The following is a 43157-nucleotide window of genomic DNA, read 5'->3' as shown; positions in this document are numbered from 1 at the left end:
CACGGCCGGGCCCGGGCCGCATGCCGAGCGTCGACGAAGCCCGACAACACCCGGGGCAGGTCAGGCGGGCCGGTGGGCCACCACGGCGAACATCGTCACCGACATGTGCAGCGCGCCCCGCTCCGCGGCCTCGGTCAGCTCCGCGTAGAGGCGGTCGCGCTGCTCCTCGGTCATGAGTCCACGCCGGACGGTCGACTCGCCCATCATCCGCACCAGGGGCCAGGGCACCGTCGCGTTGTCCTGGAGCAGTGCCTGCGAACCCCGGTCGTCGACGACCAGTCCGGCGGCGGACAGCTGGTCCGCGAGCCGGCGTCCGGAGTACGGGTTGGCCGCCACGGCCAGGGTTCCCGCCGTCATCGCGGCCACCGCGTCCGGGTCACCGGGGTGCAGGAGGGCGGTGGCCCAGTCCGAGTCGACGAGCGCCACGCGTCCGCCGGGGCGCAGGACCCGCGCGATCTCACCGACGGCCTTGTCCGGTTCGGAGAGGTGCTGCAGGACCCGTTCGCACCAGACCACGTCCACCGTGGCGTCGGGCAGCGGCAGGGCGAGCGCGTCGCCGTCCAGGAAGCGGGCCGCGTTGCCGGCGTCCGCCGCCCGCTGCTCGGCGACCTCGCGCAGCGCCGGGTTCGCCTCGATGCCCACGGCGTCGCCGCACGGGGCGACGGCCGCCGCCAGGGCCAGGGTGTGCGAGCCCGTACCACTGCCCACGTCGATCACGTGTTCGCCGGGGCGCGGGTTCAGCGCGCCCAGTGTCCAGGCGCGCAGGCGTCGGACGCCGTCTGCCTGGTCCTGCGCGTCGAGGGCCGCCACGAGCCGTCCGACGTCCGCCGTGGAGAAGTTGCGTGCGTGGAACTCCGAGCTGGGCCGGGTGTCAGGTGATTCCCCCATGCGGCCACTCTATGAGCCGGGTCACGCACCGACCACCAGATCCCGTCACTTCCTGCCGGAGCCGCCGCTGCCGAAGGAGCCGCTGTTGCCGGGCGACCAGCGCGGACGGGTCTGGTCCTCGCCGCGCTTCGTGCCGGCGGAGTGGAGGTTGTGCGGATTGAGCCGCTCGCTCTCCTCCACGGTGTGCGGCACCTCGTTGGGCTCGCGCATCTCGCGCTCCTCGTGCACCGGCCCGGACTCCGGCAGCCTGGGCTGCTCGTCCGGCCTGGGCGGGGGCGACTCCGCCTCCTTGGCCTTCACCCCCAGCCGGACGGCCCAGATCAGCAGGGCCACCACGATCAGGCCACCGGCGAAGGCGGCGACCACATTGAGTACGTTGCTCGATGCGGCGAGCACCTGTCCCGCGTCTGCTGCTTCTGCCAGTTTCATGGCCCCCGGGTGCCCCAGAACCCGCCGGCTATTCGTACCGCTCACCTGCGACGTCGACGACCGGGCGGTGGAGAGAGGGACCGTGCGTCGGAAAGTACGCGGGCGCGGGGCGCGGCCGCACCCCCGTGCCGGCCGCCTCCCCCGCACCCGCGGGTCCTCGGGGCCGCTTTCCGGCCAGGCACCACTGCGCGGACACCGGCGCTCCCGGGCCCCCCGCCAGGGGAGGCGCGCCCAACCGGAGCACCGACGTCCAGGCGAACCTACGTGCGGGCGGGCACGGCGTGTATCGCGCCCATGCCCTCTCTCCCGGGCCGAGGACTCACTCGTGCACGGTCCCGCCCGGATGGCCCCGTTTCGTCCGGTCGTCGTCGGGTGTGTCGAGGTCACCGAGTGCCAGATGGGCGAGGACGACCTCGTACAGGTCGCTGCCGCCGGCGAGAAGCTGGCGTTCGAGGACGGGTTCCGCGCTGCGTACGTGGTCGCGCACGGTCTGCGCGTGGAGGCCGAGCACCTGGGCGGTGCGTTCCGCGTTGCCGCCGACGGCGATCCAGGTGCGGACCGTCCGCCGTAGATCCCGTGCGTCCGTGGCGAGGCGGCCGAGGAGTCCGTTCGCCCAGGCCAGCAGCGGATCCGTGCGCAGCAGTTCGGTCAGTCCGGCCGACGGGGCCGCGGCCGGGCGCGGCTCGTCCGGGACCGCCGCCTGGGTGTTCAGGGCCAGTTGGACGGCGGCCCGGGTCGTGAGGTCCGAGAAGTCGGCGTCGAGCAGTCCTTCCACGCGTTCCATCCGGGCCCGCACGGTGTTGCGGCTGACGCCGAGGATGATCGCCGTCTTGACCGCGGTGAACGAGAACCCGAGGCGGGTGGTGGCGAGGAGTTCGGCCCGGGTGTGATGGGGCAGGTCGTCGAGCGGGCTCAGCAGCCGGTCAGCCCAGCCGCGCAGCGCCAGTGGGTTCATCAGCCGCTCGGGGTGGGTGCGTTCGGCGTACACGGCCGCCCGGTCCGGGCGGAAGCGGGCCACGGCGAGGGCGCTGACGGCCTGTCCGTACGCCGTGGCGGTCTGGGCCAGGCCGTGCCGGACGCTGCCGCCGATGAAGGTGTCCGGGTGTTGGCCGACGACCGAGCGCAGTTGCGGACCCGCCAGGTCCTGGCCGTGGCCGATGGGCGCGACGACGATCAGATGCTCGTCCACGGCCGGACAGCGCACGATCAACGCGTGCCCCCCGGCTGCCTCCTGGCACTCCTCGGCGAGGTCGTCGCGGTGTGCGGCGCGGACTTCCAGTACGTAGACACAGGCGGTGTCGGTGTCGAACAGGCCGGGCCAGAGACCGGCGGCGACCCGGCGGGCCGCGATGGTGTCACCCACCATCAGCAGCTGCAGGATGGCGAGCCTGAGGTCGGCGGTCGCCCGGTCCAGCCGGCGTTCGGCGCTTGTCGTCGCGCGTTCCCTCAGGAGCAGTTCGAGCACCCAGACCGTACGGGCGACGATGTCGGTGGCACGCCGGTCGAACGGTTCGGTACGGGCCACCGCGAGCACAGCCTTGGTGACGGGGTGTCCGAGTGCGGCCAGCCTGACATGGCGTCCGTGTACGTGCACCGCCGCGGAAGCGATTCTGCCGGTGGAGACGTCCCTCACCAGGTCGTCGTCCGCGGGCAGCCGGGCGCCGGCGAGGAGGGCACCGGTCACGTCCTGGAGGGACACCTCCGCCTCGATGGTTCCGGCGAGCCAGTCGGTCACCCTGCCCAGGTCGCGGGCGCCCGGTCGCAGGTGGTCGAGGAGTTCGCCGGCCCAGCCGCCGGAGGCTCCGTCGCCCACGCCTCCGGTCCTGCTGCCTGGCACGACTGCTCTCCCCCGGTCGATCAGGTTGTCACGGCATCACCGTCCGGAACTTACCTCACCGAGGGCATAGGCTCGACGGATGGCAAGGTACTTCGACGTCCATCCCGACAACCCGCAGCCCCGCACGATCAGTCAGGTCGCGGACAGCATCCGCTCCGGCGCGCTGATCGCGTATCCGACGGACTCCTGCTTCGCGCTGGGGTGCCAGCTCGGCAGCCGTGACGGCATCGACCGCATCCGGTCGATCCGGCAGCTCGACGACCGTCACCACTTCACTCTCGTGTGCCAGAACTTCGCGCAGCTCGGCCAGTTCGTGCAGGTCGACAACGACGTGTTCCGGGCCGTGAAGGCGTCCACTCCGGGCAGTTACACCTTCATCCTCCCGGCGACCCGCGAGGTGCCGCGCAAGCTGCTGCACCCGAAGAAGAAGACCGTGGGTGTGCGCATCCCCGATCACACGGTCGTGCAGGCGCTGCTGGCCGAGCTGGGCGAGCCGCTGCTGTCCAGCACGCTGCTGCTGCCCGACGAGAAGGAGCCGCTGACGCAGGGCTGGGAGATCAAGGAGCGGCTCGACCACGTCGTGGACGCGGTCGTCGACTCCGGGGACTGCGGTACGGAGCCGACGACGGTCATCGACTTCTCCAGCGGGGAGGCCGAGATCGTGCGGCGGGGCGCGGGAGACACGTCACGGTTCGAGTGACGGCGCACCGTCGCCGCCGCCGTACGCCCGTGTGTCCGGGGCGAGTTCGTCCCGCGCGGGATGCCGCCCCGACGCCCCGGCGTCGCTGCCGAGCCATGCCCGTACGAGGCTGACTAGGCGTCCGCTGTGGGGCGGTTCGGCGGCGGGTGCCGTACGGACGGCCGGTCCGAGCAGGTGCCAGGCGCGGCTGACACCGCCGCCGACGACGTGCGCGGTGACATCCAGCCGGCCCGACGGTGACGAGGATCGCGCGCGAGGGCCGCCCCCGGCCCTCCTCGCGCCCCGAGGCGAGCGTCTCCAGATGTCCCCGGCCGCCGCGGGTGCAGCGCAGGTCGCCGAAGCCGGGTACGTGGCCGATCTCGTCGGCGGTGATCGTTCCGCCGTCGAACGAGCCGCTGGTGGGAGCGGACGAACAGGGGGCCCGGTACCGGTGCGGGGTGCGCGCCGGGCGTGGGCTGTGCATGGTGGTAAGAGGTCCGGTCGAGCAAGGAGACGTCATGCCGATCCAGCACTCCGATGCGCCCTCTCCCTCCGACGACACCCCGACCCCCGACGCCCTGCTGCACACCGGTGCGGAGCACGGGGGGTCGGCGGAGGATCTGGTGCTGGCCACGGGCCGCGACCTCACTCCGCGCAACCTTGCCTGGGCGGAGCGGAAGCTGGCGGCGGAGGGGCGTGCGGCGCTGGACAAGTTGTTGCCGTGAGGGTCGCTTGTCGGCTGCGGGCCGGTGGGGGCTGGTCGCGCCCCGCGGCGGAGCCGCAGATCCACACAGCCCCGCGCCCCTGCAGGGCGCGGGGCTGACCGCGCGACTTTGCCGGCCCCCCTAATCCTGCGTGCTGTGCTGAACCGCAACCGGCTCGAAGGTGATCCGTGTACGGGCCCCGTCCTCGGCCCACCGCACCTCGACCGTCGTGTCGGTCACCTCCACGCCGGCGACGACCCGCTCCGGCACGAGTGGTTCCGGGTCGGCTGTGAGGGCCGCCAGGGCCACGTGGAGTGAGGTGCCGGACGTCTCGGCTGTCAGGCGGGGGACCACGGCCCAGCGGGTGTAGGCGGTGCCCTGCGGGGCGCGCGTCTCCTCCGCGTCGGGGTTCCAGCCGTACAGGGCGTACAGCGCCGACGTCACCTCCTCCTCCTCGGGGCCTGTCGCCCATCCCGTGTGGGTGACCCGGGCCCCGGCGGGAGCGCCGGTCACGCGGTGGACGCGCAGTTCGTGGCGGCCCCGTACCAGCGTGACGCTCTCCACCCGCAGGCCCGGCAGCATGGGCGGCCCGGCGGTGAACACGGGTCGGTGCCAGGAGGCGGCCCAGCCCCAGCCGTCCCCGTGACCCGCGCCCAGTGGGTGGATACGGCGCCGGACACTGCCCCGGCCGCCGATCTCCACGGAGAGGTGGTTGTCGGCGATGTTGGCGAGGGCGGTCGGACCGGAGTGGGTGGAGTAGGCCTGGCGGCCGTAGTGCGGGTCGTCCTCGGCCGCCGTCTCGCCCTCGTGCGGGCGGACGTGGTCACTGCCGTGGTTGTGCAGCCGGACGATCCCGTCCGCGCGGGTCGACTGCACCAGCAGTCCCGGCGCGGGCAGCGCGAGCACCCGGTCGCCCTCCTCGACGGGCGCCGGTTCCTCGCGGGCCGTCCAGAGGGGCGCGTCGGCGGGGGCGAGGAGGGACACGAAGGCCTTCGAGGCCCAGTACGGGGATGCCGGGCCCGAGTACGTCTGCAGGGTGGCCTGGTGCGGGCCGTGCCAGCCGAGGGTGAGCAGGCCGTCCTCGGTCAGCGCGCCCCGGTCCAGGAAGTGACGGAGGCTGCCGCTGATCAGCCGGCGGCTCGTGCCCGGGGTGAGCGGGGTGTGGCCGGTGAGGGCGCCCAGGCCGACGGCGGCGGAGGCGGCGAAGCGGTACGAGAGGGAGCGGCCGAAGTGGATCGGGGCGCCGTCCCCGCCGAACATCAGCCCGAAGCCGTCGAGGTGCTCGCGCAGGCGGGGGCCGTAGCGGGCTGACGCCTCCCGGTCGTCGCCGAGGTGAGCGTCCAGGACCGGGTAGAGGTGCAGGGCCCAGCCGTTGTAGTGGTCGAAGGCCCGGCCGTCGCCGTCCGCGTACCAGCCGTCGCCCCGGTACCAGGTCTCCATCAGCTCCAGGGCCCGCTCCCGTGCCCTGGCCGTCTCGGCGTCGCCGCGTCCGACGGACTCCAGGAAACCGGCGACCGTGTAGGGGAAGAGGTACCAGTTGTTCGGCGCGGGCGAGTGCCGCAGGGAGCCGCGCAGCCATTCCTCCGCCCGGTCCTGTACGCCCGAGTCGAGCCGTTTCCACAGCCAGGGCGCCGTCAGCCTGAGGCCGAGGGCCACGGACGCCGACTCGACCATCGGCTGGCCCTGGACGTCGTGGTCGAGGATGAGCGGCCAGGACTCGGTGTCGTCGCGGCCGGGGGTGCGGGTGCCCGCCGTGAGGCCCTGGGCGTACCGGTCGAGCCAGCCGTGCGGGTCGTCGCCGTTCGCGCCCGCGACGCGGAAGGCGGCGGCGAGGAAGGTGCGGGCGTAGCCTTCGAGCCCGTCGGAGCGCACACCCGAGCGTGAGGGGACGCCGGGCAGGTCGAGCAGGGCGCCGCCCGGGGTGCTCCAGCGCCACGCGGCGGCCAGCAGCCCGTCCGCCACGGCCTCCCAGTGGGCCCGCGTGTACCCGGTGTACGGGCTCGACTCTCGGTCCTCGGGCGGGAATTCGAAGGGGATGCCGCTGCTGCTGATACGGGTCGTGCTGCTCATGCGAGGAAGGCCAGCCTTTCGCGTCGTACGGGATGGCGGAAACCCGCGCCGGATGCCCAGTGTTCCGTCTCGGCGACGGCGACATCGGCCAGGCGGCGCCACTCGTTGCCCTGGGATCCGGCGAGGTGGGGGGTGAGAAGCGCGTCGGGGCAGTCCCACAACGGGTGTTCGGGCGGCAGGACTTCGGGGTCGGTGACGTCGAGGACGGCGCGGATGCGGCGCTCGCGGACCGCGTCGGTCAAGGCGTCCTGGTCGACGACGCCTCCCCGTGCGGTGTTGATGAACACGGCGCCGGGGCGCATGGCGTCGAGCAGGGTGCGGCTCACCAGGCCCCGGGTGGCGGGCAGCAGCGGGGTGTGCAGGCTGACCGTGTCGGAGCGGGCGAAGAGGGCGTCCAACTCGACGCGTTCCACGCCGAGTTCGGTGACGTCGGCGTCGGTGACGTAAGGGTCGTACAGCAGGATCTCGAAGTCGTGTGGGCGCAGCAGTTCGATGACGCGCCGGCCGACCAGGGAGGCGGAGACGATGCCGACGGTGCGGCGGTAGTTGCCGATCGTGCGGGAGGTGCGCAGCCAGTTGTCGCGGGTGTGCGTGGCGGCGTAGGCGCGGGCCCGTTCCAGGACCTCTTTGCCGCTGAGCAGGATCATGGCGAGGGTGTACTCGGCGACCGGCAGGGCGTTGGCGGCGGCGGCCGACGACACCTCGATGCCGCGTTCCCAGCAGGCGTCGGTGACATGCGGCCGGACGCTGCCCGCGGTGTGCACGACCGCCCGCAGCCGGGGCGCCGCCGCGAGGGCGTCGGCGTCCAGTACGGGGCAGCCCCAGCCGGTGACCAGGAGGTCGACGTCGGCGAGGATCTCGCGTGCGCGGCCGGTGCCGAAGTCGTCGAGTACCGGCAGCGGGGCGAGGTCGCAGACGGCGGCGAGGGCGGCCAGCGAGGCGGGATCGAGGACGGCGGTCGCGGCGTCCGGGGACATGGCGAGAGCTGCACGGGGGCGGAAGCCGGGGCCCGGCGAGGACACGGTCATTCGGGGTCGGGTACTCCTTGTTGGTCGGGAACGACGGTGGAGCGAGCGCTACTTGACGGAGCCCGCGGTCAGACCGCTGCGCCAGAAGCGTTGCAGCAGGGCGAAGGCGAGGATGAGGGGAAGGACGGCGAGCAGCGATCCCATGATCACCACGGGGTAGTACTCGGGCGACACGGAGGCCGAGCTGTTCCACTGGTACAGACCGAGGCTGACCGGGTAGAGGTCCTGGTCGGAGAGCATCACCATCGGCAGGAAGAAGTTGTTCCAGATGGCGGTGAGCTGGAACAGGAACACGGTGACCAGCCCGGGTCCGAGCATCCGCAGCGCCACCCGTACGTACGTGGTGAGTTCGCCCGCGCCGTCCACCCGGGCGGCTTCCAGGACCTCGTCGGGGACATAGCCCTGGCTGAAGATACGGCCGAGGTAGACGCCGAACGGGTTGAACAGGACGGGGATGAACACGGCCCAGAAGGTGTTGACGAGGCCCGCCTTCGAGGCCATGAGGTACAGCGGCAGCGCGAGCACCGTCTGCGGCACCATGACGGCGGCCAGGACCAGGCCGAACAGCTTCTCCTTGTGCTGGAAGCGGAACTTGTCGAAGGCGTAGCCGCAGGCCACGCTCACCATGGCGCCGATACCGGCGCCGAGGACGGCGTACAGCAGGCTGTTGCCGTACCAGCGGCTGTACAGGCCGTCGTCCATCGCGAACAGGTCGCGCAGGTTCTGGACGAACGAGAAGTCGCTCAGCGACAGGATGTTGCTGCTGAACAGCGCGTCCCGGTTCTTGCCTGCGGCGAGGACCAGCCACAGGACGGGCAGCAGGGTGTAGAGGACGGAGAGCGCGACGACCACGTTGACCGTGGCCCGGCCGAGCAGGCGCGGGCGCATGAGGGTGCTGTCGCCGGTGCTCATCGGGCCGTCTCCTCGGGGGTGTTGGCGCGGCTGGTCCAGCGGGTGACGCCGTAGGACAGGGCGATCGTGCACAGGAGCAGGACGACCGAGGCGGCTGCCGCCAGGCTGTAGTTGTTGCGGGTGAAGGCGGCGTCGTAGATGTACATGCTCGGCGAGAAGCGGGAGTTGATCATCGGGGAGGACTGACTGAGCAGCACGGGCTCGGTGAACAGTTGCAGCGCCCAGATGAGGGTGAAGATGGCGACCATCACGATCGACGTGCGCACGAGCGGGGTCTTGACCTGGAGTGCCGTGCGGACGGGGCCCGCGCCGTCGACGACCGACGCCTCGATGACCTCGCGGGGTACGGCCTGGAGTGCGGCGTAGAAGACGACCATGTTGTAGCCGAGGTTGCTCCACAGGGCGATGTTCACGATCGACGGGAGCACGGTGTGGATGCCGAGGAAGTCGATGGTGATGTCGGCCTTGGCGAACAGGTCGATGACCGGGCTGATGCCGGGTGTGTAGAGGTACAGCCAGATGAGGGCGGCGATGATGCCGGGCACGGCGTGCGGCAGGAACAGGCCGAGCTGGGCCCAGGAGCGCAGCCGTACGACTCCGGAGTCGAGGAGCAGGGCGAGCGCGAGCGCGCCGATCACCATCAGGGGGATGTAGATCAGGCAGTACAGGGCGACCGTGGCGAGCCCGGACAGGAACGTCGGGTCGGTGAGGACGGCGGCGTAGCTGCGCAGGCCGACGAAGACCGTGCGTTCGGGGCCGAAGCCGAGGCCGGGCTGGTCGTCGCTGAAGAAGCTCAGATAGACGGCCGTGCCGACAGGGATCAGGAAGACGGTGACGAGGAGGGCGAAGAACGGGGCCATCAGAACGGCGCACGCGGCGAGTTGACGTCGGCGGGCCGCCTTGCGGGCGCGGTGGGCCGAGGCCGGGGCGGCGGTGCGGGAAGCGGCGGCAGGCGCGGCGGGGTGGGCCTGCGTGGTCGCGGTCATGGGGTGTCACCTGCCTTTCGGGCGGCTCGGGCCGCTCGGTTGCCGTGCGGGGAGGGGCGCGGGCTCATGTGGTGTGCTCGGTGGTCGACAGGCCGAGGGCCTTCAGGTCGGGCATGGTGCCGTCCTGTGCCGCGCGTACGGAGTCGATGAGGGAGCCCTGACCGCCGCCCACGCGCGCGAAGCTGTCCTGCATCACCCGCTGGGTGGCGGTGAAGCGCGGGCCCCAGACCCAGCCGTCGCGGATTCTGTGGGCCTCCTCCTCGAAGAGGGAGTAGATGTCCTGGCCGCCGTAGTAGGAGCGGTCGAACGCCTCGCGGCCCACGGCGACCAGTGCGGACGCGGCCGGGTACTGGCTGCTGGTGCCGCTGGAGAGGCGGGCGCGCAGCGAGTCGGGGTGGGAGACCTGCCAGGAGATGAACTCCAGTGCCGCTTCCGGGTGTCGGCTGTCCTTGGTGACGGCGAAGGTCGAGCCGCCGTGGGTGCCGACGGCCGGGTGGCCGGTGTCCCACCGGGGCAGCGGGGCGATCCGCCACTGGCCGGTCTGTGCGGGCCGCGCCTTCATCTGGGCGCCCGCGTCCCAGGCTCCGCTGAGCCTCGTCAGCACGAGTCCGTTGGCGATCTGCGCGTCGGACTGTCTGCTCTCGATGGCGTTCATGAAGACGAGGTCCTCGTCGATGAGCCGCTGCCAGTAGGCGGCGACCCGCCGGGTGGGTGCGTCGGCGAGGGAGACGTTCCAGGCGCCGCCCGCCGTGTCGAACCACTGGGCGCCGGCCTGCCAGGCGTAGGCGGCGAACTGGGTGCCGCCGTCCGTGGGGAAGAGGACCAGCCGTCGGCCGGGCAGCTTGCGGCGGACGGCCCGGGCCAGTTCCTCGAACTCCGCCCAGGTGCGCGGCACTTCGAAGCCGTGCTGGGCGAAGAGGTCGGCGCGGTAGTGCATCACCATCGGTTCGACGTCCAACGGGACGCTGAACACGCGCTGTTCGAAGGTGGTCAGACCCAGTGCCTGGGGCAGCAGTTCGGCGCGCAGTTCGTCGCTGATCATCGAGGTGAGATCGCGGGCCACACCGTCGATGGCGAAGCCGGGTACCTGCGGGTACTCGATGGTGGCCACGTCGGGGGCGTTGCCGGCACGGGCGGCGTTGCTCAGTTTCGCGTAACCGCCCTGGCCGCCGGACGGAATCTGCTGGAAGTCGACCTGGATGCTGTCGTGGGTGCTGTTGAAGGCGTCCACCACCTCCTGACTGCCGCGCAGCGCGGACCAGAAGGTGATGCGGGTGACTTTTCCGCCGGTCCCGCTCGACGCGGAGTCCGTTCCTCCACTGCAGGCGCTCACGGCGCCGGTCAGTGGCAGTGCGGCCATCGCGGCGAGCACGGACCGGCGGCTTCGTCGACGGTGACTCTGTCGACCAGGCATGGGGTGCCTCCCGCGGCTCCGGCGTGTCCCTGAGACACGTCCTGTTCGAGATACGGGAATCCTGATCGGCACAAGGAAAACGGTCAAGACATCGATCAGAAGAAAATAAAGCGGTCAAACGCTCATACGGCGTCGGATGTGAGCGTGGATACGCAACGCTCAGGAGGTCAACACCCGTGTCGACCCACGCACCTTCAGCTGCGGCAGCAGTTCGATACGCCGCGCCGGTCCCGCCCCGCTGCCGCGCGGATCCCTCAGCCGCTGCAGCAGCAGTTCGGCGGCGGCCCGCCCGACCTCCCCCTTGGGCGGGGACACGGCGGTGAGGGGGGTACTGCCGAGGGCGGCCACGACGTCGTCGTACGCGACGACCGAGCAGTCCTGCGGCACCCGGACGCCGTGCGCGGTCAGTTCCTGGACCAGCATCAGCGCGTCCACGTCGCCGTGCAGCACGCACGCCGTGGCGTCCGCCTCGCGCAGGACACCGGGCAGGTCGACGGCCACGCGGTCCGCCCCGGCCGAGCGGTCGGGGCCCGCCTCGGGGGAACTGAGTCCGAGTGTCCAGGCGTCGAGGTGCGGATGGGCACCGGCGATCTCGGTGAGGGCGGTGCGCAGGGCGCGCGCCGTGGGGCTGTCGTCGCGGGTGGCGAAGACGACCCTGCGGTGACCGAGGGAGACCAGGTGCTCGACGGCGAGATGGGCGCCGTACCAGTGGTCGGAACACACGGAGTCCAGGGCGTGCAGCGCACTGCCGGGGCGTGGCCTGCGTTCCATCAGGACGGTCGGCACGCCGAGCCCGCACAGCCACTTCGCGTCGGCCTCCTCGGCGGCGAGGGTACGCCAGCGGGGGGCGATCAGCACGCCCCGGGCGCCGTCCGCCAACGCCCGCTCCACCAGCGGCTGTTCGGCGCCGGCGACCTGCGGGGCGATATGCAGCGCGATGCGCACGCCGGCCTCCTCCAGGACGGGGCGGGCGCCGTGCAGGGTCTCGTAGAGGTAGGAGTGGCGGGCGGGGACGACCAGGGCGACGATGTCGCCGTCCCCGGACACGGTGACGGGCTCGGACGGGGCGACCGGCACCGGGAGGGTGGAGCGGGCGACGCCGTGGCCGCGCCGGAGCCTGCCCTCACGGGCGAGTTCCTCCACGTCCCGGCGGACGGTGACCACCGAGACCTCCAGTTCGGCGGCGAGGTCGGTCACCCGGGCCGCGCCACGCGCCTGCACGGCGGCCAGAATCCGCTGTCGCCTCAGTTCGACCGGCTCGCGCATACCGTTCGCCCCCTCATTTCGTACACCGGCACGCCCGCACACCGGAATGTTCGTTTGAACGCTTTTCCGCGCAGCATAGCGATCAGCGGGCCGGACGCCAGCATCACTACCGGAACAAGGGCTTCCGGCCGATTCCCATCCCTTTTCGACCGATCTTGACCATCGTTCAAGTGAAATTCACCGAGTACTCGCGGTAACTGCTTGCTTTGATCACACTTGAGGCGAGAAGTTCATCCCTCAACATCTTGCGCCTCGGGGGGAATTGGCATATGCACGGAACAATTGACGGATTCAGCTACGGTTTCGTCACCCCGGTGGCCGCCTACATCATGGCCTGCCTGGGAAGCGCCCTGGGGCTGCGCTGCGTGGTCAGATCTCTGCTCAACCAGGGCTCGTGGAAGCCGGGTTGGCTGGCACTGGGGGCGGCTGCCATCGGGTGCGGGATCTGGACCATGCACTTCATCGCGATGATCGGGTTCCAGGTCAAGGAGAGCGCGGTCCGCTACGACGTCGGGCTGACCGTCACGAGCCTCGCCGTCGCGATCGTCGTCGTCGGTATCGGCGTGTTCGTCGTCGGCTATCGCGGCGCCACGCCTGTGGCACTGTCCACCGCGGGCATCGTGACCGGTCTCGGCGTCGCCGCGATGCACTATCTCGGCATGGCGGCGCTCCAGGTGAACGGCGCGATCCGCTACGACACGGCCACCGTGGCGCTCTCCGTGGTGATCGCCATCGTCGCCGCGACCGCCGCACTCTGGGCGGCCGTTTCCATCCGGGGCTTCCTGACCAGCCTCGGGGCCAGCCTGGTGATGGGCGTGGCCGTCAGCGGTATGCACTACACGGGCATGGCCGCCGTCAGCGTGCACCTGCACGACGCGTCCACCACAACCACCTGGTCCGGCACGTCCCCGACCTCGCTGCTGCTGCCGATGCTGATCGGCCCGACCCTCTTCCTGCTGCTGGCCGCCGTCGTGGTGATGTTCGACCCGCTGCTGGTCCTGGGCGACAGCGAGTGGGGCTCGAAGGCCTCCCGGCAGCGGCCCGCGCGGCAGACCGAGCCGGCGCCGCCGATACCGAGGCAGTCGGCGAAGCAGCACCCGTGGCAGCCCTCCATGAGCCGGCAGCGGACCGCGACCCGGACGGATCTTCGCCTGTAGGACATTGCTACGGTGCCCCGATGGCTGACTCCGCACGTGCCCACTCCTCCCGCGACAGCGCCGAGGGCGCGGGCTGGGGCCTCGAAAGCCCGGGAACCTACCGGGAGTTGATGCCGCGTCGGGTCGAGAAGCTCTCGTGGGTCAACCCCCGGACGCTGTGGCCCGCCCGCAACGGCGTACTGGCCTCCTGGTTCGGTGACCCCACGGGCCGTACCCGCGGCCGCTGGGCCGAACAACGGACAGCCGCGGGCGCGCCCGCCGACAAGGTGGTCCGGCGCGCCGACCCGGACCGCTTCTCCTTCATGGTCATCGGCGACACGGGCGAGGGCGACGAGCCCCAGTACGCTGTCGTCCCGGGCTTCCTGAGGGCCGGTCAGGACACGGCGTTCACCGTGCTCGCCAGTGACGTGATCTACCCCGTCGGAGCCACCGACGACTACGGCACCAAGTTCTTCCGCCCCTACCAGGACTACCCGGCGCCGATCTACGCGATCCCCGGCAACCACGACTGGTACGAGGACCTGAACGGGTTCATGCGCGTGTTCTGCGACGCCCCGCCCCTCCCGGCGGAGCCCGCGCCCCACGCGTTCACACCCGGCAGGCTGCGCTCACTCCTGTGGCACAGGCCGAGCGCCGTCGACGAGCAACGCCTCGCCGAGGCCGCCAAGTTGCGCTCGGCCCCCGCCCAACAGGCGGTCCAGCCCGGCCCGTACTGGGCGATCGACGCAGGACCCATACGCGTCATAGGCATCGACACCGGACTGCTGGGCACGCTCGACGCCGAACAGGGCCGCTGGCTGCGGGAGGTGTCCGCCGGACCGGTCCCGAAGATCCTCGTCACCGGCTCGCCCCTGTACGTGGACGGCGAGCACCACCCCTGCCCCATCGACGGCGGCGGCACGGTCGACGACCTCGTCCGCGACCCGGAGCGGAACTTCGTCGCCGCGATAGGCGGCGACATCCACAACTACCAGCGCTATCCGGTGACCTTGCCCGGCAGCGGCGACGGGACCGCCGGGCCCGCCAGGACCGTCCAGTACATCGTCTCGGGCGGCGGCGGTGCGTTCATGCACGCCACCCACACCATCAAGCGGGTGTCGGTCGCCGACGTCACCGAGGACGACTTCCGCTGCTATCCGTTGCGCGGCGACTCGCTGGCCTTCTACAGCAGGCTCTACGGCCGACGGCTGCACCTGCGCCGCTTCTTCACCCTCACCGAGGCCGAGGCGACGGCCGTGATCGCCGAGCGCCTGGGTATCCGGCCGACGCGCGACCCTGGCGAGTCCGTCCGCCTCACCCGGCGCATCCGGCTGGTCGCCGCTCTGCTGGGCACGGCCCGTCGTCCCGACCGCGCCCGGCGGCTGCGGCTCCCGGTCCGGAAGGCGTACACCCAACTGTTCTCGCCCGGCTCGGCGACGTACAGCCCGCCGTTCTTCAAGAGCTTCCTGCGACTCGACGTCTCCCCTGAGGCGATTCGGCTGCGCTGTTTCTCCGCGACCGGCAAGCTCAGGCAGGAGGTGGATCCGCCGGTCGAGGACGAGGTCGTCATCCCGCTGACCCGGCCTGCTGGCACAATCGACGGAGCGTGAACGTCCGTACGACGATCGTTGGAGGAGCCCGTGCCGTCCCCCTCACAGCCGCTGCGCAAACTGGGCTTTCTCACCATCGGGCTGTTCCACGGCGACGATCCTCGGGCGGGGCACGAGTCGACGCTGGAGATCATCGAGCTGGGTGAGCGGCTGGGCTTCGACAGCGCGTGGCTGCGACACCGTCATCTCCAGTACGGGATCTCCTCCCCGGTGGCCGTCCTCGCGGCGGCCTCGCAGCGCACCCGCCGTATCGAACTGGGCACCGCGGTCACCCCGTTGGGCTGGGAGAACCCGCTGCGCCTGGCGGAGGACTGGGCGACCGTCGACATCCTGTCCGGAGGCCGGCTCAACCCGGGTCTGAGCGTGGGCCCACCGATGAACTACGACCATGTCAAGGGCGCCCTGTACCCCGACACGGCGGACGCGGAGGACTTCAGCTTCCAGCGGGTCGAGCGGCTGCTGGACCATGTGCGAGGGAAGGCGGCCAGCGACTTCAGCGGGGTGCAGGGGTTCGAGGTGTTCTCGGACCGGGTGCAGCCGCATTCCCCGGGGCTCGGAAGCCGGCTGTGGTACGGCGGCGGGAGTCTGCGGTCGGCGCGGTGGGCCGGGGAGCACGGTATGAACTTCCTGACCAGCAGTGTCGTCAAGGCCGAGGGCGACGAGGAGTCGCCGGACTTCGCCGAGGTCCAGCTCGCCGGCGTCCGGGCCTTCCGGGCGCACCACCCTGACGGCGACCGGGCCCGGGTCTCCCAAGGTCTCGTCGTCATCCCCACCGACAGTGCCTCGCCCGCGCAGCGCGCCAAGTACGAGGAGTACGCGGCGAAGCGGCTGCCGCGGACCGCGACGCCGCAGGGTCCGGCGCGGCTGATGTTCGCGCCGGACCTCGTCGGCACCTCGGCCGAGATCGCCGAACGCCTGTACGCGCACGTCGCGTTCCAGGAGATCGACGAGGTGGCTTTCGCGCTGCCGTTCACCTTCGACCACGAGGACTACGTCCAGATCCTCAACGACATCGCGACCCGCCTCGGTCCCGCCCTGGGCTGGCGGCCGGCCACCGGCTGAAGCTCCTGCGGGCCCCTCACCACCGCCCGGGTTCGGCTCCGGTGACCGCCTCCGACGGCCTGCCGTCCACGCCCGCCGGAATGTCGCCGGTCAGCATCACGCGGTGCATGACCCGGGGGTGGCCGAGGTGGGCGTTGTCGCTGGGGGCGAGGTGGATGGTGGCCCGGTTGTCCCAGAAGGCGACGCTGCCGGGCTCCCAGCGGAAACGGACCGTGTACTCGGGCCTGGTCGCCTGTTCGAGAAGCATCTCCAGCAGCAGCCGGCTCTCCGCGCGGGAGACGTCCACGATCTGCTCCAGGTAGTAGCCGTTGACGAACAGCACCCGCTCCCCCGTCTCCGGGTGGACCCGCACCAGTGGGTGCACCGAGGCGGTCTGGTGGTCGAGGAGATGCCGGAGATACGCGTCGTCGCCGGGCCGCGCCTGGTAGCCGACACCCAGCCGGTGCTCGGCCCTGAGTCCGTCCACGAACTCCCGTACGGGCGCGGAGAGTCCGGCGTACGCGGCGGCCAGGTTGGACCAGGTGGTGTCGCCGCCGTACGGCGGGACGGTCTCGGCGCGCAGGATCGTCGCGGCGGGCGGGTCGATCCGGGCGCCGTGGTCGCAGTGCCAGCCGCGCAGCAGCGAGTGGCGGCGCCGCTCCAGCCATTCGGCGTGCTCCATGCCGTAGCGTCCGCCCAGCTCCAGCCGGTCGGCGGTCGTCTCGATCTCGGGGAAGCCGGGCGGGGAGGCGCCGCCGCGCCGCCCGAGGACGACCGGCTCGCCGAACCGGCGCGCGAAGGCGATGTGCCCGGCGTGGTCCAGCCGCTGGCCGCGGAAGAACACCACCTTCCAGCGCAGGACGGCCGCCCTGATTGCGGCGACCACGGGGCTGTCGAGGGGCTCGGTCAGGTCGACTCCCGAGATCTCGGCGCCGATGTGCCCCGCGACGGGCCGCACCTCCACCCCGGCTACCTCCGTCGGCCTCAACTCCTGGTCACCCGGCTGCACTTCGCCGTTCGTGGCCCGGTCCGTCGTCATGCACACTCCGCTCGTGGGTCGGTCTCGTACGTCTCGTCGGTGTCGCTGGTGAGCGTGCCAGTATTCGGCGGGCGTGGCGACCGGACGTAGGGCTCCGCGGGACACGCGGTACGTCACCGGCCGGACCGTCCCGCGGGTCCGACGGAGCTGGTCGTGCGGTGGCGGAGCGGGGCTTCAGTACGGCGGCCGTGACTGCGAGACTGCGACGATGACCGCTGCCGCGTCCGGTGACCCCCAGCCCAGTGCTTTCGTCCGGCGGCTGCCGGTCGGGGAGCGGTTGCCGATGCCGGCGGACCCGGTCACCGGGTGGGAGACCTTCCCCTTCGAACTGTGCGAAGGAGAGTTGCGGGTCAAGCCGTTGCTGCCTCCGGTGCTGCCCGAGCCGGTTCGCGACGGCGAGGCCGGGGCCGGGGACTGCGTGGTCTGCCGCAAGCCCGTGACGGACGCGCTCTGGGCGGACGGGCACCGGCGGGTGGACGCGGTCGGCGGGGCGAGGCTGCCCGCCGTGGCGCTGCTGCAGCCGCGTGGTCACTACGACCTCGGCGATCTGCCCGCGGCCCGGTCGGCGGAGCTGGGCACGATGCTGCAGCGCGCCGAGCGGGCCGTCCTGGCTGTGGACGGCGTCGCACGGGTGCACGTCAACCGTTGGGGTGACGGCGGGGCTCACCCGCACTTCTGGTTGCTGGCCCGCCCGGCGGGGCTGACCCGGCTACGCGGCAGCTTCCTCCCGCTGTGGGAGGAACTCCTGCCCCCGGTACCGGAGTCGGAACGGCTGCGGGCCCATCGCCGGATCTCGGCAGAGCTGGCGGCCGGGGGCGGGAGGGCGTATGTGGGGTAGGGCGGGTTACGCGCCCATCCCGGCCATCCGCCATCCTTCTGTCCGGTCGTGCTGGGAGACGGCCTCGGCGGTGGCCAGGACCAGTGGGGCGAGCCGGGACGGCTGGAGCATGTTCAGTGGGCCCACGAGACCCACCGACGCCACCACCGTGCCGCGCGCGTTGCGCACCGGGGCCGCGATCCCTCCCCGGCCCTCGCGCAGGGTGCCGCAGGCCATCGCGTAACCCTCGCGTCTTATCTTGGTCAGATGGTTGCGCAGAGCGGCGCCGTCGGTGGGCGTCGCGCCGGTGTAGGCGCGAAGGGGGCCGGCGCAGATCTCGTCCTGCACCACGACGCCCGCGTTCGCGAGCAGCACCAGACCGGTCGCGGTGGCGTGCAGCGGGAGCCTGCAGCCGGGATCGCCCCAATGCGCCATGAGGGCGGGGTCGTTGGAGACGAAGGACAGGCAGACGGTCTCCGTTCCGTCGCGCAGCGCGAGTACCGCCGCGCCGCCGCACTGACCGTGGAGCTCCACGAGGTGGGACTGCGCCGCCTCGGCCAGGCCCGCGTACCGGGGGGCGAGCGTGGCTGTCTCCCACAGTCTCAGGCCGATGCTGTAGCCGCCTTCCTCTCCTCGTTCCAGTGCGCCCCAGCCATGGAGCTTGTTGACGATGCGATGGACCGTGGCGACCGGAAGACCGGAGCGTCGGCTGATGTCGCTCAGCGTCAAAGTGCGATTGTCACGGTCGAAGACGCCGAGGATGCTGAGCGTGCGGTCGACAACCGAGCGCTCGGGGGCGCCGGGGTGGGTGGTCATCCCGTCTACTTCCCTTCACCTGCACATCATGTGGGGACGCTTACTCGTGCATGCACCAGGAGTGATCTGGCTACGGGCGGCCACGCCTATCATTGATTTTTAAAGAAGCTTGGGAAAGGTTGATTCCGGAACGCTCATGGTCGATTTCGCTTCGTTACCGATCCCGGTGGTCCCCTACACCCCCACGTGCAGACCTGGGGTCGGCCTGGCCATGGCCCCGCTCAGTGAGGTGCGCAGGAAGCTCCCCGTGAACTTCGTCAGCGCGCCCCACCGGCTCGCCTTCCACCAGCTCGTGCTGGTCGAAGCGGGGGTCGGCGACTTCACCGTCGACTCCACGCGGTACGCGTGCCGCACGGGCTCGCTGCTGTGGATCCGGCCGAACCAGGTGATCCAGTTCGCCTCACCGACGCAGATGGAAGCTCGGCTCGTCATGTTCACCGAGACTTTTCCGTTGCGGCTGCGCGCCCACATGGGAATGCTCGACGATGTCCTGCGTCCCTCTCACTGGCAGCTCAGCGACGACGAACTGGCCGGCTTCGGGCGGGTGGTGGCTCTGATGCAGGAGGAGTTCGAACGGCCCGACCAGGGCCTCGGGGAGGACATCCTCAAGCATCTGCTGGCGGTCGCCCTGATGCACATCGACCAGATGTGCCGCAGCCACCGCAAGGACATACAGCGGGCCGACAGCCCCTCCGGCGAGAACGGCGAACTCTTCCTGCGTTTCCGGCGCGAACTGGAAACCTCCTACCGCACGACCCGGCTGGTCGAGCACTACGCCGCCGCGCTCAACTGCACGCCCCGCACCCTGTCCCGGGCCTGTCGTGTCATCGCCGGTACCTCCACCAAGGACCTGATCGACGCCCGCGTCGCCCTGGAAGCGAAACGACTGCTGGTCCACACGGATCTGCCCGTCGGAACCATCGCCCGCCAGCTCGGGTTCACCGAAGTCACCAACTTCGGCAAGTTTTTCGTACGCAGGGTGAATATGACACCCGGCACATTCCGGCGGGCCGACGATTCACAGAATTAGCGTCGCCGCCGCGGCCGACGGCCAGGACTTCACTCGGCAGTAACATTCCGCATCGCGTTCTACGCCCGTAAACAGAGATTTCTTTCCACTCTCCGGAAGAGTGGTTGTCCAGGATTCGGCGAGCTGGCAAGACTGTGGCCTGCATGCTTCGGGCGGCCACTCCCGAACGCAGCCCCTTTCGCGCGGAGCCGCATGTCTGGACCAGAAGACCGGATTCGTACCACCCCCGTCTGCTGACGGATGTCCTCTCTGCCGTACGCGGTGAAGCAAGTCGCAAAGAGCGCCGTCTGTCCCGACCCATTTCCGCGCCGGCGCGTCCATCGGCGTCGGGGCGGAACGCCCGTTCCCGAATCGGCCTCGACGACCCTCGCGAACGGGAGCGTTCGCCGTCACCACACGCCTGGCTCCCCGACGGGCGTGGTCACCGGCGACGGGCGGGCCTGCGGTGTGGACGCCGAACGCTCACCCGCGCGCCGACGCGGTCGAGCACCTTTCCCCGTTTCTTCGCCGACCGGGAACACATCGGACCGGCCGCCGTCCCGGACGCCGGCCGCCCCGTCCACGCCGCCGCCCACCCGGTCCTCAAGGAGGTCTATGTCAAGGCGCTGGGTACGGGCCGGCGCCGACGACACCGGTGCGGCCGAGCCCGCGCGCGAACGCCGGCACTTCGACCTGATCCATCCGGGCGCCGGGTCACGTGGTGGCCATGGCCACCGAGGAGGGCACACCGGGCGGACTGATCATCACCACGCTCACCAACTGACCCCAGGAGCATCCGATGTCCGCCAAGCCCAGCATCGCCGTCGTCGGCGGTGGCGTCGCAGGCCTCTCCGCCGCCTACACCCTGCGCGAGCACGCCGAGATCACCCTCTTCGAACGTGAGGACCGCTACGGCGGCCACGCCAACACCGTCGAGGTCCATGACGCGGGCCGGGTCCTGGGGATCGACACCGCGTTCGTGGTCTTCAACCGGCCCGCCTATCCCAACCTCAGCGCTTTCTTCGACAAACTGGGCGTGGAATCGAAGCAGTTGCTCAGCGGCTTCAACTTCTTCGACCTGACCGAGGGCGTGCAGTACGGCAGCGACGAGATGGACCTGTCGGAGGAGGAGGTGCGCACCCGCTATCCCGAGTCGTTCCGGACGATCTGGCGCGAGGCGCGCCGGTTCCACGAGGAGGGCCGCCGGGACTTCTTCTGCAAGCGCTCCGACATGCCGATGGGCGAGTATCTCGACCGGGGCGGCTACAGCCAGGAGTTCCGGTACGGCTACTTCATCCTGCTGTGCAGCGCGGTGTGGTCGGTGCCGGCCGAACTGGTCTGGGAGATGCCGGCCACGACGGTGATCGCGTTCTTCATGGCCCATGACGAGAGCGGCCTCGGCGGGCGACGCGTGGACTGGCGGACCGTGGGCGGCGGTTCGATCTCGTACGTCCGCAAGGCGCTCGCCGCGATCGCCCCGAAGACCCGTCTGTCCGAGCCGGTGACCGGGATCCACCAGGACGAGAACGGGGTCACCGTGCGGACCGCGGGCGGCTCCGAGCGCTTCGACCACGTGGTGCTCGCCACGCACGCCGATGTGACCCGCGCCCTGCTGGAGAACCCCACGGACACCCAGCGCGCGTTGCTCGCGCCGTTGCGCTACAACGCCTCCACGGTGGTCCTGCACACCGATCCGTCGGTGATGCCGGCCGACCGGTCCCGCTGGGAGGCGTGGAACTACGGCAAGGTGACGGTCGAGGGGGCGCCGCGCACCTACGTGGCCCACTACATGAACAAGCTGCACGGCTTCGAGTCGGAGACCGACTACTTCGTCACCCTCGACTGCCCGCTGCCGGTCGCCGAGGACCGCGTCATCCGCACCTTCCGCTACGAGCACCCGATCCTCGACATGGCGATGCGCCGCGCTCAGCAGACCATCTACGAGGTCAACGAAGGCCTCCGGGTCAAGCTGTGCGGCTCCTACTTCCACTCCAAGCGTCAGTACCACGACCAGATCGGCTCGCACGAGGCCGCGTTCTCCGCCGGGAAGGAGGCGGCGACGCAGCTCCTGCGCGAACTGGATCGCTGACTATGGTCAGTTGTCCGCCGCGTCCGCGTGCCGGCGGGCCGACTCGTTCTCCTGGGCCATGCGCCGCAGCGCCAGCAACGCGGGCTCCAGGAGGACGGTGAGCAGCAGCGCGCGTTCGACGACCTCCAACGGGTCCTTGATTCCGTCCAGTTGGTCGAGGTCGAGGACGGCGGTCCGCTCGGCCAGCCGGGCGTACGGCAGAAGCACCCGTGCGTCGAGCGGTGCGCCGAGGGTACGCAGAGAGGCGAGGGTGTCGGCCAGCGTGCCGCGAGCGGGCGCGGCCTGGTGCACGTTCCAGCCCAACTCCTCGATCAGCGCGTCGACTTCGGCCGGTTCCGGAGAGTCGGGCTCCGCCTCGTCGGCGAGCCGGATCGACCCGAGCCCGAGCCCCAGCAGGCGGTGGGTGTCGGCGGTGTGCTCGTCGAGCGCGCCCAGTACCTCCCGGGTGGTGCTGACGGACAGGCCTCGTACGCCGATCAGCGCGCGGATCAGCCGGAGCCTGCGGAGGTGGTTCTCGTCGTACTCGGCCTGCGTCGCCGACAGCTGGCGGCCGGCCGGGAGGAGACCTTCGCGGAGGTAGTACTTGATCGTCGTGACAGAGACGCCACTGCGGCGGCTCAGCTCGGACATGCGCATCGGTCGGGCTCCGCTCTGGTCATTGGATACCTCTACTGTCTAACATGGATAGTGGAGGTATCCAAATGAGCCTCTGCTCCGCCCTGCCTCTCAGAAGAAGGCCGCAGCCATGCCCACCCTGCCCTGGACCACCGTCACCAAGCCCGCTCCGGACGCGACGGCGTTCGTCATGGCGTCCCGTCTGGAAGTCCGCTCCCTGAAGGACGTTCCCCGCTTCTTCCTGCGCTCGCTCGCCGCCTGGAAGCAGGTCAGGAGCGCGCCCGGCGCCTACGGCGCCTCACTGATCGCCGAGCCGCTCAAGCGCACCTTCTGGACGCTGTCGGCCTGGGAGGACAAGCAGGCCCTCTACGCCTACGCGCGGACCGAGCCCCACAAGTCGGTCATGACCGGCCTGCGCTCCACGATGGACCGCTCGGTGTTCACCTTCTGGGAGACACCGGCCGCGGGCCTGCCCGTCGACTGGTCGGACGCACGCGACCGGCTGACCGCCCAGGAGCGCGCGGACGCGAACGGCAACCCGCCGACCGCCTGAACCGCGTTCACCCGCTCTCACCGAGCGCCGGACCGCCGAACCGCCCGAACGCCGGATCAGCCACTCCCTCAGGAGACTCCCCCGCCATGACGCTGTCCGAAGAGAACCCGGTCATGGAGGACGCGGCCGTCGCGCCGCCGGCCTCGGGCCTGCGCGTACCGCTGTGGCCGGCGATCGTCGCGTGCAGCGTGCCCATGTTCATGGTCGCGCTCGACAACCTGGTCGTCTCGACCGCCCTGCACACGCTGGCCGTCGACCTGGAGGCGGACACCCAGCAGCTCCAGTGGTTCGTCAACGCGTACGTCCTCGGTTTCGCCTGTCTGCTGATGACGGGAGCCGCGCTCGGTGACCGCTTCGGCCGGCGCTCGGTCTTCGTGCTCGGCATCGTCGTCTTCACGCTGGCCTCGACCGGCTGCGGTCTCTCCGACACCAGCGCACAGCTGATCACGTTCCGTACCGTGCAGGGATTCGGCGCCGCGGCCGTGATGCCGCTGTCGCTGACCCTGCTCTCCCAGGCCGTCCCGGACCGGCTGCGCGGGCTGGCACTCGGCCTGTGGTCGGGCGTCAGCGGTCTGGCCGTCGCGATGGGCCCGGTGGTGGGCGGCGCCGTGGTCGAGGGGCTGGACTGGCGGTGGATCTTCTGGATCAACGTGCCGGTGGGCGTCGTCGCCGTGCCGTTGATCCTGATGACGATCCGCGAGAGCAGGCTGCCCGGAGTCCGTCTCGACCTGGTCGGCATGGTGCTGGCCGCCGCGGGTCTGTTCGCGCTGGTGTGGGGCATCGTGAACGGTGAGACGGACGGCTGGACCTCGGCCGAGGTGCTCGGCGTGTTCGCCGCCGGCGCGGTGCTGCTCGGCGTGTTCGTCGCCTGGGAGGCCCGGGTCCCGCAGCCGATGCTGCCGCTGTCCTTCTACCGGGTGCGGGCGTTCACGCTCACCAACCTCGTGTCGGCGGCCATGTACTTCGGTGTCTTCGGTTCCCTCTTCCTGCTCGCCCAGTACCTCCAGATCGTGCCGTCGCGCACGCCCCTGGAGGCCGGGGTCCGCACCCTGGCCTGGACACTCATGCCGATGTTCGTCGCGCCCGTCGCGGGCCTCCTCACCGACAAGGTCGGCGGCGGCCGGCTGATGGCCCTCGGGCTCTTCCTCCAGGGCGTCGGGCTCGGCTGGATCAACCTGGTCGCGGACACCGGCACCGCTTACTCCTCCCTGGTCGGACCGATGATCGTGGCCGGCATCGGCATGGGCTTCGTGTTCGCACCGACGGCGGCGGTCGTGCTGGGCTCGGTCAGCCGCGAACACGCGGGCAAGGCGTCCGGCGCCAACACCACCGTCCGGGAGATCGGCGGGGCCCTCGGTATCGCCGTACTGAGCACGGTGTTCGTGGCGCACGGCAGCACAGGTTCGCCGCAGGAGTTCGTGGACGGGCTGCACCCGGCGGTGTGGGTCGGCGTCGTCGTGGTGTTCGCGGGCGCGTTGTGCGCGCTGGGCATTCCGCGCGGGCCCCGGCCGCAGGCGGGTGAGGCGGCGGAGGCGGCGATCGCGGCCGAGGCGGTGGCCCGGCGGACCTGATGTCCGACCTCTCCCCCACACCGGTGGCCGCCCGTATGTGACGGACGGGCGGTCACCGGCACAGACCGGTCGGGACGTCTCTCGCGTTCGTGGCCGTCTCGCGGACAATCACGCCCTCGCAGGGCCACACTGAGGTGTCATGGCGCGCTCACGCTCTCACCCTCGGGGGACCCAGCATGCGCAACCTGCTTCGCACCGCCACGGCCGGTGCAGTCACGGTCACCGCGGTCCTCGCCTGCGGCACCGCCCAGGCCACGCCGCCCGGACCAGGAGTGTCGGGCCGGATACTCGCCCAGACCACCATCGGCGACACCGACTACACGCTGCGGGAGGTCACCATCCCCGCCGGTCAGGCCACCGGCTGGCACTACCACGACGGGCCGCTCTACGGCCTCGTCAAGGAGGGCACCCTCAGCCACTTCGACTCCACCTGCGAGTCCGACGGCGTGTATCCGCAGGGCAGCGCCATCAGTGAACCGGCGGGGCCCGGCAACGTCCACATAGGCCGGAATCTCGGCAGCACGCCCGTCGTACTCGACGTCCTGTACGTCCTGCCGCACGGCTCGCCCTTCTCGGAGGACGCACCGAACCCCGGGTGCGCCTTCGAGTGACCGGTCGCCGAACCGCCCGGTGGCCGCACTGAGCGGTCGCTGAACGAGTCACCCGACCGGACCGTCCGGCCGGCTTGGGATCGACCCCCTGTCGGCCCTGTCGGTCCTGTATGCCCCGAAGGTCTATTCCGTCGGCAGTGGCTGCTCGGCCCAGATCGTCTTGCCGGTGCCCGTCTGGCGGCTGCCCCAGCGCTGGGTGAGCTGGGCGACGAGCAGCAGTCCACGGCCACCCTCGTCGTAGGCGTGCGCCCGGCGCAGGTGCGGTGAGGTGGAGCTGCCGTCGGAGACCTCGACGATGAGGGCACGGTCGCGGATCAGCCTCAGCTGGATGGGCGGTTCGCCGTACCGGATGGCGTTGGTGACCAGTTCGCTGACGACGAGCTCGGTGACGAAGGCCTCCTCCTCCAGCCCCCAGCCGGCCAGGCGCTCCATGGCCGCCTGACGGGCGACGGACACGTGCGCGGGGTCCGGTGGCACGTCCCAGACGGCCACCCGGTCGGCGCCCAGGGCATGCGTACGGGCGAGCAGCAGGGCCACGTCGTCGCCGGGCTGCTCGGGCAGCACGGCCTTGAGCACCGCGTCGCACACGGCGTCGAGCGAGGCGCCGGGCAGGTCGAGGGCGCGGCACAGTTCGGCGGTCGCGTGGTCGACGTCCCGGTCGCGGTCCTCGATCAGCCCGTCGGTGTAGAGGGCCAGGAGCGAGCCCTCGGGCAGTTTCAGTTCGGTCGCCTCGAAGGGCAGGCCGCCGACACCCAGCGGCGGTCCCGCCGTCACCTCGATCAGCTCGGCGACACCCCCGGGCGGTACGACGGCCGGCGGCGGGTGCCCGGCGGAGGCGAGGGTCAGCCGCCGCGAGACCGGGTCGTAGACGGCGTAGAGGCAGGTGGCGCCCAGTTCGGCTACGTCGGCATCGTCGTCCTCATCGGCCAGGTGGGTGACCAGGTCGTCGAGGTGGGTGAGCAGCTCGTCCGGCGGCAGATCGACGTCCGCGAGGGTCCGTACGGCCGTCCGGAGCCGTCCCATGGTCGCGGAGGACTGGATGCCGTGGCCGACGACGTCTCCGACGCAGAGGGCGACCCGGCTGCCGGACAGCGGGATGACGTCGAACCAGTCGCCGCCGATGCCGGCCACCGACCCGCAGGGCAGATAGCGGTGGGCGACCTCGACCGCCGCCTGGCCCGGCAGTCCCCGGGGCAGCAGGCTGTGCTGGAGAGCCAGCGCTGTCGTGCGCTCACGCTCGAAGCGGCGGGCGTTGTCGACGCAGACGGCCGCCCGGCTGGCCAGTTCCTCGGCGAGGACGACGTCGTCCTCCGTGTAGGGGTCGGGGCGGCCGATGCGCAGGAAGACGGCGACGCCCAGGGTGGTGCCGCGGGCCCGCAGCGGCACGGTGACCATCGAGTGGACGCCCTTGCGGTACGGGCGGCCGACGGGCTCGCGGGCGTTGCGCTCCGCCACCCACTCGTCGAACGCCGGCTCGCCGACCCGCCCGAGCACCGCCCGGCCCTCCGCCATCGCCCGCACCGGCGGGGTGAACGGCGGGTAGACGTCCTTCGCGCCCAGCGGAATGACCGCCTCGGGCGTGCCCTCGGTGACAGAGCCGTGGGCGACCCGGTGCAGGACGACCTCGTCGGCCTGCGCCGCGGCGGGTTCGTCCGCGCCGAGCACCCAGTCGAGCAGGTCGACGCTGACGAAGTCGGCGAACCGGGGCACGACCAGTTCGACGAGTTCCTCGGCGGTACGGATGACGTCGAGGGTGGTGCCGATGGCGGCGGCCGCCTCGTTGAGCAGGGCGAGCCGGCGCCGGGCCCAGTGCTGGTCGCTGCTGTCGAACGCGGCGATGCCCACCGAGGTGACGGCACCCAGGTCGTCGCGCACCGGCCACATCTCGATGCTCCACGCGTGTTCCCGGCCGCTGTCCGTGTCCTTGCCGAAGGACTCGTAGCGCACGGGGACGCCGGTGCGGGCGACCTCGCGCAGGTTGAGCAGGAAGCCCTGGCTGGTCCGGTCGTCGGGCACGATGTCGCCGTAGAGCTGTCCGACGAGGGCTTGTTCCTCGACGCCCATCAGGTCGCAGGCGGAGTCGTTGAGCCAGGTGTAGCGCTGGTCGGTGTCGAAGGCGGACATCGACACGGAGGCCTGCCGGATGGCCCGCTCCAGCGGGGCGGCCCCCGGCGCGGCCGTCTGCGGACCGGGCGCCCCCGGTCCAGGGAGGGCGGTGACGACAAATCCCCGCGTGTCGCCGTGCTCGTCCTGGACGGGGCACGCGCTGACGGCGAGTTCGACTCGGCGGCCGTCCCGGTGGCGGAGGGCGACCACTCCCGCCAGCTCGGTCATCGCTGTGGGCGCCGGGTCCTCCGCGAGGAGTTCGGCGGCCGGACGTCCGACGACGGCCTCGGCCGTGTGCCCCGTCAGCCGCCGGGCACCCTCGCTCCATCCCGTCACCATGCCTCGGGCATCGATGATCACCGCGGCGGCGACTTGTTTCATACGCCCCAGGATGGTCCCTGGGCCCCGGGGCATCAACCCCGACGGCCCACCTCGGCGCGCCAAACCCGGCCGGCCACCCCTCTGTGGGGCGGTCGGGCACGGGTGAGACGGATGTCAGCTCTTGTGGGCGCGGAGCGCGGCGAGGGCCCGGTCGGCGTGGGTGTTCATCCGCAGCTCGCTCGTCACGACCTCCAGGATCGTCCGGTCCTCGGCTATCACGAAGGTGGCCCGCTTGGTGGGCATCATCGAGAACCCGCGCTTCACCCCGAACAGCTCACGGACCGTCCCGTCGGCGTCCGACAGCAGCGGCATGCCGAGCGTGTGGCTCTGCGCGAACTCCTGCTGACGGTCGACGGAGTCCCCGCTGATCCCGACCGGCCGCGCGCCGACCGAGGCGAACTCGGCGGCCAGGTCCCGGAAGTGACAGGCCTCGGCCGTACAGCCGGGCGACAGGGCGGCGGGATAGAAGAAGAGGACGATCGGCCCCTCGGCGAGCAGCTCGGACAGCCGACGCGGCGCGCCGCTCTCGTCCGGCAGTTCGAAGTCCTCGATCTTGTCGCCGACGTTCACCTTTGTCATGACCGACCTTCTCCGTTGTTCGCGACACTGCGTGCCCACAGGACGAGCGGCACCTGGAGCGGCAGCCGCCCGATGGCACCGGCCCGCTGGGCGGCGGGCTTGCCGCGCCAGTCGACGGCCATCTTCACGTTGGCCGGGAACACCCCGACGAAGAAGCCTGCCGCGGCCAGGGCGGCGACCCGCCGGGTACGCGGCAGCGCGACCCCGGCCGCGAGCGCGAGTTCGGCGGCGCCGCTGACGTACGTCCAGGTCCTGGGCGTACCCGGCAGCGCGCGCGGGACGATCGCGTCGAACGTTCGGGGCGCGACGAAGTGACTGACGCCGGCGGTGGCCAGCAGACCGGCGAGCAGCAGGGGTGAGCGTTGGGACCGGGGCACGCTTCCTCCTCGGATGGTGTGCCGGGCGATCCTACTGGACGGTAAATCCAGTTCGAGAGCCAGGTGTTCGACTGCCTCCGACGATCCGCCCAGGGCCCACCACCGACCCATCACAGTCGCGCGTGTTCCCGTCCACTGCCGCATGAGGGCCGGGTCGGCCACGAGGAGGCCTTCCTCGGCATCGCGTCGTCCGGCGCTGGGAACCGGGTGCGCTCCGGCACGGTGGACAGCCGCGGCCGGGCGCCCCGGTTCTCGCGCGGCCGGAGGCGGGTGACAGACCTCCGACCTGGTGTTCGACGGGGAGTGGCAGGTCGCACCGCGGGCGCGGTGCGATGTGGCACGAGGTGCCGCGTCAGGCGTCGGGGAGCGGCTCGACGAGGCCCACCACGCCGTCGTCCTCGAGGGAGTAGGCCAGGAAATCGTCGACCATCCGGTGGAACAGGCCGGCGAGCTGCTGGAGTTCCTCGGCGGACCAGTCGCCGAGGGCCAGCTGCATACCGCGGCGGCTCGCCTCCCGGACACGCTCGACGGCCACCTCGCCCGTCGCGGTCAATTCGATGCGCTGGGCGCGACGGTCGTCAGGGTCGGGTACACGGGTGACGTAGCCGGACTTCTGGAGCTGCTGCACCTGGCGGGTGACGTGGGAGGCCTCGACCGCGAGCCGGTTGGCGAGTTCACCGGGGCGCATCGGCTCGGAGTCGGCGATCTGCCGAAGAAGCGCGGTGGCGGCCCGGTCCAGCGGGACGCCGGCGATCGCCATCAGGCGTTCGTGCTGGCGGGCACGGCTGAGTAGATAGGAGATGCGGGTGAGAGCGCGCTCGATCTCAGCCACGTCCTGCGGGGCGGGAGCGGTCTTGGGTGGCGGTGTGGACATACCCGCCAGTTTACCATCTCGTTGCGTAACTCAAGTAAATTCCGCCCCCGATGCGGCGCCCGCGAGCGGCCTGCCGTTCCGAGGCGGTCGCGGCAGCGGCTCAGGGCGAACCCCCGAGACCGACCGGATGCCATTCCCCGCGAAGAGTTGCTCCGTGAGTCAGCGTGCCGCCGTAGCCCCACTGGCGGAGTTCTCCGGACCGTCGCTCACCCGGAACACGGAGCATGCCGGCCGGAACCGGCCCCGCTCACGGAGTGGCACCGCCGAGCCAGTAGCCGAACCCCCGGCGCGTATGAATCAGCGCGGGTTGCTCCTGGTTCACCTTGCGGCGCAGTCGGGAGACGAGCTGCTCGATGGCGTTGCCGCCCCGGTACTCGCCCCAGACGTGCCCGGCGATCTGCTCCTTCGACAGCACCTTCCCGGAGTTGACCAGCAGGTGCCGCAGCAACCGGTACTCCGCCGGCGTCAGATCGAGCGGACGCTGCCCCCGGCGCGCCTCACACAGGGCGTCGTCCAGGGCCAGATCGCCGTACGACAGTGCTGTCATCCACCGTTCGGGGCACCGGCCGCGCAGCAACACCTGGACGCGGACCAGGACTTCGGCGATCCGGAACGGCGTGGTCACGTAGTCCCGCCCGACCGGACCCAGCGCCGACAGCAACGCGCCCAGGGAGTCGGGGGCGACCATGAAGAGAACCGCCGGACGTTCACCGGTGACGCGATGCCGTCGCGCCAGCACGTCCAGGTCCGACAGGGCCAGGTCGAGCACCACCAGGTCGAACCGGAAGCCCCCGAGCCGGGTCAGCGCCTCGGCCCCGGAGCACGCCATGACGACCGGGTAGCCCGCCAACTCCAGTGTCGTCGAGAGCAGTTCGGCGATCAGAGGATCACCGGCGATGACCAGGATGTGCCGGCCGCGACCGTCGGCCGGTGCCTGCGCCGGCTGCTCGCAACCGCCGGCCTGGGAAAGAACGTTCATACGGGATCCAGGGTGAGGTGGGCCGCAGCGACTTCAGGGCCGTCGTCCGCCTCGATGACGGAGAGCAGGTCGTCGACCATCCGGTCCACGAAGCCGGTCAGGCGCCGGAGGTCCTGGGACGACCACCCCATCAGCGACATGCGCATGGTGCGGCACTTGACCTCTCGGATGCGGGCCACCGCCTCCGCGCCCGCCACGGTGAGCCGGACGAGCTGCGCGCGCCGGTCGTCGGGGTCGGGGACCCGGGTGACGTAACCGGCCCTCTGAAGGTGCTGCACCTGCCGGGTGATGTGCGAGGCCTCCACGGCCAGCAGGTTCGCCAGCTCCCCGGGGCGCAGGGGTTCGGAGTCGGCGATCTGCCGCAGGAGCACCACGGCGGCCCGGTCCAGGGGGACTCCGGCCAGCTCTCTCAGCCGCCCGTGCTGCCTGGCGTGGTAGGCCAGGTGAGCGATCCGGTTGAGGTTCCGGTCGATCTCGGCCACATCGCTCTCCGCCGGAGTGAGGGTTTCCGACGACGGCGACACGGGCCCGCTCACCATGTCCACATCCCGCTTGTCACCGTGTCCGCGTCCCGCTCGCGCGACTCAAGCACAGCACCCACTCCCCTTCCGGGCTCGACCTCGATCCACATTAGCTTGCTTGACTCAAGTAATTCAATGTGCTTGCCTGACTCAAGCAAAACGGAGTTCGTCGCCGTCGGCAACACCCCGGCGGCTCACGGCGGACCCCCGCTCGATCGCTCGACGAACGCAGGAGCTCTCATGACCCGCACCACCTGACCGTCCGCACCACATCTGACCACCCTCCCCGGTGACCGCCCAGGTCACCGAAGCCCGCGCCGCGAAGAGCCGCGGGCACCCGGACCGGGGCCGCCTTTGAGCGGAGGAGGCCCCGCCGCGCCGAACCCGTGGGGACGGGGACCGGCGCGCTCCCCGGGCCCGGCGCCGGACAACTCCCCCCGTCCGGCGCCGGGTCCGGGGCACATCCACCCCGGTTCGACGGCGACCCTCGTGACCGCTCGGCAGCCCCCGGCCCACTCCCCCGGCGCACAAGGCCGACAGCGCCGTCGGCACCGTCCCGATCACCCGCCCACCTTCGTCCCCCGGGCTGTGCACCCCGAAACGAGCGATACCGGCCCGACCGGTATCAGGAGACGGAAGGCAGGACACCGTGATGAGGAACTCCGTACGAGCCGTATTGGCCGGAGCGGTCGCGTGCGGCGCGCTGGTCACCGCGATCACCGTCGGACGCGGCGGCGACGACGATCAGGCCCCGCCGCAGGGCCCGTACGTGGCGCTGGGCGACTCCTACACCTCGGGCCCGGGGATTCCCTCCCAGGCCACCACGCCTGCGGGCTGTGCCCGTTCCGACCGGAACTATGCCTCCCTCGTCGCGCGTCAACTGGCCCTGGACACGGCCGACTTCCGGGACATGAGCTGCAGCGGAGCGAAGATCGCCGATCTCTCCTCGCCCCAGTCCACCCAGGACGGCGTCAACCCGGCCCAGCTTTCCGCGCTCACCGCGAGGACCGCGCTGGTCACGATCGGCGTGGGCGGCAACGACATCGGTTTCGCCGCCACGGTCCAGGAGTGCGTCAAGAAGGGCGTCGTCCACCGGCTGACCGGCAGCGGCAGGTTCACCGGGAACGACGCACCCTGTCACGGGGAGTACGCCTCCGACGGCGCCGACGAGGTAGCGCGGCGGATCGACGCGGCGGGGGCACGGCTGAGCGGCGCACTCGCCGAGGTGAAGCGCCGGGCACCGCGGGCCGAGGTGTACGTCGTCGGCTACCCGGCGATCCTGCCGTCCGAGGGGAACCGCTGCGACGACGACATGACACTCGCCCCCGGCGACGTGCGGTTCCTCGACGCCAAGGAGCAGCAGCTCAACGCCGCCCTGCGCAAGCGGGCCACGACCGCCGGCGCGGTGTACGTCGACACCTACGGGCCGTCGGTCGGCCGTGACGCCTGCGCGGCCGGGGGCACCCGCTGGATCGAGCCCCTGATGCCGGTGGCGGACGCGGCCCCTCTTCACCCCAACGAGCGAGGTGAGCGCGGGATGGCCGACGCCGTGCTGCGCGCCCTGAAGGCCACGGGATGAGCGCTCAAGTCTCATGAGGCGGACAAACCCCGCGCAGCCCGGCCGACACCCCCAGAACCCACCCGTCCTGCCAGCAACACCCCTACACAGAAGGCGAGTTACCCATGTCCACCACGATGAGGTCCACACACACCGCGAAGGACAAGGTCGAGGTCGTCGACGTCGAACGCCCCGTGCCCGGCCCCAAGGACGCCCTCATGCGCGTCCGCGCCTGCGGCATCTGCGGCACCGACACCTTCTTCCTCCACCTCGGCGGCATGCCCGGCGCCGACGGCACCATCCGGTCCATCCCCCTGGGTCACGAGCCCGCCGGCGAGATCGTCGAACTCGGCGCCGAGGTGACGGGGCTGAAGGTGGGCGACCGCGTCGTCGTCAATCCCCAGGGTGTGTCCTCGGGCATCATCGGCTGCGGCGGCGCGCACGGCGCCATGAGCGAGTACCTGCTTCTCGACGACTGCGAGGTCGGCAGAACGGTCGCCGTCTTCCCCGACACCGTCCCCTTCGACGTGGCCTCCCTCAACGAACCGATGGCCGTCGCCCGGCACTGCGTCAACCGCTCCGAGGCCACCTCCGACGACACCGTCGTCGTCTTCGGCGCCGGTCCCATCGGCCTGGGCGCCACCATCTGGCTGAAACTCCGCGGCGTCAAGCACGTCGTCGTCGCCGACGTCATCCCCGAACGCCTCGAAACCGCGCTCGCCGTCGGCGCCGACGCCGTCATCAACTCCCGCACCGAGAACGTCACCGAGCGGCTCACAGAACTCCACGGCCAGGCCGCCAACGCCCTCGGGCAGCCCCGCCCCGCCACCGACATCTACATCGACGCCGCCGGCGCCCCCGCCGTCTTCAACACCACCGTCGACTCCGCCAAATGGGGCGCCAAGCTCGTCATGGTCGCCGTCCAGAAGAAGTCCGACCAGATCGACCTCGGCGGCATGCTCCGCAGCGAGCTCACCCTCATCGCCTCCCAGGGCTATCCGACCGAGATCTTCGAGGTCACCCCGGAACTCGTCGAGCACCACGAGACCTTCGCCAAGCTCATCAGCCACCGCATCCCCTTCACCGACATCGACACCGCCTTCGACCTCGCTCTCACCCCCGGAGCCGCCGAGAAGATCGTCATCACCTTCGACGAGGGGGACACCGAGTAGGGCGATCAGGCCGGTCGGTCCGGCGGCGGGCGGAGACCGGGGAGTCGGGCCTTCCCGGACTCCGCCCGTGGCCCCACCCGAGGCCTCGCGGTCGCATGCGCCGTCGGCCTTCGGTTTGTGCTGCCTCCCGTCCCGTGGGCAGGCGTCCCCACCTGCGGTGAGGTCGGTGGCGGGCTCCTTGAGGCCTTGGCGCGGGGTGTTGACCGCCCGGGCGAAGCGACGGGTTCGGAGAAGGAGGGGGGTCGGGAGGGTCTATCGTGTCGGCATGTCCGTCCCTGAACTGATTCGTATCGTCTCCCGCGACTCGCCCATGGCACTGGCCCAGGTGGAGCGGGTGCGTGCCGAACTCGCCGTCGTACACCCGCAGATCCGCACCGAGGTCGTCCCCGTGAAGACGACCGGCGACAAGTGGATGGGCGATCTGTCCCTGGTCGAGGGCAAGGGGGCGTTCACCAAGGAGGTCGACGCCGCGCTGCTGGCCGGTGAGGCCGATCTCGCGGTGCACTGTGTGAAGGACGTGCCCGCCGACCGGCCGCTCCCGGCCGGCACGACGTTCGCCGCTTTCCTCAGGCGGGACGACATCCGTGACGCCCTGATCCACCCGGGCGGCCGCACCCTGGACGAGCTGGCGGACGGCACCCGGATCGGTACGTCCTCGGTGCGCCGGATCGCCCAACTGGCCGCGTCCCACCCGCACCTGGAGTGCGTGCCGTTCCGCGGCAACGCCAACCGGCGGCTGGAGAAGCTCGCGGCCGGGGAGGCGGACGCGCTGCTCCTCGCCGTCTCCGGGCTGGAGCGCATCGGCCGGATGGACGTGGTCAGCGAGGTTCTCTCCCCGGAGACGATGATGCCGCCGATCGGCGCGGGCATCCTCGCCCTCCAGTGCCGCGAGGGCGACACCGAGCTGATCGACACCGTCAGCGACCTCGGCGACCCGGACACGCATCGGGAAGCGACGGCCGAGCGCATGTTCCTGCACGTACTCCAGGGGCACTGCAACAGCCCGATCGCCGGGTACGCGAAGGTGGCCCGCAACGGTGAACTCTCGCTGCGCGCCTGTGTGTTCACTCCGGACGGCAAGGTCCAGCTCAACGCCCACGAATGGGCGGGCCGCCTCGACCCGGCCACGCTCGGCACATCCGTCGCGGTGGCGCTGCTGCGGCAGGGCGCGCGCGAACTGATCGACGACATCGCGCACTGAGGCCCAGGGAGCCCAAGGCGCAGGGCACAGTGCACGACGACGGGGGAACGAGGCACGGGAGCACGGGCCGTCCGGCGGCAGCGAAAGGCGGCACGCCGGTTGGGCCCGTGGCCCGGGCTCAGGTGGGTTCCGTCTGGCCCTTCTGGTCCCGCTGCTCCCTCAGCTCCCGCTGCTCCTTGAGGAAGTCGCTCGCCTGGTGGGCGACCCCGTCACGGGCCGGGCCGTGGTGCGCGCCGGTCCCGGTGAAGTCCTCGGGCAGGCCGATCCCGCCCGCCCAGAGGTGCCTGGGGGTCCACTCCTCCTCGACCCGCAGCTGGATCTGTACGTCCACCTGCGCCAGCGAGGCTTCCGGACCGGCCGCGTAGAGAACGGCCGTGGCGCGGCGCAGCGGATGGACGTCGAAGCCCTCGATGAACTGTGAGTTCCGCCAGTCGATGAAGGCGCCCTCGCCGTCGGGACCCAGCCGGATGTCGATCTGGCCGTCTTCCAGATGGACGCCGAAATGCCGGTCGCCGCGGTTCTCGACGGTCACCCGGAGGCTGAAATAGGTCAGTCCCTCGGCTGCGTCGTCCCGCCCGCGCGGCGGTTCGGCCGCCACCAGACGGTGGACGCGGACACGCAGGCCGGCATGCTCGTCGTACTCGTGCCAGTCCCCGACCACGTTCGGCTCGTGCACAGTCCACCTCTCGACCTCGGATGGCTGCTTCCTATCCTTGTGCCCGGCGCACAGTCAAATGAGCAGAATGCGCTGTGGCCAGCGAATTCGCCCCCTTGATCACTGATCAAGCGGTGTGCAGCGGAAATCCGCCGAAGGGCCCTCTCACACCAGGTGGGCGCGTGCCGCACATCACGTTCCGGTGCAAGGTGGTGACCGGCGTTCAGCGGGCCAGCCGGCCGAGCAGCGAGGAGGCCACGACGACGCTGAGGACGGCGGCGACCAGCAGGACTCCGAAGTCGACGGCGAGGTTGGCCGGGGTCCCGAGGAGAAGACCGCGCAGGGCGTTCACCTGGTAGCTCAGCGGGTTGATCCTGCTGACGGTCTGGAGCCAGCCCGGCATCACGCTGACCGGGTAGAGGGCGTTGGAGCCGAAGAAGAGCGGCATGGTGATGGCCTGGGCCATTGCCTGTCCATAAGCTATTCATATGGACGCAGACGAGACGGACGAGCAGCAACCAGGCCGCCAGCCACTGACCGACCGGCGCATCTCTCGATTGTCCCTTCCCCGCCACGCCCGCCGCAGCGCTGCCGACTGGAGCGGGGAGAGAGCCGCCATCTATTGCCGCATCTCGCACGCGGATGACGACGACCAGACAGGCGTGGACCGTCAGGAGCGAATCTGCCGAGACACTGCCGAGCGCCTGAACCTCACGGTGCCGAGCCCCCTGGTGTTCGTGGACAACAACCGATCCGCGTGGAAGCGCAACCGCAAGCGCCCCGGGTGGGACGCGTTACTCGAAGCCGTCGGCGAAGACCAGGTACGGCACATCCTCACCTACCATCCGGACCGACTCATGCGGCAGCCGCACGATCTCGAACAGCTCTTGCAGCTTGCCGATCAACACGACATCACGCTGCACGGCCAGGCCAACCGGCGTGATCTCTCCGACCCCGACGACCGGTTCTTCCTCCGCATCGAGGTAGCACATGCATGCCGCTCCAGCGACGACACCTCACGGCGGTTGCGCGACGCCACGGTTGACCGAGCCCGGGACGGCCAGCCGCACGGGGGCAAGCGCCGATTCGGCTACGACAAAACAGGAACCGCGATCATCACGGCGGAGGCCGCCACCGTCCGAGAAGTCTTCACCCGATACCTGGACGGCGAGACCCCCACTGCTCTGGCCCGCGCACTCAACGAGCGCAACGAGCGGACGGCCCTCGGACGCGAGTGGAACGCCGACAGCGTTCGAGCCCTTCTGGACAGCCACCACGTCGCGGGCATCCGCGTCTTCCGAGGCGAAGAGGTCGGCCGGGGCCAGTGGCCCGCGATCATCAACCAAGGTCTCTGGCAGGAGGTACGCGATCGTCGTACGTACCGGGCCCCGGCCGTTCCGAACAGTCAGAACGAGGACAACCGCTTCTACCTGTTGCGCGGCATCGTGATGTGCAAGCGGTGCGGCGTGCGCATGGCCGGCTCCATGGGCAAGTACCTGTGCGGACGCAGCCAGCGCACAGACACCAAGTTCTGCGGGCGCAGCGCCTCCGCGCCGACGCTGGAAGCGTTCGTGACCGACGCAGCACTCAAGCTGTTGGAGCGGCTGGACGTGACCGGCAGCACCGAGCCGCCGAGCCTGACGACAGCAGATCAGGCAGCCATTGAGGCCGACGAGGAAGAGCTAGCCGAGCTGAAAGACATGTGGGAGGCCGGAGAACTGAAGACGCGCGAGTATCGCGCCATGCGTAAGACGGTGGAGGACCGGATCGCTCAGATTCGCCGCAAGTTGGTGGTCCGGCCAGCCGTTGAGGTGCTTGAAGGCTTGGTGGGTACCAACGCCCGAAGCGCTTGGAAGGCGTTGACAGACAGAAAGCAGTACGAGCGGATGAACGCCGTTCTACGCTTCCTCTTCGGCGCTGTGATCATTGATGCCTCATCGACACGAGGCCGAGCCTTCGACTTCGGCCGTGTGGACATCGAGGCGAACGAGCTTTAGCGCCCGTCCGGCGGATCTTTCCGGGCCCGGCGCGCCTGGCACGGCTACGTTGTCAAAATTATCCAAGTGCGCCCACAGCTGGCCCCGAGCTCCCGCCGCCATACTGGGCAGCGCCAAGGTTGGCCGGACAATCACGCGAGCGACGGCCACCGATCGGCGGCCCACTCCAGCCATCCGGACCACCCAGGAGGCGGACCTCCAACCTTATGTCCGTCGAGTTCCGTGACGTCGGGCTCCTCGAACAGAGTCCTCCAGTGCACGAGGTCCGTCTCGCTCATCGCGAAGGTCTGATCAGGGGTGGTCGACTGGCGATGGGCGATCCGAGCACGTTGGGTCTCATGGTCTACCGGCACGTACACAAGGTGACAGGACGCGCCCACAGACATCACCAACCAGCGGATCGCGGACCTCTCGTCACGAGACCAGCATCCGAAATCCAGGACCACGTTCGTTCCCAGCTTCAACGCCTCCAGACCCAGCCAGAGCAGCCGTCCTTCCAGGACATCGCGCTTCCCATCCGGCTGCGGATCGCCAAACAGCGGGATCATCCACTCATCCGGCGTCAGCCGCAGCGCGCTGTGCTCCTTTGCCAGCTGCCGAGCTCTCGTGGTCTTTCCGGCCCCTGGCAGGCCGACCGTCAGAAACAACGTCGTCACACCCAGAGCTTGTCACGAAGAACCCAAGCGGAGGACGACTGCTCTTTCTGCCGAGATCGCCGGGCCACGACGCGGCTCGGTAGCACGATGACGTCCCGTGGCGGTGACACACGCCTCCAAGGTTCTCGCCGGGGGTTCAGGGGTCGCGGTGAGAGGCCTTACGGTTTCCGGACGGCTTCTGGATCCACGAACGGATGTTGCAGAAGCCGGGCCAGACGCCGCGCTCCTTGAGTGCTGATCCTGGTCGGGAACTTGGCACACACCCGCTCCAGATGCCGGGCACGCTCTGCCTCACGATCACGCCGTACCGTCAGGTGATCACCTCCTCACGGCTGGAGCTGATCTCTTCGCGGGCGATCTCGCGGTTGAGTGTCAGATCGTCCGCCATTCCGGCGGCGATGAGTGCGGCACCGGGGGTGTGCCCGGAGCCGACGTAGCGCCAGTTCCGTTCGGTGACAGTGCCGGGAATGTCGGCGTGGCCGACGTGATGGGCACGTTCGGCACGCAGGGCCGCGTATGTCGTCGAGTAGGCGCGGGACTTGGTGAGGATGTGGCCCCGGTAGCCGAGGGTGTGGGCCCAGGCGCGGAGGCTGAGGGGTTCGCACTCGGGGAGGCCGCCGAGGCGCCAACACACCCGCATGAGGGTGCGCACGTGTGCGGTGACGGGTGCGGAGTCGATGTCGTCCCGGGTGGTGATGGGGTGGTCGGTACCGGCGCCTGTCTCGCTGGCTCCTTTGGTGACGTACTTGGCGACGTACGCGGCCACGGCGTCGTCGTCGGGTCCGTCGCCGTCGGTATGCAGTTGCCGGGCGTCGACTTGGACGCCCCAGCGCAGGGTCAGTTCGCCCACGGCCGGGCTGTAGGGGGTGTGGACCAGGACCCGTCCGGCGGAGGCGTGTACGGCGTCGATGAGCAGTTGCGCGGTGCCCCAGGCCGGGGGTTCGTCGGTGGGCCCGTTGGGGCCGTCGAGGCGTATGACGGCATGTACGTGGACGGCCGCGCGTTTCTGGTATTCGGCGACGCGGGCGAAGGACAGTCGAGCGTGGTCGGCGAATCGGGACTGAACGAGGCCGGCTGAGGAGGCGAGGCGGCGCCTCACGTCGATGACGAACCGGTCCCACAGCTTGGAGGCGTGTGCGTGCCACAGCACGTGGGCGGTGTAGTCGTAGCAGCCGCCGCACAGCGGCTCGCCGACGGCGAGTGCGTCCGGGGCGTGGACGGCGCCGCAGCCGAGGGGACGCCCGTGTTCGCACGTTCCGCCGTCGCGGCGCGGTCGGCAACGCTCGTTCCCGGCACGATGGACCGGCCCGAAGGAGGGCGCGGTCAGGGTGATGAAGAGGCGGGGGCGGTTGCGGACGGTGGTGGGGATGTTCTTGCCGCCGAGGAGGCCCGCGCGGACGAGGTGGAAGGTGTCGCCCGCGTGGAGTCGGGAGCAGGCCGGGCAGACGGTTGCGCGCCGGTTGCGGCAGCGGACGGAGAGCCGTTCGCCGGGTTCGGCGCGAGTGTCGTAGTGACGGAGGATCTCGCCGGTTGCCGCGTCCAGCGTCGTTGTCGACCCGGAGAGGTGGATGGGGTGGGTGCAGCCGCCGGTAGCGGTGATCTGTTCCAACCAGCGGGGGAATTGGGGGTGTTGGGCGATGCGGAGGGCGTCTCGGTCTGTTTCGGGGAGTTGGCGCAGGCGCGCCGCGCGGTCGAGGACGGCGCGCCTGTCGGCCGGGGTGGTGGGTTGCGGGGTGATGGTGGTGACCTTCCGGGGTGGGCCGCCGCAGCGGCACGGATGCGAGTAGGTGGCGGGGCGTGGGTCATGGGGATCACTCCTTGCCGGTGGGTGGGGTGCGGGTTGGCGGGGTTCAGCGGATGGTTCCGGTGCCCCGGCAGACGCGGCAGCGTCGGAGCCGTCCGGTCCAGGTTTTGCGTGCTCCGTCGCCCTTGCAGACGGTGCATCTCACTCGGCGCATAGGCATGGCGTGTGTCCCTTCCTGCATGGTCTAGAAGTGGGAGAAGCCGCTGAGGACCCAGGTGACGAAGCCGTTGATGGTGAGGCTGACGGGGGTCTGGCCGAGGTAGAGGCCGAACAGGGCGATGCAGACCGCTTCCCAGGCGCGGACGTCGCGGGCCCGGACGAGGAGGAAGGTGATGATCCCGAAGACCACGACGAGCGACACGGCGGCACCTGTGCTGATCATTGGGAGTCTCCTTCGAGAGCGGCGAGCGCGCGGGTGACGGTGGGCAGTTCGGGCACCAGGCCCGCGTGCTTACGGGTGACCGCGACGGCCTCTTGGGTGGGGGTGAGGTGGGAGCGGGCACGGTTCCAGCCGCCATCCGGTCCGGTGCACACGGCCACGCCCTGTTCCTGCGCGGTGATCGACTGCGCTATGGCCACCGCGTCCTTGTTGAGGTCGCCGAGGATCATTTCGGCGGTGCCGGGGTCATTGACCCGGTGGCAGATCCGCCCACCGAGCTGAGCACGCAGCGCGGTGACCCCGGGGCCGAGGTCGGAGCCGACGCGTTGGCCGGCGACGACCAGGTGGATTCCGAGGGCGGCGCCGAGTTGGGCCAGGCGTAGCAGGAGGGTGGAGCACTGTTCGGTTTCTGCTTTGCTCTCGCGTCTGCCGTCGGAGAGGTAGAGTTCCGCGATCTCGTCAACGATCACGACGACTGGTACGGGCCGGAACCTGACGGGCAGTTCCCAGATGGATCGGGCCCCGGCCGTCCGGCAGACGCTCATCCGGTCCTGCATCTCGATCACCAGCGCGGCCAGCACCGCGACCGCCTCACGACGGGAGGTCGCCAGCGCGCTCAACCGGTCGCTGAACAGGCCGAGTTCCATGCCGCCCTTGCAGTCGATCCCGACCAGGGCAACGGTCTGTGGGGCGAGTTGGGTGATCAGCCGGGCCAGCAGGGTGGACTTGCCGGAGCGGGTGGCCCCGGCGATCAGCCAGTGCGGCACCACCAGGAGATCCACCACCCACGCGCTCCCGCTCTCCAACACCCCGATGAGGGCCGAGAGCAGCGCAGCCGGAGCAGTAGCCAGGCCGGGGTGTTGCAGCGGATCGGTGGCCGTCGCCGTCAGCAGCACCAGCCCCCGTTCCGGCGAGGTGACCCGCACCGCGTGGACCTTCCACGCGTGCACGAGGGCATCAGCCGCCTTGAGGTACATGGCCGGGGTCTGGCCCGCATGCAGCCGCACCACCACAGTCAGCCCCATGCGGGTGGCACGCGGGAAGGAGATGCGCGGTGCCACCGGCCGCAGTGGATCGCCCTTGACGACCAGGTCACCGAGCAGTCCGCGCGGCGGACGGCGGGAGACGGCAAGGTCGGTGAGGACGGCCACCTTGCGCCAGGTGAACACGACCCGCCACGTAGCGGCCGGGTATCCGGCGACGTACCAGTGCCAGACCGGGCGATGCCGCCCCAGCAGATCACAGCCGCCCAGCACCCAGACGAGGACCGCCAGTCCGAGGGCGATGGCGAGGATGGCGGTCATCACGCACCACCGGTCTTTAAGGCGCCGGTCACGGGGGTGATGGCGTCGGCGCGGAAGCTGACGCCGTGCCGGTCACCCATCGCCCACATGAACGCGGTCAGCCCGGTGACCTTGAGGATCACGCCTTCCTCGATGCCTTTGGGTTCGCCGGTGACGGCGATCTCGATGACGGAGATGCGCCGCCGGTCCTGTCGCACGGTGACGGCGACGGTGTAGACGGCGTTGCCGTCCCGGTCCTTCTTGACCTCCTGTGTCTCCTGGTTGCTGATCTTCACTTCCGGGGCGATGGCGCAGCGCAGTACGCCGAGCCGCCCGGTGTCCACGGGAATGGACTGCATGTCTGTGGCCTCCTTGGCCGTTCGGGGCGCCTGACATATTCAGACGTCACTTGTCCTTACGAGTGATGACTATGAAGTGCTGTACGGCGGGGACGCAAGTACTTATGCTGACGAGTGATGTCGCGCGTGCGACGTGACTACGATCTGAACCCGGAGATGCCGCCATGTCGGAGATCCAGCGCCCCGGAGCCCTCTACCAGCAGGTGGCCGCCGCCATCAGGGAAGCCATCCTGTCGGGCGAGTTCGCCCCCGAATCCCTGGTGCCGTCCGAAGCCCAGCTCATGGCCCGCTACGGCGTATCCCGCCCCACCGTCCGCAACGCGATTGCCGCCCTGCGAGCGGAAGGCCTGATCGACGTCCGCCACGGCAAAGGCAGCTTCGTCCGTTCCACCGGGCAGCCCGCCCTCACCCTCGAACGCCGCATCACCCGCACCACCGACGGCACGTTCGCGCTGCCAGGCGGTGACACCTGGGATGAGGCCGAAGAGCCCAGCACCTACCGCACCCACACCACGAAGGACACCGGCCGACTCCTCCAACTCGGCTTGGAAGAAGCCCTGTTCGGATGCGACCGTCTCCTGATCGACCCGGGTTCCGGGACACGCGCCATGCACCGCACGCTGATCCCCTTCACGACCGCCGAAGGCGTACCGCTGCTCGCCGAGGAGCCGTCCACGCGCCCGGAAGCGCTCTACGGATTGCTCACCGAGGACGGGCACAAGCTGTCCTGGACCGAGACGGTCCGCGCCCGCATGCCGCTGCCCGACGAGCGGACCACGCTCCGACTCCCGGACGCGACCCCGGTCCTGCACCTGGCACGCGTCACGCACGGCACCGACGGCCGCCCGCTGATCCTCGAAGAACTGCGCACCGGCGCGGACCGTGCCGAACTCGCCTACCGGATCACCGCCGACAAACAGCCCGCACGACGCACCCGCGCCTGAGTGCCGACGGACATCGGTCGAAACAGCCTTCACTTCCTCAAGGGCGCGCCTGCGGCGCGCCGGGGCGCCCGGCCGCCCCGGCCGGGCGTGCGGCGTGGCCGCCGATCCCGTCCGGACGCCAGCCGCCCCACACCGCAGCACGCACGAGGAGTTGAGGCGTCGACCGGCAGTGGCAGGCCGGGGCGTGGCGGGTCGGGGCGTGGCGGTCGGGG

The 43157-nt window shown here is 70.7% G+C and carries 40 protein-coding genes and 1 pseudogene; 16 read left to right on the top strand and 25 right to left on the bottom strand.

What is annotated here, in order from left to right; all coding sequences use genetic code 11:
• Positions 1-60: 60 nt before the first annotated feature.
• The 3 genes from STRTUCAR8_RS14250 to STRTUCAR8_RS14240 form a co-directional block, all read right to left on the bottom strand.
• On the bottom strand, positions 61-888 hold the full coding sequence (locus STRTUCAR8_RS14250) for a methyltransferase domain-containing protein (RefSeq protein WP_006376435.1): 828 nt from the start codon (positions 886-888) through the stop codon (positions 61-63).
• Between the two features lie 45 nt (positions 889-933).
• A complete protein-coding gene (locus tag STRTUCAR8_RS14245) occupies positions 934-1317 on the bottom strand; it encodes a DUF6479 family protein (RefSeq protein WP_006376405.1) in 384 nt (127 codons plus the stop codon).
• Between the two features lie 319 nt (positions 1318-1636).
• Positions 1637-3154 (bottom strand): helix-turn-helix domain-containing protein, encoded by a 1518-nt coding sequence (locus tag STRTUCAR8_RS14240; protein WP_044472188.1) that lies wholly within the window; start codon positions 3152-3154, stop codon positions 1637-1639.
• 79 nt (positions 3155-3233) lie between these two features.
• Here STRTUCAR8_RS14240 and STRTUCAR8_RS14235 point away from each other — a divergent pair, with 79 nt between their 5' ends.
• Entirely contained in the window at positions 3234-3854 is a 621-nt protein-coding gene (locus STRTUCAR8_RS14235; protein ID WP_006376425.1) for an L-threonylcarbamoyladenylate synthase, read from the top strand.
• A gap of 497 nt (positions 3855-4351) precedes the next feature.
• Positions 4352-4558 (top strand): hypothetical protein, encoded by a 207-nt coding sequence (locus STRTUCAR8_RS14230; protein ID WP_006376430.1) that lies wholly within the window; start codon positions 4352-4354, stop codon positions 4556-4558.
• A gap of 120 nt (positions 4559-4678) precedes the next feature.
• On the opposite strand, the gene STRTUCAR8_RS14225 is transcribed toward STRTUCAR8_RS14230, so the two are convergent.
• The 6 genes from STRTUCAR8_RS14225 to STRTUCAR8_RS14200 all read right to left on the bottom strand — a co-directional run bounded on the left by STRTUCAR8_RS14225 (position 4679) and on the right by STRTUCAR8_RS14200 (position 12213).
• The gene (locus STRTUCAR8_RS14225; RefSeq protein WP_006376419.1) at positions 4679-6607 is read right to left on the bottom strand and encodes a DUF2264 domain-containing protein; all 1929 of its coding nucleotides are present in this window, start codon (positions 6605-6607) and stop codon (positions 4679-4681) included.
• Positions 6604-7635 carry a hydroxyacid dehydrogenase gene (locus STRTUCAR8_RS14220; RefSeq protein WP_006376413.1) on the bottom strand — a complete coding sequence of 344 codons (1032 nt, stop codon included), beginning with the start codon at positions 7633-7635 and terminating at the stop codon, positions 6604-6606. The genes STRTUCAR8_RS14225 and STRTUCAR8_RS14220 overlap by 4 nt, the downstream gene beginning before the upstream one ends.
• Positions 7636-7683: 48 nt before the next feature.
• The gene (locus STRTUCAR8_RS14215) at positions 7684-8547 is read right to left on the bottom strand and encodes a carbohydrate ABC transporter permease (RefSeq protein WP_006376406.1); all 864 of its coding nucleotides are present in this window, start codon (positions 8545-8547) and stop codon (positions 7684-7686) included.
• Positions 8544-9533, bottom strand: a complete 990-nt coding sequence (locus STRTUCAR8_RS14210) for a carbohydrate ABC transporter permease (protein ID WP_006376412.1) — start codon at positions 9531-9533, stop codon at positions 8544-8546. Before STRTUCAR8_RS14210 ends, STRTUCAR8_RS14215 begins: the two co-directional genes overlap by 4 nt.
• 64 nt (positions 9534-9597) lie before the next feature.
• On the bottom strand, positions 9598-10947 hold the full coding sequence (locus STRTUCAR8_RS14205; RefSeq protein WP_044472187.1) for an ABC transporter substrate-binding protein: 1350 nt from the start codon (positions 10945-10947) through the stop codon (positions 9598-9600).
• A gap of 159 nt (positions 10948-11106) precedes the next feature.
• Positions 11107-12213, bottom strand: a complete 1107-nt coding sequence (locus tag STRTUCAR8_RS14200) for a substrate-binding domain-containing protein (RefSeq protein WP_006376402.1) — start codon at positions 12211-12213, stop codon at positions 11107-11109.
• 269 nt (positions 12214-12482) lie between these two features.
• On the opposite strand from STRTUCAR8_RS14200, the gene STRTUCAR8_RS14195 reads away from it, so the two are divergent.
• From STRTUCAR8_RS14195 to STRTUCAR8_RS14185, 3 genes are read left to right on the top strand one after another with little or no spacing between them, the layout of a single operon-like run.
• Positions 12483-13370 carry an MHYT domain-containing protein gene (locus STRTUCAR8_RS14195; RefSeq protein ID WP_006376411.1) on the top strand — a complete coding sequence of 296 codons (888 nt, stop codon included), beginning with the start codon at positions 12483-12485 and terminating at the stop codon, positions 13368-13370.
• Between the two features lie 20 nt (positions 13371-13390).
• Complete coding sequence (locus tag STRTUCAR8_RS14190; protein WP_006376433.1) at positions 13391-14959, top strand: metallophosphoesterase family protein; 1569 nt, start codon at positions 13391-13393, stop codon at positions 14957-14959.
• 30 nt (positions 14960-14989) lie between these two features.
• The gene (locus STRTUCAR8_RS14185) at positions 14990-16021 is read left to right on the top strand and encodes an LLM class flavin-dependent oxidoreductase (protein WP_006376432.1); all 1032 of its coding nucleotides are present in this window, start codon (positions 14990-14992) and stop codon (positions 16019-16021) included.
• Between the two features lie 16 nt (positions 16022-16037).
• Here STRTUCAR8_RS14185 and STRTUCAR8_RS14180 read toward each other — a convergent pair whose 3' ends face one another.
• Positions 16038-17039, bottom strand: coding sequence for a TauD/TfdA dioxygenase family protein (locus STRTUCAR8_RS14180; protein ID WP_006376441.1), 1002 nt, complete (start codon positions 17037-17039; stop codon positions 16038-16040).
• Positions 17040-17247: 208 nt separating this feature from the next.
• Here STRTUCAR8_RS14180 and STRTUCAR8_RS14175 point away from each other — a divergent pair, with 208 nt between their 5' ends.
• On the top strand, positions 17248-17877 hold the full coding sequence (locus tag STRTUCAR8_RS14175; protein ID WP_100247553.1) for a hypothetical protein: 630 nt from the start codon (positions 17248-17250) through the stop codon (positions 17875-17877).
• A 6-nt stretch (positions 17878-17883) separates the two neighbouring features.
• Here the strand turns inward: STRTUCAR8_RS14175 and STRTUCAR8_RS14170 are convergent, their stop codons facing one another.
• Complete coding sequence (locus tag STRTUCAR8_RS14170) at positions 17884-18672, bottom strand: IclR family transcriptional regulator (protein ID WP_006376421.1); 789 nt, start codon at positions 18670-18672, stop codon at positions 17884-17886.
• A gap of 247 nt (positions 18673-18919) precedes the next feature.
• On the opposite strand from STRTUCAR8_RS14170, the gene STRTUCAR8_RS14165 reads away from it, so the two are divergent.
• Both STRTUCAR8_RS14165 and STRTUCAR8_RS14160 read left to right on the top strand, forming a co-directional pair.
• A complete protein-coding gene (locus STRTUCAR8_RS14165; RefSeq protein WP_234372742.1) occupies positions 18920-19702 on the top strand; it encodes an AraC family transcriptional regulator in 783 nt (260 codons plus the stop codon).
• Positions 19703-20480: 778 nt separating this feature from the next.
• The gene (locus tag STRTUCAR8_RS14160; protein WP_006376445.1) at positions 20481-21770 is read left to right on the top strand and encodes an NAD(P)/FAD-dependent oxidoreductase; all 1290 of its coding nucleotides are present in this window, start codon (positions 20481-20483) and stop codon (positions 21768-21770) included.
• A gap of 6 nt (positions 21771-21776) precedes the next feature.
• Here the strand turns inward: STRTUCAR8_RS14160 and STRTUCAR8_RS14155 are convergent, their stop codons facing one another.
• Positions 21777-22406, bottom strand: coding sequence for a MerR family transcriptional regulator (locus STRTUCAR8_RS14155; protein ID WP_006376422.1), 630 nt, complete (start codon positions 22404-22406; stop codon positions 21777-21779).
• A 109-nt stretch (positions 22407-22515) separates the two neighbouring features.
• Between STRTUCAR8_RS14155 and STRTUCAR8_RS14150 the strand changes: the two genes are divergently transcribed.
• From STRTUCAR8_RS14150 to STRTUCAR8_RS14140, 3 genes are all read left to right on the top strand, one after another.
• Positions 22516-22938, top strand: a complete 423-nt coding sequence (locus tag STRTUCAR8_RS14150; RefSeq protein ID WP_006376439.1) for a DUF3291 domain-containing protein — start codon at positions 22516-22518, stop codon at positions 22936-22938.
• 113 nt (positions 22939-23051) lie between these two features.
• Positions 23052-24509 (top strand): MFS transporter, encoded by a 1458-nt coding sequence (locus tag STRTUCAR8_RS14145; RefSeq protein WP_044472190.1) that lies wholly within the window; start codon positions 23052-23054, stop codon positions 24507-24509.
• Positions 24510-24685: 176 nt separating this feature from the next.
• Positions 24686-25120, top strand: a complete 435-nt coding sequence (locus STRTUCAR8_RS14140) for a cupin domain-containing protein (protein ID WP_006376423.1) — start codon at positions 24686-24688, stop codon at positions 25118-25120.
• A gap of 123 nt (positions 25121-25243) precedes the next feature.
• On the opposite strand, the gene STRTUCAR8_RS14135 is transcribed toward STRTUCAR8_RS14140, so the two are convergent.
• The 6 genes from STRTUCAR8_RS14135 to STRTUCAR8_RS14110 all read right to left on the bottom strand — a co-directional run bounded on the left by STRTUCAR8_RS14135 (position 25244) and on the right by STRTUCAR8_RS14110 (position 30955).
• The gene (locus STRTUCAR8_RS14135) at positions 25244-27607 is read right to left on the bottom strand and encodes a SpoIIE family protein phosphatase (RefSeq protein ID WP_006376401.1); all 2364 of its coding nucleotides are present in this window, start codon (positions 27605-27607) and stop codon (positions 25244-25246) included.
• 114 nt (positions 27608-27721) lie between these two features.
• Entirely contained in the window at positions 27722-28186 is a 465-nt protein-coding gene (locus tag STRTUCAR8_RS14130) for a peroxiredoxin (RefSeq protein WP_006376447.1), read from the bottom strand.
• Entirely contained in the window at positions 28183-28563 is a 381-nt protein-coding gene (locus STRTUCAR8_RS14125) for a DoxX family protein (RefSeq protein ID WP_044472186.1), read from the bottom strand. The genes STRTUCAR8_RS14130 and STRTUCAR8_RS14125 overlap by 4 nt, the downstream gene beginning before the upstream one ends.
• 352 nt (positions 28564-28915) lie before the next feature.
• Positions 28916-29437 carry a MarR family winged helix-turn-helix transcriptional regulator gene (locus STRTUCAR8_RS14120; RefSeq protein ID WP_006376429.1) on the bottom strand — a complete coding sequence of 174 codons (522 nt, stop codon included), beginning with the start codon at positions 29435-29437 and terminating at the stop codon, positions 28916-28918.
• A 247-nt stretch (positions 29438-29684) separates the two neighbouring features.
• Positions 29685-30416, bottom strand: a complete 732-nt coding sequence (locus STRTUCAR8_RS14115) for a response regulator transcription factor (RefSeq protein WP_006376437.1) — start codon at positions 30414-30416, stop codon at positions 29685-29687.
• Positions 30413-30955, bottom strand: coding sequence for a MarR family winged helix-turn-helix transcriptional regulator (locus tag STRTUCAR8_RS14110; RefSeq protein WP_044472185.1), 543 nt, complete (start codon positions 30953-30955; stop codon positions 30413-30415). The genes STRTUCAR8_RS14115 and STRTUCAR8_RS14110 overlap by 4 nt, the downstream gene beginning before the upstream one ends.
• 634 nt (positions 30956-31589) lie before the next feature.
• Between STRTUCAR8_RS14110 and STRTUCAR8_RS14105 the strand changes: the two genes are divergently transcribed.
• The 3 genes from STRTUCAR8_RS14105 to hemC all read left to right on the top strand — a co-directional run bounded on the left by STRTUCAR8_RS14105 (position 31590) and on the right by hemC (position 34868).
• Positions 31590-32516 carry an SGNH/GDSL hydrolase family protein gene (locus STRTUCAR8_RS14105; protein ID WP_044472184.1) on the top strand — a complete coding sequence of 309 codons (927 nt, stop codon included), beginning with the start codon at positions 31590-31592 and terminating at the stop codon, positions 32514-32516.
• Between the two features lie 104 nt (positions 32517-32620).
• Positions 32621-33667: a zinc-dependent alcohol dehydrogenase gene (locus tag STRTUCAR8_RS14100; RefSeq protein ID WP_006376427.1), complete on the top strand. Its 1047-nt coding sequence runs from the start codon at positions 32621-32623 to the stop codon at positions 33665-33667.
• A gap of 265 nt (positions 33668-33932) precedes the next feature.
• Positions 33933-34868, top strand: a complete 936-nt coding sequence (gene hemC / locus STRTUCAR8_RS14095) for a hydroxymethylbilane synthase (protein WP_006376404.1) — start codon at positions 33933-33935, stop codon at positions 34866-34868.
• A gap of 118 nt (positions 34869-34986) precedes the next feature.
• Here hemC and STRTUCAR8_RS14090 read toward each other — a convergent pair whose 3' ends face one another.
• Together STRTUCAR8_RS14090 and STRTUCAR8_RS51270 are read right to left on the bottom strand one after the other, a co-directional pair.
• On the bottom strand, positions 34987-35544 hold the full coding sequence (locus tag STRTUCAR8_RS14090; protein WP_006376407.1) for a hypothetical protein: 558 nt from the start codon (positions 35542-35544) through the stop codon (positions 34987-34989).
• 202 nt (positions 35545-35746) lie between these two features.
• A pseudogene (locus STRTUCAR8_RS51270) lies at positions 35747-35989 on the bottom strand (ABC transporter permease); the annotation flags it as partial.
• 22 nt (positions 35990-36011) lie between these two features.
• Between STRTUCAR8_RS51270 and STRTUCAR8_RS14080 the strand changes: the two are divergent.
• Complete coding sequence (locus tag STRTUCAR8_RS14080) at positions 36012-37520, top strand: recombinase family protein (RefSeq protein ID WP_006376417.1); 1509 nt, start codon at positions 36012-36014, stop codon at positions 37518-37520.
• A gap of 131 nt (positions 37521-37651) precedes the next feature.
• Here STRTUCAR8_RS14080 and STRTUCAR8_RS14075 read toward each other — a convergent pair whose 3' ends face one another.
• The 5 genes from STRTUCAR8_RS14075 to STRTUCAR8_RS14055 form a co-directional block, all read right to left on the bottom strand.
• A complete protein-coding gene (locus STRTUCAR8_RS14075; protein WP_044472182.1) occupies positions 37652-38176 on the bottom strand; it encodes a P-loop nucleotide/nucleoside kinase family protein in 525 nt (174 codons plus the stop codon).
• A gap of 310 nt (positions 38177-38486) precedes the next feature.
• Entirely contained in the window at positions 38487-39854 is a 1368-nt protein-coding gene (locus STRTUCAR8_RS14070) for a replication initiator (protein ID WP_078507192.1), read from the bottom strand.
• Between the two features lie 310 nt (positions 39855-40164).
• Positions 40165-40362, bottom strand: coding sequence for a hypothetical protein (locus STRTUCAR8_RS14065; protein WP_006376424.1), 198 nt, complete (start codon positions 40360-40362; stop codon positions 40165-40167).
• Positions 40359-41663, bottom strand: a complete 1305-nt coding sequence (locus STRTUCAR8_RS14060; protein WP_044472180.1) for an FtsK/SpoIIIE domain-containing protein — start codon at positions 41661-41663, stop codon at positions 40359-40361. The genes STRTUCAR8_RS14065 and STRTUCAR8_RS14060 overlap by 4 nt, the downstream gene beginning before the upstream one ends.
• On the bottom strand, positions 41663-42001 hold the full coding sequence (locus STRTUCAR8_RS14055; RefSeq protein WP_006376418.1) for an SCO3933 family regulatory protein: 339 nt from the start codon (positions 41999-42001) through the stop codon (positions 41663-41665). Before STRTUCAR8_RS14055 ends, STRTUCAR8_RS14060 begins: the two co-directional genes overlap by 1 nt.
• Before the next feature lie 164 nt (positions 42002-42165).
• On the opposite strand from STRTUCAR8_RS14055, the gene STRTUCAR8_RS14050 reads away from it, so the two are divergent.
• Positions 42166-42945 carry a GntR family transcriptional regulator gene (locus STRTUCAR8_RS14050; RefSeq protein ID WP_006376431.1) on the top strand — a complete coding sequence of 260 codons (780 nt, stop codon included), beginning with the start codon at positions 42166-42168 and terminating at the stop codon, positions 42943-42945.
• Positions 42946-43157: the final 212 nt, after the last annotated feature.

The organism is Streptomyces turgidiscabies Car8, assembly GCF_000331005.1.
GTDB lineage: Bacteria > Actinomycetota > Actinomycetes > Streptomycetales > Streptomycetaceae > Streptomyces > Streptomyces turgidiscabies.
The sequence above is the reverse complement of the archived record's forward strand: the minus strand, read 5'-3'. Positions and strand labels throughout refer to the sequence as shown.

What these genes read in the sequence shown, in the direction of transcription:
- hemC (WP_006376404.1), top strand. Translation starts at nt 33,933, where the DNA reads ATGTCCGTCCCTGAACTGATTCGTATCGTCTCCCGCGACTCGCCCATG.
- STRTUCAR8_RS14170 (WP_006376421.1), bottom strand. Translation starts at nt 18,672, where the DNA reads ATGACCACCCACCCCGGCGCCCCCGAGCGCTCGGTTGTCGACCGCACG.
- STRTUCAR8_RS14180 (WP_006376441.1), bottom strand. Translation starts at nt 17,039, where the DNA reads ATGACGACGGACCGGGCCACGAACGGCGAAGTGCAGCCGGGTGACCAG.
- STRTUCAR8_RS14065 (WP_006376424.1), bottom strand. Translation starts at nt 40,362, where the DNA reads ATGATCAGCACAGGTGCCGCCGTGTCGCTCGTCGTGGTCTTCGGGATC.
- STRTUCAR8_RS14140 (WP_006376423.1), top strand. Translation starts at nt 24,686, where the DNA reads ATGCGCAACCTGCTTCGCACCGCCACGGCCGGTGCAGTCACGGTCACC.
- STRTUCAR8_RS14230 (WP_006376430.1), top strand. Translation starts at nt 4,352, where the DNA reads ATGCCGATCCAGCACTCCGATGCGCCCTCTCCCTCCGACGACACCCCG.
- STRTUCAR8_RS14060 (WP_044472180.1), bottom strand. Translation starts at nt 41,663, where the DNA reads ATGACCGCCATCCTCGCCATCGCCCTCGGACTGGCGGTCCTCGTCTGG.
- STRTUCAR8_RS14130 (WP_006376447.1), bottom strand. Translation starts at nt 28,186, where the DNA reads ATGACAAAGGTGAACGTCGGCGACAAGATCGAGGACTTCGAACTGCCG.
- STRTUCAR8_RS14105 (WP_044472184.1), top strand. Translation starts at nt 31,590, where the DNA reads ATGAGGAACTCCGTACGAGCCGTATTGGCCGGAGCGGTCGCGTGCGGC.
- STRTUCAR8_RS14190 (WP_006376433.1), top strand. Translation starts at nt 13,391, where the DNA reads ATGGCTGACTCCGCACGTGCCCACTCCTCCCGCGACAGCGCCGAGGGC.
- STRTUCAR8_RS14110 (WP_044472185.1), bottom strand. Translation starts at nt 30,955, where the DNA reads ATGGTGAGCGGGCCCGTGTCGCCGTCGTCGGAAACCCTCACTCCGGCG.
- STRTUCAR8_RS14055 (WP_006376418.1), bottom strand. Translation starts at nt 42,001, where the DNA reads ATGCAGTCCATTCCCGTGGACACCGGGCGGCTCGGCGTACTGCGCTGC.
- STRTUCAR8_RS14155 (WP_006376422.1), bottom strand. Translation starts at nt 22,406, where the DNA reads ATGCGCATGTCCGAGCTGAGCCGCCGCAGTGGCGTCTCTGTCACGACG.
- STRTUCAR8_RS14225 (WP_006376419.1), bottom strand. Translation starts at nt 6,607, where the DNA reads ATGAGCAGCACGACCCGTATCAGCAGCAGCGGCATCCCCTTCGAATTC.
- STRTUCAR8_RS14080 (WP_006376417.1), top strand. Translation starts at nt 36,012, where the DNA reads ATGGACGCAGACGAGACGGACGAGCAGCAACCAGGCCGCCAGCCACTG.
- STRTUCAR8_RS14160 (WP_006376445.1), top strand. Translation starts at nt 20,481, where the DNA reads ATGTCCGCCAAGCCCAGCATCGCCGTCGTCGGCGGTGGCGTCGCAGGC.
- STRTUCAR8_RS14115 (WP_006376437.1), bottom strand. Translation starts at nt 30,416, where the DNA reads ATGAACGTTCTTTCCCAGGCCGGCGGTTGCGAGCAGCCGGCGCAGGCA.
- STRTUCAR8_RS14135 (WP_006376401.1), bottom strand. Translation starts at nt 27,607, where the DNA reads ATGAAACAAGTCGCCGCCGCGGTGATCATCGATGCCCGAGGCATGGTG.
- STRTUCAR8_RS14220 (WP_006376413.1), bottom strand. Translation starts at nt 7,635, where the DNA reads ATGACCGTGTCCTCGCCGGGCCCCGGCTTCCGCCCCCGTGCAGCTCTC.
- STRTUCAR8_RS14150 (WP_006376439.1), top strand. Translation starts at nt 22,516, where the DNA reads ATGCCCACCCTGCCCTGGACCACCGTCACCAAGCCCGCTCCGGACGCG.
- STRTUCAR8_RS14200 (WP_006376402.1), bottom strand. Translation starts at nt 12,213, where the DNA reads ATGCGCGAGCCGGTCGAACTGAGGCGACAGCGGATTCTGGCCGCCGTG.
- STRTUCAR8_RS14205 (WP_044472187.1), bottom strand. Translation starts at nt 10,947, where the DNA reads ATGCCTGGTCGACAGAGTCACCGTCGACGAAGCCGCCGGTCCGTGCTC.
- STRTUCAR8_RS14245 (WP_006376405.1), bottom strand. Translation starts at nt 1,317, where the DNA reads ATGAAACTGGCAGAAGCAGCAGACGCGGGACAGGTGCTCGCCGCATCG.
- STRTUCAR8_RS14250 (WP_006376435.1), bottom strand. Translation starts at nt 888, where the DNA reads ATGGGGGAATCACCTGACACCCGGCCCAGCTCGGAGTTCCACGCACGC.
- STRTUCAR8_RS14215 (WP_006376406.1), bottom strand. Translation starts at nt 8,547, where the DNA reads ATGAGCACCGGCGACAGCACCCTCATGCGCCCGCGCCTGCTCGGCCGG.
- STRTUCAR8_RS14235 (WP_006376425.1), top strand. Translation starts at nt 3,234, where the DNA reads ATGGCAAGGTACTTCGACGTCCATCCCGACAACCCGCAGCCCCGCACG.
- STRTUCAR8_RS14175 (WP_100247553.1), top strand. Translation starts at nt 17,248, where the DNA reads ATGACCGCTGCCGCGTCCGGTGACCCCCAGCCCAGTGCTTTCGTCCGG.
- STRTUCAR8_RS14210 (WP_006376412.1), bottom strand. Translation starts at nt 9,533, where the DNA reads ATGACCGCGACCACGCAGGCCCACCCCGCCGCGCCTGCCGCCGCTTCC.
- STRTUCAR8_RS14050 (WP_006376431.1), top strand. Translation starts at nt 42,166, where the DNA reads ATGTCGGAGATCCAGCGCCCCGGAGCCCTCTACCAGCAGGTGGCCGCC.
- STRTUCAR8_RS14145 (WP_044472190.1), top strand. Translation starts at nt 23,052, where the DNA reads ATGGAGGACGCGGCCGTCGCGCCGCCGGCCTCGGGCCTGCGCGTACCG.
- STRTUCAR8_RS14195 (WP_006376411.1), top strand. Translation starts at nt 12,483, where the DNA reads ATGCACGGAACAATTGACGGATTCAGCTACGGTTTCGTCACCCCGGTG.
- STRTUCAR8_RS14120 (WP_006376429.1), bottom strand. Translation starts at nt 29,437, where the DNA reads ATGTCCACACCGCCACCCAAGACCGCTCCCGCCCCGCAGGACGTGGCT.
- STRTUCAR8_RS14100 (WP_006376427.1), top strand. Translation starts at nt 32,621, where the DNA reads ATGTCCACCACGATGAGGTCCACACACACCGCGAAGGACAAGGTCGAG.